The sequence below is a fragment of the Paenibacillus sp. FSL H7-0331 genome (assembly GCF_001956045.1).
Genome location: NZ_MRTH01000001.1, coordinates 518,624 through 576,294 on the forward strand (window position 1 = coordinate 518,624; position 57,671 = coordinate 576,294).

Below are 57,671 nucleotides of genomic sequence, written 5' to 3' on the forward strand. Positions count from 1 at the left end.
TCTATGTAGAAGGCAACACCCAGTTCTGTAGCTCCCGGACCTAGCTCATCCTTTGGAAAAATACATTCTGCTGCTGCTTCCGTCAGCTGAAGCTGAGTCTGATCAAAAAACATCGGAGCCTGATTGTAATCAATCGTTGAGGCTTCAGTGCCAGGTGCGGGTGCTGGGGCAGGAGTCTCTGAAGGTTTGGTAAATCCGCCGGTGAGCGCTTTGGTAAGCACTCCACCCACAACCACCCCACCGATAGCGGCACCGGAATATTTCAAAAAACGACGTCGTGAATCGTTTGATGGACGTTCTATATCCTTTTCTTCCATGATACCAATCTCCTTTTGATTTGGATTATTGAGCTTCATTTTGTAATAAATGGACGTTGCGTATATTTTGATCTCCGGACGGACATTTTATGCAAACAAACTGTTTTTCACAAAATAGCTGAAGTAAGAACCAACAATAAGGAGGAATACCCATGAACAAATCACTTGTCTGTGTTACCCTGCTGCTTTCCATTTCGCTATCTGCCTGTGGATCCAAGAGCTCTGCACCACCAAGTACTCCAACTCCACCAGCAGCCAATCAGGGAGCTGGATCAACTACTGGCGGCGGCACCTCCACCACGGTTGATGCTAGTGCCATTTATAAGCAAAACTGTGTAAGCTGTCACGGTAATGCTCTGGAGGGGGCCGTTGGACCCAGCTTGCAAAAGGTCGGCGCCAAATACTCCAAGGACCAGCTTGCCACGATATTGAATAACGGAAAAGGGGCTATGCCCAGCTTTAAAGGCAAGCTTACGGATACTGAAATCGGTGCGATTGCGACCTGGCTGGCCGATAAAAAATAGGCATTCATTTGAATAACGCACACAAAAAGCCGTTCCCTGTTCTTTCCAGGAAACGGCTCTTGCTTTTGGACTACTTATGCTACTGTTGAGCAAATTTATACAGCCTGCTGTTTCAAGGCAACCTGTACCCGCTCGCCTACCTCGAAGGGCTCTGTAAATCCTGTGTGCACATCCCAGGTATGCCCGTTCACGTTAACCGCATAATGAATTTCTTTGCCTTGATATTGCACATTGACGATTTGTCCGGGCAATCCATGTCGATCTGATCGCTCCCTGCCATCTCTATGCATCAAAAACTGATCAGGTCTGACCGGATACAAGCCGCTGGCTTTGATCTCACCTGAAACTTCATTTCCTACCCATGCTGGTGCAGCCAGATTCTCGCTTCTCGGATGAAAAACGGCCCCGTCCCAGCTGCCTTCAACCAGATTGGCTTTGCTTACGAACCGGGCCACAAAGCTGCTTTGCGGCCGCAGGTATACGTCCTGAGGAGTTCCGATCTGCTCAATCCGCCCCTCATTCATGACTACAATCCGATCTGCCATCGCCAAGGCTTCCCCCTGATCATGCGTCACATAAACAATCGAGGCTTGACTCCGGCGATGAAGGCTTTGAATTTCCCGGCGCATCTCCAGACGCAGCATAGCGTCCAGGCTCGATAACGGCTCATCCATCAGCAGCAAGCTCGGTTTGGCTGCAACAGCGCGGGCAAAGGCAACCCGCTGCTTTTGTCCGCCGGACAGCTCATGCGGCATCCGATCTGCCAGCTGTGTCAGACCGACCATTTCCAATACCTCGGATATGCGTGATAGCTCATTCGCACGTGGTAAAGCAGCTTTGTTACTTTGATGACGCAATGGAAAACGGACATGCTCCTTGACACTCAGGTGCGGCCACAGCGCAAAGGATTGAAAAACCATGCCGATATTCCGATGCTCAGGCGGAACATTATGCCCGTTGCCATCCACTGTTCTCCCTGCAATCCGTATCTCCCCGGCGGTTGTATGATCGAAGCCTGCCATAAGCCGCAGCAATGTCGTTTTGCCACAGCCTGACGGCCCCAGAATAGCGACAAATTCTCCCGATTGAATCTGCAGATCAATCCCCTTTAATACCTCCTGCGATCCGAAATGCTTCGTTACACGAATGATTTCCGTATTCACAATGCGCCTCCCTTTCTTTGGGCTGTCCACTTTACAGCCTGCAGCAGAATCAACAATATCATAATCAGGGCCACAATGACGCACGACAATGCGGTGGAATAATTCGTGCTGCCTGCCTGTTCAAAATTAAAAATAACGACACCAATCGTTTCCGATCCTGACGACCATAGCAAAGAGGATACCGTCAGCTCCGTCAAAGCGGACAAGAACACCAGCATTGACCCGGCTAATATCCCCGGAAGCGTCAGAGGAATTAGAATTTTACGCCAAACGCTGCTCCACCCTGCTCCTGATATCCGGGCAGCTTCCTCCGCTGAAGCATCGATCTGTTGAAATGCCGTCATACTGCTGCGCACCTGCAGCGTCATGAAACGGATCATATAAGCTATGAACAGAATTGCCATACTGCCGTAGATTCCTGGATTCCAGCCTGGGATAGGCTCCATCCAGGTAAGGATCATCGCTAAACCGAACACAATGCCCGGAAGCGCATATGGCAGACTGATCACCAGGTCCATACCTTTCACCAGCAGTGTAGGACGTTTTAACCGATAGTAAGCAAAGGCTGTTCCCAATATCATACACACGATTAAGGTGACCAACGATAATGTAAAGCTGTTGCCTATCGCATGGTGCGCCTTGGAGTTCTCCCACAAGACGAAGCGGTAATGATCCATTGTCGTATTATCCCAGCCAAACGGAAGTCCATAAGCTTTCTTTAAGGAATACATCAGCATCGAGACCAACGGCAAAAAGGTAATCACAGCCAGAAACAACCATACGAGCCCCGTCCACATCCATTTCCTTTTGCCTAATTGAAACCGCGGCAGCATGTCCTCATATGCTGTTTCCGATGTCTTGTAGGAGCGCTGAACAAGCCATTGTATCGAAGTCCCGACTAAGGCGACGACTCCCAAAAGGACAGCTAATGCAGAGCTTCTTGCAAACGCACTGGGACCAAATCCGACTACCTGCTCATAAATCAACGTACTTAATACCGTAATATTAGCCGGAATTCCCAAGAAAGCAGGAATACCAAAGTTGTCAAGGCTGGCCAGAAAAGCGAGCAAACCGCCGCTTGCAATACCCGGAATCGCCAGCGGCAGCGTGATGGTGCGAAATGTCGTCCATCTGCCCGCTCCACCTGAGCGACTTGCCCATTCCAGCTCTCGCGGAATTCGCCTGAGCACACCAACCGTTAGCAAATACACAAGCGGATAATGATGAATACCCATGACGAATATAATCCCCCCGTAGCTGTACATGCTCCACGGCTTCATATCCTCGGAAAACAGATGCAGAAATTCAGCTATTGGCCCCTGTACACCTGTGAAAGAAGTCCAGGCCAATGTGACAACGTAAGAAGGAATGATAAATGAAAGCATGACAATCATATGAAGCCATGCCTTATGTGACAAGTTACTATAGGCTATTAACCATGCCATGCCTACTCCTAAAATTAAAGCAACCAGGGTCGAACCGCTAATGATGATCAAGGTTGATTCCATCGTTTTCCATGTTCTTGCTTCACTCAACAGATCGATATAAACGCCTAGCCCCGTCCCTGTTTTGTGTACAAAGCTCAGCGCCATCAGCTTCATGATAGGGAAAACAAACATCAGAATGACAGAAACGAAACCTAATCCAAGAGCGATCCGTTGCAGCCAGACACGGGAAGCCAATCGGTTCGGAGCCTTATCGGCTCCTGACCCGTTCTTACGAAGCCCTGTCTGCTCAAGATTCGTATTCATATTTGTGTACTCGCGTCCTTCGTTAGCTTTATTGTCCGAATATGTCCGTGAATGCTTTTTTATCCTGATCGCGCGCTTCTACCAATTTAGCCAGATCACCGGATAATACCTTCATCTCGGAGAACGACTTTAAGCCGTCCGGCGCTTTGATACCTTCACGCAGCGGTGTGTACCCGATTTCTGCGGATATCTTCTGACCTTCTTCAGACAGTACAAAATCAACCAGTGCCTGTGCTGCTTTTTCATTAGCCGTGTTGTTCAGAATACCAATCGGTTCCGTAATAACCGGCACTCCCTCCGTTGGATAAATAAGCTCAACAGGGGAGCCCTTCTTTTTCTCACGCGGCACTAAATAATCAACCACCATAGCATAGGACTTGGCGCCTGTCGCTACTTCCTTGAGAACAGCACCATTCCCCTTGACTACAGAGATTTCGCTTGCTTTAAGCTGCTTGAAAAAGTCCCAGCCAAATTCATTCGTCCTTGTCATCACGCCTACATTGTAAGCAGCCGCTCCCGAATACAAGGGACTTGGCATAATAGCTGCACCTTTGTTTGCCGCTTCCGTCAACGTTTTCCATGAAGTAGGTAATGTTTTTACTTTTTGTGTATTAACAGCAAGTACCGTCGCTAAAATTTTCGTACCTTGATACATCCCATCCGGATCGGCAAATCCTTTTGGGATTTTGGCCAGCTCAGGCGATTTATACGATTTTAACAGCTTCTGCTGTTTAAGTGCCTCGAAGGTTACGGAATCTGCAACCAGTAACACATCCGCCTGGACTTTACCTGCCTGATTCTCAGCCTGCAGCTTGGCGATAACCTCTTCCGTCCCGGAACGGTACGTTTCCACCTTCACCTCAGGAAATTTCTTATTGAAAGCAGTGACCAGCTTCGTCACATCTTCTTCTGGCTGGGAGGTGTAAAAATTCAGCTTGCCGGCTACAGCCGCTTTCGTCTCCGCTACTCCGGAAGACGCTGCCTGAGAGGCGGACTTGTCTATATTGGTGGGCGATGTGCCGCAGCCACTGATGGTCCAAACCATGATGCAGGCGAGACTCATTGTGATCCATTTACTTTTATGCATTATCGGTATCTCTCCTCTTTTGTGCTATATTTCACCTTATTGTACAGCTCCACTATTAACGCAAGATCATACAAGCTTGATAGTTTTGTAAATTCTTAAGAAAATCTTCAGAATTCCCCCTACTTTATCTGAAGAACTTTTAGTTATGCTATAAGTAGTTCTTTTACAGGAGGGAATTCGTATGTTAGTAGAAACCAAGTCACAGGTACATGAAAAGCTATTGTTCTTATATAAATTTGTATGCTCACCCGGACAAATCGGAAGTGTAACGCCAAGCTCCCGTTATTTGGCCAATAAAATGGTCTGCTCCGTTCCGTGGGATCAGATAAGCAGCATCGCTGAGCTTGGTGCGGGTACAGGGGCCATTACGAAGCACATTCAGGCTGTCAGACAAGCAAATACAAAGGTACTGCTATTCGAAAAAGATCCGTATCTGCAGCAAGCACTGGAACGCCATTATCCGCAATTTGCTTGTTATTCCGATGGCCGTGACTTGTCGTTTGCGATGCGTCAGGAGTCCATCGAGCAGCTGGATGCAATCATATCCGGCCTGCCTTTTTTCAACTTTCCTCAAGCTATCAGGGATCAGCTGATGAACCAGATTGTCGCGTCACTGAAGACAGGGGGACTGTTTATCGCTTTTCAATACTCCTTGCAGATGAAATCACAGCTAAGTGAGTATTTTGATATCGAAGCTGTCCATTGGGTTCCCTTGAACCTGCCTCCGGCCTTCGTTTATGTGTGCCGCAAAAAAGGAGCTCGACAGTCATGAACTATGACACACTCGTATCCATGATTGAACATTATGGTTATGCAGCCTTGTTTTTTTCTTTATGGCTCGGGATTGTCGGTATGCCGATTCCTGACGAGGTGGTTGTGATGACTGGCGGGGCGGTTACGGGAAGTGGAATTCTGCAAGTGATTCCCGCTTTTGTGCTTACGTATTTAGGCGTCATATCCGGGTTATCCTTAGGTTATATACTGGGTCGATATGTGGGCACACCGGTTCTGGATAAACTGCGGCGCAAACCAAGGATGAATAAATGGATCGGCTTTTCGGAGCGATTAATCGTCAAGTATGGAAACTTCGCACTATGTATCAGCTATTTGCTTCCCGTAGTCCGGCACATCATGCCGTATCTGGTCGGGATCAATAAAATGAGTTTTAGACGTTATGCGCTGCTGTCCTATTCGTCCGGTCTTGTATGGACATTGATTTTTTTTACCGTGGGGCGCTTTGTTGGAAATCATGTGCAGGATGTCGGGGTTCTGGTTTATAATTACGGTATCCGGCTGTTAGGACTGCTGGGGTTGTGTATCGTTATTATCATTATCATACGGTTAGTTCGAAGGAGAGATCCGGCTCGATGAGTGTCACTATATTAGTTGCTGATGATGATCGGGATATTCGCGATGTCATCCACATTTATCTGCGCAATGAGGGGTACCAGGTTCTGGAAGCGGAGAATGGGAGTCAAGCTTTGACGATGGTTCAGCAGCATAAGATCGATTTGATCATATTGGATGTCATGATGCCGCTTCTCGATGGAATTACAGCTTGTCTCAAAATCCGTGAGGTATCCCATGTTCCCATTATTATGCTTTCCGCCAAGGAGGAGTATCTGGATAAAATCACCGGTCTCTCTACCGGGGCCGATGATTATGTGACCAAACCGTTCAACTCTCTGGAATTAATCGCAAGGGTGAAAGCCCAGCTGAGAAGACAGAACTTCACCGTTCATCCACAAGCCCAGAGCAGCTCCGAAATTGTTATTGATGAATTGGTTATAAGCAAAGATCATCACAGGACAACCGTACGCGGTCAAGTGATCTCATTAACACCCATTGAATTTTCCATCCTTGAGCTGCTTGCCACTCACCAAGGCCAAGTGTTCAGTATCGATAAAATTTATCAGAGCGTGTGGAAGGAACAAAATGAATTTTATTCCGAAAATACAGTTATGGTCCATATCCGAAATATTCGCGAGAAAATAGAAATCAATGCAAGAGAGCCGCAATATATTAAAACCGTTTGGGGAGTGGGATATAAAATTGACAAATAAGCTATGGTCTCTCTTAAGCGGTAAAAAAAACATTCGAGGCCATATCCTTTGGGTGGTCATCCTGAGCTGGATTCTCGCAATGTTCATGACGATAGTATCTGATAATTTAGCCCTCCTCCTGCCTCCCTGGGCTGAATCCCTATCAAAACTTTTTAACTTGATCATGCTGATAGCCTGCTTTATTGTGTTCTTTTTTGTATTTACCCACCCTATCGTGCGTTACTTCAAAGCATTGACCGATGGATTACAATCGATCGCAAGCGGAGACTTAAGTTATCGGCTCCCCTTGTCCCGGCATGATGAGCTGGGGATTGTGGCTCACAATATTAATCAGATGGCAGAACGCTTGCAGATCCAGCAGGAACGGGAACGACAGCTGGAGAAGTCGAAAATGGAGCTGATTACGTATGTATCCCACGATTTACGCACTCCGCTCACCAGTATCATTGGCTATCTCGATTTGCTTAAATCGCATACCTATCAGGATGTGACTGAACAGGAGCGTTATATTGACAACGCATTTAATAAAACCCAGCAGCTCAAAAAACTGATTGATGATCTGTTTGAGTATACGAGACTTACCGACGGTCATATTCAATTAGCGGTTCAGCAGGTTGATATGAACAGTTTACTGGAGCAAATGATCACTGAATTTGAGCCCGTTGCCAAGGAGCAGGGAATCACCATACATACAGATTTATTGCCCGCACCCGTGATGATGGATCTGGATATCGAAAAGATCGTCAGAGCTATTGATAATTTACTCATGAATGCCATGAAATTTTCGGACAGACCCGGAACCATACAGGTTTCACTTGACGTGGGCTTAGCCTTTGTTACCCTAAGCATTGAGAACAACGGGATCCCCATCACTCCTGAACAGGAAGAACAGCTATTTGAACGATTTTACAAAATTGAGCCGTCCCGTTATGATAACCAAATGCCTTCCGGGTCCGGCCTCGGATTGTCCATTGCGAAGCATATTGTTGAGCTGCATGGGGGACGTATCGGGCTTGAACACAGGAACGGTCACTACCGTTTTTTTATGGACCTGATGATTTCTGCTGCGGATCGGATTCCTTCGCAGTCCGACAGAAGCGATCTGCAATAGCAAGGAAAATGAGCACAGGAGCTATCAGTAAGATATCCACAACCACGAAGCTCCAGTTCTTGCTTGCGATCATTTCATAGCCTTTACTGTGAGGCAAGTATAGGATCACAAGCAGAAACCAAATAGCTGACAGGATGTACGCGTAAATATAAGGTTTCATCAGTCAGATGTTGTAGTATCTGCAACCTCGTTCTCATTGACGAGATGAGCCGGAATCGGAATCATATCCAGTCCATAGGCCGTATTGAACAGCTGTCCGCCGGCTGCATCGGTTAAATCACCGCCAGTGAATACGCCACTGTCATCGTCTTCATCCCCTGTAGTTCCTTCGTCCGATAACAGCAATTCCCCACCATGAGCTTGCGCAATTTCCAAAGCAGAAGTCAGCTCACTGTGATCCACAAACACTTGAACGATCCATTGACCTTCTTGTTCATCCTGATGAGCATGATAGCCGATTTCCAATAACGTATCATAAGCCAAGGCAGCCGCCTCGTTGTCTTGGAATCGAAACACAATAGGTACAGAACTCATAGACAAGCCTCCCTCTTTCTTCTCAGAATCCATATATATCAAAGTTAGCTTTTCCCAAAATCAGCCTGTTATTCGGGTCTGCCATCGTCATTGGGTTTGGCAGCTGGGCAGTAAGTCGTCACAATCTGGATCGAGTCCTGGAGCTGGATGATTTCATTGATGAGTGAGCATACTTATAATCAATGGAAAGGAAGGTCCGATATGGAACGCCGAGTTATGATTACCAATCATCAGATGCTAGCATTAGTTGTGATCTCGACCATTGGAGCCTCAAGCTTATACGCTCCAGCGGCACTTGCCCATTATGCGGAACGCAACGCCTGGTATTTATTATTGGTGGGTGGCGCCATTGGATTGTTCAACATGTTTGTATTTGTATGGCTGGACCGTTTATTTCCCGGTAAAAATATGATAACAATCAGTGTTTCCCTGTTAGGACGTTGGATCGGCAGTTTGGTCGCTGCTCTTATCATTTTTTATTTTATTGACGTATCGACATGGACACTTCGTGAGTTTTCTCAATTTTTTATTATTGCCCTTGATCCTACAACCCCACAAGTATGGTACATGATCGCCTGTGCAATTATGTGCTCTTATGCGGTTTATCATGGCCTTGAGGTGTTTGCCCGTGTATCTGAAATTATTTTCATTGTGATTCTTTTCACATTTCTAGGCATTTACCTGTTATTGGTTAATCAGTATCATCCCGAATACTTGCTTCCCATCTTGGAGAACGGATTCATTCAGCCTTTGAAGGGTCTGATGGTTGCTGTTTCCTGGTATGGTGATTTGATGTTTATTTCCATGATTCTCAAACATGTTCGCAAGACCGAACAAACCTCTTATTACGCAGTAGGTGCGGTTGGACTCATTGCCTGTATACTACTGTTCTCGGTCTTGGCCTGCACGTTGATATTTGGTTGGAGAACGACATCAACTTTTACATACCCCAGCATCAGCCTCATACAAAACATACGAATCTTTACCAATATTGAACGATTCGATGCTGTACTTATTGCTGTTTGGGTGATGAGCTCCTTCGTCAAGATTACGGTTTATTTCTGGTCAGCCCTGCAGGGGATCACGGATTTGCTGCGAATTCAACACCCTCGCATGTTCATCGTACCTCTGGCTATCGGATTTGTCATATGCTCCAAATACAAAGTGTGGGGCCTTATCGAATTAGCGGCCATCTATGATAAACAGGCCTGGTATTTTGTATCCTTTCAATTATTCATTCCTACCCTGCTGTTAGCAGTAGCCCTGTTGAAACTAAAAGTCTTTAAAAGTGGGTGAGCCTCATACAAACGAACAAAACCGCATTGACGGACAATATGTCGGATAATAAGCAATTGCTGTTGGATCAGCTTCAGCGTACCGAAGATCTGATTATGGCTGACTTATCTATGGATGCCGGGCAAGCCATAACGGTATGTTATCTCGAAGGAATGACGGATTCCAAAAAGCTGGAGCAGATGTTGACACTGTTTAAAGAAAATAAGGAAATGTTGACCGCATTTCAAAAAGAGACCAAGGTATACACCATTGAGGATACTGCCGAACAACTCGTATCGGGGTTAACGGTACTGTTGATTCCAGCTGAGGCATATGGAATCGCTATCGCTACATTTGGTGTTCAGCTGCGAAATGTGGATGAACCCGATAGTGAATCTGTTGTGAAAGGACCACGAAGCGGGTTTACTGAATCGTTGCACAATAATCTTGCATTGGTTCGATTTCATTTTCCATCTACGAGTCTGAAGGTCGAATATCGGAAAGTCGGTTATTTAAGCAAAATGACCCTGGCTATCCTCTCAGTCAGTCAAATCACAAATCCCGACATTCTGAATGAGCTGCACCTCAGAATTGGTGAAATCCCGATCGATACTATTTTGGGCAGTAATTATGTCGAGGAGTGGATCATTGATAACCCGTATACCTTATTTCCTTTAGTGGAGACAACAGAAAGACCAGATCGGGTCATTGGCGCTTTGCTCGATGGAAGGATCGCCGTTGTGGCTCAAGGGACGCCTTTTGTCATTCTGCTGCCGTTTGTATTCCTGCAGGCGTTTCAAGTAAGCGAAGACTATAACTGGAATTTTTATATCGGCTCCTGTGTTCGCTTGCTTCGCTTATTTTGCGGCTTTCTCGGCTTGATCCTTCCCGCTTTTTATGTGGCTACGGTTACCTATCACCATGAACTCGTGCCAACTCCTTTATTGCAAAGCATAGCAGCGGCAAAAGAACCCGTACCTTTTCCCGCGGTGCTAGAAAGCTTCATGATGATGTTTGCTTTTGAGATTATGCGTGAGGCCGGAGTTCGTATGCCCAAGCAGGTCGGGCAGGCTGTCAGTATTGTCGGTGCCCTTATCTTGGGACAAGCCGCTGTTCAGGCCGGTATTGTTTCTCCGATCATGGTAATTATCGCGGCATTAACAGGGATATGCACCTTTACACTTCCACCTACGGCTATGAATTACACGATTCGTATTCTTCAGTTTGCCATGACGCTGCTTGCTTTCCTGTTAGGCTACGTTGGGATTATGGTGGGGATTATTATGCTGCTAACCTACTTGGCTTCTCTTCGTTCCTTTGGCATTCCTTATTTGGGACCTGCTGCGCCATTTGATATGGATCAATTGACCGATGTCATTGTTCGGAGACCCCATTCCGTCAACTATAAGCGTCCGAGTATGTTCAGACCCATTAGCAGAACCCGTTTCAATGGTAAAAAAAGATGAAGCATTGGACATGGAGGATAGCGGTCATGCTTGGCATATGCCTGATCAGTTCGGGCTGCCGAGGCAATATGGAGCTGAACGATTTGCATATTGTCCATTCGATTGCCATTGATGAAGGTAGTAAGGGATTAATCAAGCTTACAGCCGAAATAGCTGAGCTATCGCCAAGTGGACAACAGCCAAAAGGAATGCATAACGGTACTTTTTTCCTTTCTTCTGAAGGGAATAGCTTGTTCGAGGCGGCCCGACTGATGAGGACCAAATCGGATCGAACGCTGCTATGGGGACATACGGCAGTTATCCTGTTCAGCAAGGCAGCCGCGAAAAATGGAATTAACAAGCATATAGAAGCCTTACGCCGTTTAAAGCAGTTCCGCAATTCCACGCTGCTCTATGTGACGGAAGGACAAGCCTTTGAAGTCTTGCAGGTGTCCAAGCCGAAGGGTCCGATTTTTTCACAAGTTCTGAGAGGCTTGTCGCAGGGTGAGAAGAGCACCGCGTTCACGCAGCAAACGAGTTTGATTGATGTTTATAAAGAGCTAGTTAACCGTACCCGTGATTTGACTATACCTGCACTCCAGGTTGAGAAGGACCCCTTACAAAGCAATAAGCAGCAGCTGCAAGCTACGGGTCTATATGCGTTTCAGGGCGAGCGGCTCATCGGTCTTATGAACACAACGGAAATCAAGGGCTACATGCGTGCCTTGAACAAGATGGAGAGCACTGTAGAAACCCTTTCCTGCGGACCGAATCAAACCATCACATTTGAAAACGTCAGCAACAAAAGCGTTATAAAGCCAATTGTCGATGCCACCCTGAAACCAAAAACTCACATTGATATTTATGCGACCTTGAATATTACCGGGTATGAGTGTAAGGGTGCCGAAATCAATCCCGAGATCATCCTTGAGTTGGAAAAAAAGCTAAATAAGGCAATCGCCAGTGACGTACAGCAATATATCCGCTATTCCCAAAAGCATAAGGTCGATTTGCTCGGTATCGGGGAAAAGATTCATCGCAGCTATCCTAAGTATTGGAAAAAAATGCAAGCTTCTTGGGACGATATCTACACTACGTCCCAATTCACAGTCACGGCCCATTGCCGAATTGACCACACCAATTTTATTTTCGAGATTGAGCCAAGTGTGGGTTAAGCTCGCACATCACTGCCTGGCTTCTTTAAGCGGGCCAATCTTGCTTTAAACGTGTAAATCAGCTCGTAAATAATCGGTACGATGACGAGGGTCAAAATTGTGGAGGTTGTAAGACCTCCAATGACCACGACTGCCAATCCTTTAGAGATTAAGGTTCCTTTGGACAGACCTAACGCCAAAGGCATCAAAGCCAGTATGGTCGCACCTGCCGTCATGATTATCGGTCTTAATCGGGTCAATCCCGCTTCCACAAGCGAATCGCGCACAGAATGTCCTTCCTTGCTCAGCTGCTGAACCCGGTCAACCAGCACGATCGCATTCGTTACGACGATACCGATCAGCATCAGGAATCCGATCATCGAGGTCACATTGAGCGATTCTCCCGTGACCAGGAGACCCAGCAAGCCCCCAATAGCCGCCAGCGGCAGGGAAAATAGTATAGCGATTGGCGCACTGAGATTGCCGAAGGCAAGCACCATGACCAGAAATACGATAAAGATCGACACGGCCATTGCTGCGTACATTTGCAGGAAGCTATTGTCGATTTCCTGGGCTACACCCTTCACCTCACGGGTAACACCCGCCGGCAGCTCCAGCTTGCTCAGCTCTGCAGAAACCAGATTGCTGACGCCGCCTTTATCCTTGCTATCGATTTTGGCTGTTAGCTTCAGCACCTGCTTTTGCCCTTCGCGACTGATAACAATCGGTGCGTCGACAAGACGTATCCTGGCGATTTCATTCAGTTGGACCTTCAGACCGGTCTGTGTTTTCATGAGCAAGGTTCCCAGCTTGTCAATCGAGTTTTTGAATTGGGGGTCCAGCATAACCTTTGTCGTAAAGATGACATTATCAAAATTCAGGTCTCCCAGCTTCTCCTCTGAAATCCACTTATGCACATGATCCAGCACCTCTGCGGCAGTCAATCCATATACTCTTGCCTTGTTTTCATCAACGGTTACTTCAATCTCGCTTTTGGATTCGCTTAGACTGTCCTTAATATCAGAAAGTTCGGGAAAGGTGGACATCCTCTCTTTGACCAGAATCGCTGCCTGCTCCAGATTTCGCTGATCGCTTCCCAGCAAGGAATAAGAGAAATCGATGGCTCCACTGCTGTTTCCGCCGCTTAACAGTACACCTCTAACAGTAGCGCCTTTGGGTAGCAAATTAAGAATTTCACTTTCATACTTTTTCACGATTTCATTGGCTGCTTTCTTGTTAAACACTTCCGTAAACATTGAGGTTATATAGGCAGTTCGCTCTCTGCCGAAGCTGTAGCCGACAAGTGATTCGTTGTACATAAAGATCGGCTTGCCCTCGGTATCCACAGCCTCTCTGAGCATGGCTTCTATTTCTCTGGATTTGGCATTCATCGATTCCAGCGACGTTTCCCGCGGCAGCTTGATTTGATAAAGCATTTGTCCATCCGACTCCTCCTCCGGCATAAAGCTTATCGCCAGCTGTGGAACAATCAGCCCTATTGATAAAATAAACAAGAGTGCAGCCATGATCAGCGTCTTGATCCGATGATGGAGCGACCATAGCAGCGCCCTTTTATAGCGTTCTGTTGTCCAGCTAACTCGGTTCTCATCATGCCGGGGAATGCTGCTGTTCATGACCATAAGCTTGGCCAGCATCGGAATCACGGTCAATGCGACCAATAGTGAAGACAGCAGCGCACAAGCCAATGTTAATGCAAATGGACGGAATACCTCGCCGATTTCCCCACTCACGAAAGCAATCGGAGCGAATACGCCAACTGTTGTAATGGTTGAGGACGTAATAGCTGATGACACCTGCCGGGTCGCCAGCTTGATCACCGATTCGTTGCGCTTTTGTGCTTTTTGCAATTGGCTGTAGATGTTTTCTATAACGACAATACTATCATCGACAACGCGGCCAACAGCTATGGCCAAACCGCCTAGCGTCATGATGTTCAGGGAAATACCAAGTGGGTTCATGAACAGGAGAGTGATCAGAATAGACAATGGAATGGAAACCAGTACAATGAAGGTCATACGTACATTTCTTAGAAACAATAAAATCATCATCGATGCCAATAGTGCTCCGAGTGACCCCTCCTGAACCATTCCATGAACAGATTGATTAATCGTAACCGCTGTATTCAACACAATATGAAATTTCACGCCGGGCAAGGTTCGCTCCCAATCGGCCATCATTTGTTCCGCCGTACTGGCGATTTGTACTTCATTGGCCCCTTTGGCTTTATACAGCTGCACGCCAATTGCCGGCTTATCATCCAACCTGGCTATGAACGCAGACTCGTTGATCGCTTCGATTGTGGCAAGCTGATTAAGTAACAACGTATCGCCGCGAGGCGTAGTTATGGGAAGATGATTCAGGCTGTACAAGGAGTTGAGCTGTCCCTTGACACGAACCATGTGTGTATTTCCACTAAAATCAAGCAAGCCCGCCGGACTGGAAACCAGCGAGGCCTGCAGCAGATCGCTAACCTGAGAAGGCGTAAGCCCGTAATTATTGATTGCTGCGGCATCGAGCCTGATCGTTAACACACTTTCCTGGTTACCAACAGAATCAACGTGGTCGACCCCCCGAATCGATTCAAAGCCGGGCAGAATGGTTTCCTTATACACTTTGTCCAGCTCGTTTTGGTTCATACCCTCATTTCCGTATACAGCCATGTAATAAATGACGCTTGAGGTGAAGCCTTCGGTAAGCACCTGGGGTTTCTCTGCACCTTGCGGAATTCGGACATTAGCGACTGAGCTCTCTACCTCCTTCCTTAGATCATCCAGCTTTTTGCCCTGCTCAAATTCCAATACGATTTGAGCGTAATTATCCTGTGAGGTGGACATCAGGCTCTTCAAGCCGGCTATGCCAGAGACGGCTTTTTCAATAGGCTTGGTGACCTTTTCCATAATATCCTGAGGTGGGGCCGTATACTGGACCGTGACGTAAACGACAGACGATGAAATATCCGGCATCAGCTCTACCCTCAAGGTTGTTGCTGAATAACTGCCTCCCAGCAGGAGCAGCAGCATAATTATGACAACAGCCGCTATATTTTTCATAGAAAAATGGGTTAACTTATACATCCTCTCGACTCCTCCGCTACCAGCAATTCGCAACTGAACCGTAATGTTCATTAGCTTAGCTTATAAATCTGCGGATAAAGTTGGGAAATTTCTTAATTTATTCTGAATTATAGCGGTCCCAATCAAAAACCGACCCTACCCAGCTTACAGGAGGATCGGCTTTTGATATGCTTCATTAGACTCGAACAGTTTTGACAGCTTCAAGGGCTTTCAGTGTTTCCCTTATAAATGCAGGCTCATCCTTAGGTGTACGCGACGTTATAAAATTGCGATCAACTACAACCTCGGCATCCTTAAAGCTCGCTCCTGCGTTGGTCAGATCATCCTGTAGAGGCGGGTAGCTCGTCATCGTACGTCCTTGGGTCAGCTTGGCACTGATCAGAATTTGCGGTCCATGACATATGGCGGATATCGGCTTGCCCTGCTTATCGATCTCTCGAACGAATGACTGGATGTCGGGATCGAGCCTGAGCTGCTCTGGGGAAGAGCCTCCGGGAATCACAACAGCGTCAAAACTTGCCGGATCCGCATCCTTGGCAGCCTTCTCGCTCACATAGGTGGCCTTCTTCTGCTTGCCCTCCAATTTCTCACCCGCTTTTAATCCGATAATAACCGTGTCATGTCCAGCTTTGCGCACAGCCTCATATGGCTCCTGCATCTCACTATCCTCAAATTGGGGTCCCAACAAAAATGCTACTCTTGCCATAATCAACGTCTCCTTTCAGTGATGGGATTGTTGTTAAAGCCTATGTCATTTTACCCCATTCCTCCAGCTATTAATCAACGGTTGATTCGCCTTAGGGGTGTTATGGTATACTGTAGGCAGTTCCTGGTAAATCGTTTTGAAGATCATTACTTCGACAATTTAAAGGAGGTCAACTTATGACTATTGCATCTATTGTTATTATTGTGCTTCTCGTTATTGTCGTCGTCGTCATTAGCAATGCCACTATACGCAAATCCAATCAAGACAATTTCTCCAGTCGTAATCGTCACAAACGTCATAAGCCCACGGCGCCAAGAAGAAAGGTTCAGCCACCGCAAGCCTTGTATGCGGATACTCCGATACCTTCCCTGCTTGGTATCCAGCCAACACTGCCCATTAAGCAAGCCGTGCTTCGTCTGGAACAAGCATTAGCCGGAGAATTTACAGCCAAGCTCAAAACCCGCATGCTGAACAAGCAGCCGCAAATGTCGCCAGCAGAATTTGAATGGAAATTTCTTGAGCTGAAACGTTATTTTTTGATGACTGCGGTGTTGAAGGATGTTCCGATGTTCAGCGATGCTGTTGACGAGATCTGGCATGAAATGCTGATGTTTACACGTGAGTACGGCCAGCTGGGAGAAGCTTTTCTCGGTTCCCCCATCCATCACGCCCCACATACAGATGGAGTACCGGACCCTGATGGCCGGGCTTGGTTCGATTGGGTATACGCCCACATGTTCATCGATACGGCTTATTCCAACCGGATCTGGGGGCCCTTTTTCCGGTTTCCGTTAAATTCCGAAAGGCTTGAGGAGCTTAAGCAGGCTGATGAGACGGCAATACGGGCCCGCAGATTCAATCAACGCGCCGCGGAACGTTATTCCGAGATCAATGAAACGATCAACGAGCTCATACGTCAGGCCAAAGAACAAGTAACCAAGGCCATTCCCGGCACCACCTACTACACAGAGCGTCCCGATTCCCAATCTGCGGGCTATATGCCTTATTTGGCTGGAGCCTTATTATTCTACTCCGCCACCCAGTTCGGCAGCTTCGATTCCTTCATGGGACAGCATTACACCGAGGAGGACGCCTTGAAGCGCGAACAAGACGCTGCAGCCTCAGGCGGCGGATCATCTTGCGGCAGTGATTCAAGTTCATTATTCCACGGCAATGGAAATGAAAGCAATTGCAGCAATGATAGCGGGGGCGATAGCGGCGGTTCCTCTTCCAACTGCTCATCGTCAAGCTGCTCCTCTTCCTCAAGTTGTGGAGGTGGGGGAGGCGGCGATTAACACATCAGTTGAGAATTACCATTACTCATTCCACCAAAGCCAGGAGGATCACATTGTCACTCATCGGTGAAGAACGCAAACGCACCATTATTGAGCTTCTGGACAATAACGGCGAGGTCACCACAGCTGAGCTCGTCAGCTTATTACAGGTATCCAAGGAAACGATACGCAGATATCTGGACGATCTTGAAGCTCAAGGGAAGCTAAGAAAGATTTACGGTGGAGCTGTTAAACGGAGCTATGCTCAGGAGGAGCCCCCTTACCTGGATCGAGTCACCCTGTATCAGAAGCAAAAAACACAAATAGGCCGCCTATCGGCTGGCCTTGTGAAGGACGGAGATGTCCTTTTTTTGGATGAAGGCACGACTTCAATTTCCATCGTTCCTTATTTGAACCAACATGATCTTACGATCATAACACATTCATTTCCCATATCGACCCTATTGATCGAAAGAAGCAATCGTCATACATTTAAAGGACGCGTGCTGTTTCTTGGTGGCGAAATCAGTGTCAAGCAGGCACGCTGTTCCGGGTCCATCACGGAAACCATGCTGAGCCACTACTACGTGGATAAAGCATTCATTTCTGTTGATGGTCTTCATCCTGAAGCAGGCATTACAAGTATGGACGAAGGCAAAGCCCTCATTTCCCGAAAAGCTATCGAGCAGACGAATGACGTAATCGTTATCACCGATTCCTCCAAGCTGGGTCAACGCTTTCCTTATAAAATTAGCGATTCAGAGCATATATCACGAATTGTGTGTGATCTGGAGCCTCCCGAAGAATGGGAAACGGTATTGAAGCAGCATACTATCGAATGGCTGACGGCAGCTGAGCTTTAAACAAAGCCGTTTAATCGGCTGCCGATGGTGCTGTATGCTTTTCATTGGCAAATAATCCAATCGGCAGCTTGGCATCCCAAGCAGCAGGTGCTTGAAGCCTGAGAGCATGTGCAACGACAGCAGCCGTATCCGTAATTGTAATTCCTGAAAGCGCTGCCTCTGTCTGGATGCCGGGACCGATACATCCCCAAAAAATCGTTGTGTCGAGTGGATGATCACTGCCATGGTCCTGTGGTTGAATCCCTCCGCCTCCGTGATCGGTTACGATGATGATCAGGCTGTCATCCCAGATTCCCGCTGCCTCAATCGCATCGAGAATGATCCCCGTGTGGGCATCCGTCATCTCAATTCCGTAAATCTGTTCCGGCGTATTGAAGCCATGTCGGTGCCCCATTGCGTCTGGCCAATCCAAATCAATATACATCAACAGCAAATCCGGATTGTCGCGAATATAGCTCGCAGCCGCAAGAGCCAGCTCACCATCCACAGCAATATTTACTTTATGTACCTCAAGTGAACGTTCAATAATGCCGTCATTAATCGGCTGCCAGGCGCTGAAGGAGGCCAGCTTTTTATGTGGATAGGCTTCCCTTGCCAATCTAAAGATCGATGGGAACTCGGAATCCTCGGGAAAGCTTGCCGAAGCTGCCAAGTCATTGGTAAGTCCATGCTTCTCCGGGACAACTCCATGCAACAGAGCCCCCCAGCATTGGGCACTGATCGAGGGTACTACCGTCTGAGCATCCAGGGTAAAAGCGCCTGTCTGAATGAATCGATCCAAATGGGGAGTATGTGCCCCTTGCACAAACGTTCCTGCCCCGTCCCATCCAATAATAATGACACGATTAATGTTCTTCAATACCCATCACGCTCCTGGAATATGATTATGGGCTTCCCCAAATACCAACCGAAATGACCCCTGCCGTTATCACACCCGATAAAATGATACGGCGCAGTCCATCCGATTCTTTTAATAAAATGATGCCAAATAAGGCACCGAAAACGGTTCCAATCTCGCGCATAGGCGCTAAATACGATAAAGGCGCAAGCTGCATAGCAAATAAAAACAGCAGGTACGAGCCTGGTGAGCATACCGTTCCCAGTAGAATCGTCTTGAAGTTCAGCTTCCATTCCTGTTTGATCAAACCGGAACGAAGCGCAATCGGACTTAGCACAAGCAGGTACGCGATATTCGCAAGCTCGATTAAAGCTACTGGCGAGAGCGTCTGTAGTACTATTTTGTCAGTCATGACATAACCGGTGATGCATAACCCTACCGCAAACACAGGTAACATATTGCGAATGGCAGGCGCTTCCTTTTCTTGTTTTCGGGTAAATCCACCGAGTGCGAACAGACCGAGAACGATACCGCACACGCCTGCCCATCCCACAGGTGTCATCGTTTCACCCATGTACAGCACACTTAAAATCGGCACAAGCAGCGCACCCGTTCCACGCATAATGGGATACGTTTGTGACATATCTCCAAGCCGATATACAATCGGAAGCAAAAAGCAGTATGCCATTTGAAATGCCATGGACAGCAGAATAAGCGCCAACACGGCCGGGGTAAGCTGCGCCTGCCACAATTCACTAACAAATTGGGGCAGCAACAACACAAACGATGTAATGTGAATTGACCATAGGAATACAATTTTATTAGTGCTGGTTTTGGTAAATAAGTTCCAGACTGCGTGCATCAGCCCAGAGCCAATCACGAGTATAAAAGCGATAACGATGACCACTTCTCCTCCTTTCTCAAAGATGAATGCTTATGGCTTCATCATACTCCGCCGCTTTAAAACTGTCAATTAAAAACAATTAAAAGCAACTAATAAAAACTAAAAGCAAGTACCTGTTTTAACACTATCCCGAGACATGAACATGGCAAAGCCCGCCGGTCATTCACTAGGCCAGCGGGCTTGATATCCGATCATTGACATATCCACTTACACAATCCAATCATGGTGCTGCTGAATAGAGATTTCCATACGAGCGGCAGCCTTCCTATTCATCCTCATGTGCCCACTCATTGGAGCTGACCTCGTAAAAATGATTATAAACTTCGTTAAGCAGCAGGATGAGCGTTCTGCTTTGCTCCTCTCCCAACTTCTCGATGAGACCGGAGAAAAGGAACTGGTATCTTTCTGTAGCTTTCTGAACGACAACTTCTCCTTTGCTTGTCAACCGAAGTAAAGTAATCCGTTTATCGGTAGAATCATTAAAACGCTCTACCAGACCAGCAGCAATTACATTTTTGATCATTTGTGTGACAGTTGGCGAGGTCACCGATAACCGTTTGCTGATGTCAGAAATATTGACTCCATGATCGCTTTCATTCGTAAGTTGATTTAAACATAGCAGTACCCGGATTTCGCTCGACTTAATACCGTAGACGGTTTGCTTTCGCCATGCGGCTTTACCAAACCGTTCGAAGGTTTCTGACATTTCCTTCATAATAGAAGACATTGCCTCATCCACGGCAACTATCACCTCCGTTTGATATTTTCATTTAAAGTACTACTCTTGCTCAAGTATCGATGCCTCGCGATCACGGATGATCCGTCTGAGCTCGTTGGCAATGTCACGAGTAATCATACCACGCTCGTACAAAGCTTGTACCTCATCTCGTTCCGCTTGGATCGCTACCCAATGCAAATCTCTTTTGACTTCATCATCGCCTTCTTTATTTCCTTGCAGTGAAAGATATGACTCTGACAGTTTATCGTTAATGAAATGGTAATGGTTAATAACCTCCATAACCTCTTTCTCTTTGGATCCGGAATGGAGCCTTCCCATAGTTTCGATAACGACACTGCTGGTTCGAAGCTTAATTTGTCTCATAGCCTCCCGATCCGATCTGGATTGAGCGTCTGAAAGCCTCGATATATCCTTGAAAAAGACTCCCTTAAACCTTTTAGCTAAAGACTTCAGGATAATAAGCAAGAGATGTGTCCGACTTGATAAAATCATCTCAAGCTGTTCCAAGCTGTCAAGAAATAAAACAGCATGTTCCTTGCTTATTTCCTTGTTTGCCAACAAACGGCGCGTTTCTTCACGCTCTATTTCAACCGCTTCGATTCGAAATTTGGGTTCATTTTTACTCATGCGCAGGCTGCCATATCTGTTTTCATTCGGCTGAATGTGCTTCATCCAACGATTATAATCGGCAAGGACAGCCGCGGATTCAACCTCGTTGTCTTCATTCGTAGCGTGATGAACCGCCTCAATCGCAGCGCTCATCATCTTGATCTGACCCAGTCGCTCTTTTTCCAGCCGCTCCTCTTCATTCTTCTTTCCATCGTTGCTGGCTAACAAGGGAAGTAAAATGCTCGCAGTAAGCAGAGATAGCAGGATGACAACCGTTGCTAGGAAAATAACCAGGGTTCGTTCTGGAAATGGGTCGCCATTATCGATAATCAGCGGAATGGAGAAGGCGCCCGCAAGCGTCACAGCACCGCGAACACCCGATAAAGAAGTCATCGCAAGAATTTTAAACGATATTTTCTCATTGCTTTTACTACGACCAAATACAGTGCCCACCCGCGAAAAAGCGAAGGTCCATAAAAATCGGAGTACGATAAGCATAATGAAAATGGCCAGCGCATAACCCAGGACTTCCCCATTATTGAAATCAGGACTCCCCAATACCGTACTGAAAACACTCGGAATTTGTAAACCCAGAATAACAAATACAAGCCCGTTTAACAGGTAAAGAATCACGGACCAGGTATTATCTGAAACCTCATTCGTTCGTGGTTTTGCCTTTTGCGACTTATCTCGTTCGACAGCGTGCATAACACCACCGGCCACTGCGGCTAATATGCCGGATAAGCCTAATTCCTCTGCTGCCAAAAAAAGTGCAAACGGAGTCAGAATATGTATGAGCATATGCATGGTCTCGTCTTCGAGCCCGGATCTGCGCAATAATATACGTAAACCGGTAATGAGCGATGCCAACACCGCACCAACGACAAGGCCGCCAATAGCAATAATCAAGAAGCTGGCACCAGCCTTCGGTAAAGAAAATACGCCGGTTACAGCAGCAGCTACCGCGAATTTGAAAGCGACAAGCCCTGAAGCATCGTTCATCAACGCCTCGCCTTCAAGCAGATGCATCAAGCTTTTGGGCAGGCGGATTCTCCCTGCTAATGCACTGACAGCTACGGCGTCTGTCGGCGACAGTATGGCAGCAAGACCGAACGCCACAGGCAGCGGAATGGATGGAATCATCCAATGAATGGCATACCCGATCAGAAAAACAGTTGCGAACACAAGGCCGACGGCCAGTATTAAAATAGGTGCGCGAAGTCGCCACAGCTCACCGCGGGGTGTGTGTTTGCCATCGTTATAGAGCAGAGGTGCGATAAACAAAAGAAAAAAAAGCTCAGGCTCCAGGTGCATATGAATGTTGAGTGGAATAAAAGTTACAACAACGCCCAGAGCAATTTGAATGAGGGGAACGGGAACGAATGGGATCTCCCGATTTATAACATTAGACACCCCAATAAGCGCAAGCAAAACCAAAATCGTAATAAACAATTCCATACCTAGCTTCTCCTCTTCAGCAGTTTTACATTGTTCTGGACCTGCATATATTAAATCACACATTTAGATAGGTTTGCAACCTATCTAATTACAGATGGCCTATTTTAAATCCGCTGAAATTAATGTCTCCCTTCGCACACAATTTGATACCTTTTATTTACAAACCGAATGTACGTTTATACAACAAAAAACCCGCTCTATGCGGGTTTCTATCCATCCAATACGATCTAAGCCTACAGCCCAGAGCCATAACACACTATCGCTGTGGCTGCTAGTAGTTTGCCAGTAGTTCTTCCCTTACCCTTTCAAGCCCGTAGTAGCGAGTCCCTGCACCAGATATTTTTGGAAAAATAAAAATACGAGCATTTGCGGAACAATCGACAGCACGGACATCGCGAATAATGGACCCCATTGTGACATTGAGGACGGATCTGCAAACATCCGCAGGCCGAGCGACACGGTGAACAGCTTCGTTTGATTCAAGTAGATAAGCGGCCCGAGGAAATCATCCCACGACCAATAGAACGAAAAGATAGCGACCGTCGCCAGGGCTGGAGCCATCAGCGGAAGCATCATATGCCAAAACACGCCAAAGGTAGAACAGCCGTCGATAACCGCTGACTCATCCAGCTCCTTGGGAATTCCTCTGATGAATTGAATCAGCAGGAAAATGAAAAACGGGGTTCCGCCTAAAAATGCGGGAACGATCAATGGCAGAAAGGTATTCACCCAATCCAGCTTGTGAAACAAAATATATTGAGGAATCAATGTGACCTGCGCCGGCAACATGATCGCCATCAGCAGTAAAGCAAACAATAGCTTCCGCAGCTTAAACTGCAAACGTGCAAAACCGAACGCTACCAGACTGGACGAAATCAGCGTACCAATCACAATCGCTGTCGTAATGATTAAGGAATTTTGAAAAAACAGCCCAAAATGAAAATTACCGAACCCTGCCCAGCCCTTCACATAATTATCCCATCGCAGGCTTGAAGGTATTAAGGAAGACGCATTCTGAAAAATCTCCGCTTCCGGCTTCACCGAGCTCGAAATGGCCCACAGGATCGGATACACCATGAACAACCCCAGCAGTATCACACCTGTATGAAATAAAATCGTGCGTATCGAACTGCTCATCCTATTTCCCTCCTTCGGTTTCATAATGAACCCATGAGGACGAAGATTTGAAAATCAATGCTGTGAACAGACCCACGATAAGCAGCAGCACCCAGGCCATCGCCGATGCATAGCCCATATGGAAATGTGTAAATGCCGTTTCGTACAAATACACTGCATAAAATAAGGTGGAATCCATAGGGCCGCCACTTGTAATCAAGAAGCTTTGTGTGAAAGTCATAAAGCCTCCTATCGTCTGCATCACCAGATTGAAAAATATGATAGGCGTCAGCATGGGCAGCGTAACACGGAAAAAGCGCATGACCGCTCCGGCCCCATCCATTTTGGCGGCCTCGTACAATTCAGTCGGAATTTGCTTGAGCCCAGCCAGGAAAATAAGCATCGGTGAGCCAAACTGCCAAACCACGAGCAGAATCAATGTCCATAAGGCAAAGTCAGGACTTGCAATCCAGCTCATGCCTTTAATTCCAATCAAGCCCAGAAGTGAATTGACAGCTCCCTTGGAGCCGAATAATTGCTTCCACATCACAGCAACCGCGACACTTCCGCCAAGAATGGACGGAATGTAATATAGGGTACGGTAAACGGTAACCCCTTTTCGATCCACATTGAAAATCATCGCAACCAGCAAGGCAAACATCAATTTAAGCGGAACCGAAACGAGCACGAACAGCAGAGTTACCTTAAGTGCAGTGAGAAAACGTTTATCGCTGGTGAACATCTCGATATAATTATCGAGTCCAATCCATTTGGGGTTGGACAGCATGTCATATTGCGTAAAGGAAAAATACAAAGAGGCCAGCATCGGGCCGATAATGAATACGACAAAACCTATAAGCCACGGTGATATAAAAGCATACGCAATGATCGTTTTTTTCCATTCCCGTAATGCGGCAAGCTTATTCACCCCGATAGATTGGCGGTCTGTTGCTACTGTCTGGCGCATCGTGAATCGCCCCCTATATGAAGATAAGCCGTCCGATGCCGAACGGCTGTTTACTTAATTTGTAGAACTCTTAGTTAACGTGTTAATAAACTTACTTTGCGCTTTTGGCTAAAATTTGCTCAGCATCCTTACGGAATTGCTTGGCACCTTCCTCCGGCGTCAGCTTGCCAAAATTGATCTGCTCCTGCAGCTTACCGAGCAGCGTTCTGATTTCATTATCCCCTGGAGGGGATGGTGCTTCACTCTCCCGAGCATACTTTTGGGCAACTTCGACATAGGAGAACATCTGCTTGGACGTGTCTGGAAGCTTCGCCGAAACCGATTTACGGATTTCAGAGGAGATCGGAATTCCCCGCTCTGCCGCCAAGATATCGTTGCCTTCAGCATCATTGGTGAAGAAATCGATCAGCTTGGCTGCTGCTTCCGGATTTTTCGAGTGGCTGGTAACAGCGAATGACATCGCCGCTTTCAGGAAATGTCCTTCCTTTCCGCCGGGCAGCGTCGGGTAAACCGTCATTTTCAACGGACGTTTGGAAGCCGCTACCAAGGCGACAATCTGATTGCTTTGAACCGGCTGAATCGCTGCTTTGCCATGAACAAGCAGTGAATTTTCCAGCTGTTTAAATTCGGATTGAACCTCAGGTCCCGGTGCCAAACCTTCCTTCATCAGCTTCTGCCAGTAGGTATAATAGTCAACGAACACCTTATCATCGGGATAAGCGAGCTTTTTCCCATCTGCCGAATAAAACATCGTGCCGTTCTGTCTGACAAAATGCTTGAATCCGTCATAGCCGTTATCCAGAGTAATCCCATAGAAATCTTTACCGAGCTTGGCTTTCATGGCACGCAACGTATTGGCCATATCCTCATACGTATAACCCGGCTTTAACTCTTCAACGCCTGCTTTCTCAAATAGAGCCGGATCGTAGATCATCGTCATCGTGTTGGTACCCAGGTTGACACCCCACAGCTTGCCGTCCACCTTATCCGGTAAATAGTTGGCATCGACATTTTTAAGATTAATCGTCCCCTTATCTACATAAGGATTCAAATCGACGAGTAATTTCCGTGAAACGTACTCATTGATAACACCTTCATGAATTTGCATCAAATCTGGCAAATTGCCCCCGGCAGCCTGGGTGTTCACTTTATTCCAGTAATCATCAAACCCGATAAATTCAGATTGTACCTCAATGTTCGGATTTTTTTTCATGAACAAATCGATGGCTTTCAGCGTTTTATCATTCCGGTCCTGAGAGCCCCACCAGGCTACACGAATTTTCACCTTCGCTGCCGGGTCCGTCTTGGCCGTGTCCGCCTTAGGTGCTTCCTGCTTGGGAGTATCGGTTTTGGGAGCCATTGTACTGTTACCGCTATTGGCTCCCGTCGAACAGCCTGCCACTCCTCCTGCCAATATCACCATGGACATCATTGCTACCAAACTTCGCTTCATATTGAGCCCTCCCTTTTCCTATGTACATAATGAAGTGAAACAACCGAGATCAACCTTACAGATTAAATCATGACCCTTGCATGTGTAATTGCCGCTTGCCTAGTACATGACATGACGCGAATGGCCTGCGCTCCGCATGGACCGTCGACCTCAAAAGGACGATCTTCACGCAGCGCATTTACGAAGGATTGATGAACATTGGGCAATGCCCCGCCACCAGATAGTGTATGCGGAAATGCAGCCTCCATCATGGTGCCGCCCTCATAAGCCAGCTGTTCATCAATAAAGCTGTCCTTGAGTTGTATCGTCAACTGTCCACGATCCAGCACATATCTAGCCCAGCCTGACGTTCCGTTAACCTCCAGCACATACAAGGGGGTGTCGGCTTGAACGAACGAGCTGTACGTTGTTTCGAGGACCGCTGTTACGCCTCTCGCCAAACCGTATATTGCCGATGTCACATCATCGCCCTTCATCGGAGCATATAGCGTATTGGAATAGGCCTGCACCCATTCAATATCGCTATGCAGCCAGGCAAACAAATCGATCATATGGACACCAAGCAAATCCAGAGCACCCGAGGCCTCCTCCATTCGCCATTGCCCCTCCTGTATACGGAAGCCGTTGGAAGAAATCATCCTGCCCCGCAGCGAAATGATCTCACCAAAATGGTCTTGCTGGATCAACCGTCTGAGCAACTGAAGTGCCGGGTCCCCTCGAAAGCACATATAGACGCCAAGCTGACGTTCACAACGAACGGCTGCATCCACCATCCGATTAGCAGCATCGAAGGTGCCTGCCAATGGCTTTTGACATAAAGCATGCTTGCCGGATTCGAGACAGGCTATGGTTACGGACTCGTGGAAACGATTAGGCACAGCTATATCCACCCATTCGACTTCCTGATCTGACCATATCGCGTTGGAATCATTCGTCCAGTGAGGAATACCAAATTGCTCAGCGGCGGCTTTTGCCTTATTGATATCAGGATCACACAGCCATTTGAGTCTGGAGCCATTCAACGCTTGGTGTGCGGGAAGGTGAAGCGCCTGGGCAATGCCTCCGATTCCGATTAATGCGGCCGTCAATATTGTCATTCTGCTAAGCTCCTTTATTCGCCCTTAATCCAAGGACCCTGTCAATGAGTTCTCTGGCATCCTCATGTACGCGCTTGCATACTTGCCGGGAATGACTGTCTATATCTACAGCTGCTCCAGAATCCCTGCTGATCGTGTCGGCAATTATAGTGATTCTCATCTTTGACCCCCCTTTAGCCATACCGACTCTTCCTAAAAAGCTTATCATAAAAAAACACGTTAAACTTTCATTAATAACGGTTATAATGTAGTTAAAGTACGGTGTTAGGAGGTACTGTATGGCCGTTATTGAGCATTTGGATTTGACGGATAACCATTTTGTTCTGAAGTATCAGGCAGACCAAAAAATGGTTAACCATTTTCATGCCCATAAAGGGATGGAGTTTATGTATATTTACGAGGGGAAAGGTCATTTGATGCTGGATAGCCGAATGTATGAGTTCAAAAGCGGACAATTGATTGTGTTCCAGCCCTTCCAACTGCACCGTATCCAACAGGATAACACCTCGGATTATATACGCTCCTATGTCGTATTCGAGCCGTCACTGTTTGATACTTATTTGGCACCATTTCCGGTATTGCGCAGTTTTTTCCAGCATCTATGGAAGGATCAGCTGAGCAAGCAAATATTCGAGCTGAGTGAGGAGCACCCGCTGGTCCTGCTCTACAAGGAACTCCATGAACGATGTGCCAAGGTTCCCTCCAACACGCTGGCTGAGGAATATGGTTTGTTCTTCGTCCGTTTTTTATGCCTGCTTCGCACGATATGGACGGAATATGATAGCACGGATGGCGCTTCAATCCGATCGCTCAACCACGCCGAACGGATTATGGATTGGATCGAGGCGCATTATCAGGAGCCTTTCTCCATTCACGAGCTGGCCAAGGAGGTTCATCTGTCCCACAAGCATATCTCTGCGCTATTCAAGCAAAAAACCGGGGGAACCATCACCGACTACCTGATGGCCAAACGTCTGAATCAGGCGTGTTTATTATTAAAAACCTCCTCCAAAACCATTAGCGAGATTTGTTTGGAAAGCGGTTTCGCGAATCTGTCTTACTTTTGCCAGTTTTTCAAAAAAAGGATGAGCATCACGCCCTATCAATACCGAAAGCAGTATTTGGACTTATAGCTCTCTTCTAATGTTCAACTGGTTGCGCTGATCTCTGGGTGAAATTCCTCTGTACTGCTTGAATTGCTTGTTAAAATAACTTAAGGAATGGAAGCCGCACTCAAAAGCGATATCGGTGATCGATTTGGCTGTGTGGTCCAGCAGGTAGACTGCAGATTGCAATCGTAAGCGGCTAATAAATTCATTGGGGGACAGACTCGTAGTGCCTTTGAATTTTTTGAAAAACAGTGTTTTCCGCAGATTCGACATGACGATCATTTCGTTGATATCGATATCCTCAGAGAAATGGGACAGCATATACTGAATGACATTAATAATCCCCTGATCTGCTTTTGAATTGGAAGGATCATCTAGCTGTACAGCCTCATAGTAGCGGAATATCATCACCAGAATATCGATAAAATACAGATATTGCTTGGCCCTCCATCCGGGAAGCTGCTGTTCCCCTTCGGCTATCGCCAGCTTGGAAGCGTATTGTATCGCTTGAGCGTACGTCGTATGTGCAGGAATTAATGGCGAGAACTTGTCGGCCGCATAGAACGGCGTTAGCAGCTTATGTCCTTCCGGGATTGACCTCGCAATAGAAGGGGCAAACAACACCATCGTCCACTCTACCGGCTTATCACTTTCCTCAGCCAGATTCCAATGAGGCTCAAAAGGACGAAACACATAAACATCACCAGGCTTGCCATGATAATCACGGTCGCACAGGTGGTATTTAACATTATTTTTTAACACAATGCTAATTTCCAGCGCATCATGAACATGCATCTCATGCTCGGTTAAAGTACCCACTTTTTTCACAAAATTAAGTTCATCATCCAAACGAATATCATCGTAAAACATAGCTGCTTCCTCCGTCATTTCAGGTTGAATCTGGAATACTTGTCAGCCTTTAAGTATAGCAGACATCCTTTTATTATGAAAGCGGATCCAACCATGTGCAAGTACTAGGCAAAAAAACCGAAAGCGCTTGGCTTCCGGTTCTTGTTGCTTATCTTAATAAACCCGCTTGGCTCCCAAATATCTCGGTGTCCAGTAGCTGTTGTTGTCTAAAGTCTGGACAGCAATGCCTGCCGAGCGGGTCGCCGAAATAAACTGACCCCCACCTACATAGATGCCGACATGGTCAACGACGCCTGGTGTATTGATACTGAAGAAAACAAGATCACCCGGTTGCAGCTTGCTTCGACTTACCGTTGTGCCCATTTGAAACAATTCGGCGGAAGACGTCCGATTCATGGAAACACCATGTGTCGAAAACATATAATAAATGAAGCCGGAGCAATCAAAGCCAATGCCCGGATTCGTGCCACCCCATACGTAGGGGGTTTTTAGGTAATCGAAGCTATCAGCGACGATTTTCTTTTTGATCAACGCATTTATAATGGCTGTCTGGGTCTTCAGGTCGGTGATTCCAGTTGTCGGCAAACTGTATGCTTGTTGAAAGTCCACGATAGCCTGTGAAGTCATGCTTCCATAGTAACCTGTTGCGACATAGTATTTAAAATACCCAAGTACTTTCAAATTGGTTTGCAGCAAGGATACCTGGGTGCCTGTAGATCCCTGTGACAGAACTGTTGAGGAGGTCGACTCCGCAGAAGCGGATAAAGTAAGATAAGGGAGAGTGGAGGCGGATAACAATAGTGCAGAGCATAGTAGAAATTTGGATAATGTCTGTTTCATCTTGTCAATTTCCTTCCCACAATGAAGTTTCTCCCATCTTACCCTCTTCCTTGCTATTCTCTCAACACATAAATTTTGGTATAAAACATTAAATTATGTTAATAGATACATATAAAAACACGAAGGATACCAGTTGCCCGGCACCCTTCGTATATCCAAAACGGATATGATTTAGCAATTATTACTTAACTTGGTCCAACAGCTTGCCAATCAGAGTCACTGCTTCTGCACGGGTTGCACTCGCATGAGGAGCGAACAAATTATTATCTCTTCCGTTAATAATTCCTTGCTTAGCCGCAGCAGCAACGTACGCACGTGCCCAAGATGGAACTTGCTCGGCATCTGCAAACGAAAGTGTTTCCTTTTCATCAGACGGAAGCTTCAACGCCCTCCCGATCATAACCGCGATTTCCGATCTGGAAATTTTGCGGTCTGCGCGGAAAGTTTGATCCTCATAGCTCGTTATAATACCTGCACCTACCGTCTGAGCCAAATGTGGTTTCACCCAAGCTGGTATGCTGGAGAGGTCAGCAAAAGTTAATTCTGTTGCTTTGCCCTCTAATTTGAGTGCTCGACTGATCATTACCGTAAATTCGGCACGATTGATTTCACCGTCAGGTCGGAATGTACCGTCCTCATACCCATTAACGATGCCAAGTACCAATGCACGCTCAATTGCGGCTTTACTCCAATGGTTCTGAATATCGCTTAATGCAATCTGTCCTGCTGTTGGATTAACCGTTGGTTGACCACTCTCGGTGATTGATGTCAGTGTTGCATTTTGATCAATAGCCTTCATGCTGGACTTATCATAAGCAATTTCAACATCGAAGGACTGGACATCATTGACGGCTGTCTGAGCCAATTTGACCGTGCCTTTTGATCTAGCTGATAAATCCTTTACTTCATATTCGATCTCACGAGTATTTTTCAATTCATCCTTGCTAAGGACACTAACTTCGGACAAGCTTCCATTTTGCTCAAGCTTCATTTCTGTTATTTCTTTACTTTGTTTAATAATAAAGGAAATATATTGTTTTCCTTCAATTACTCTTACGATACCTGGGCTTTGCACATAATCCTGAATGATCGATTTCTCATCCGTTCCACTTTTAAAAATCGTGAGGTTCGTGCTGTACTTGCCGTCAACCAAAGTGGATGGTACCGTTCCTGATCCGCCTCCAGAGCCGCCGCCACCTGAACTCCCGGATCCGCTTGAACCAGTGCCTGGTGTTGTTGGAGTGGTTGGTGTTATCGAATCGTCGGGTACATTAACTGCGATGACCTTGTCAAATTCTAATTTAAAGGTATGTTCCTCCCCTCCTGAACCCTTTAATTGAATTGCGTAGGTAGCTGTCAAATCCTCAGTTTCAAACTCCACCTGCCTGGAGCTTTCCTCAGCAGCCAATATTCTTACGACCCCTGATTGTTTAAGTGAATATTGCGGTAATAACTCGGACTTTGTACCGTCAGCTTTAATAAGCTGAATTTTCGAAACCGTTACTCCACTTTTCAATTTTATTAATGCCATTTTCTTACCGTTAACTACCTTCAGAGTGCCTCCATTGTCCACATAGTTACTGATAGGAGTTCCGGAGCCATCTTCCGATACTGCTGCTTTGAAGGTAACACTGTATTCACCGTTTTTAACAGGTTGAGTTAAATCAATAGTCTTGTCAACTACGACTGCTTTGAACGCATTTAGAGCTGTTTGCAGAGATGATAATGCTCCATCCACCTGCTGCTGGGTAGCGGATGTGTTTCCAGCCGTCGTCTTGGCTTCATTAATAGCCACTAGCAATGTGCTTTTCACACCTGTTGGATATTGACCATGGTTTGTTCCTTCTACAGCTGCATCATGAATGGCTTGAGCTTCAGCTATAAGTGCTTGCAAGGAATTGGTATTCACGATAATGAATTTCAAACGAATCGAATGATCCATTTCATAAGGCGATCCATTTGGCAGTGAGGTAGATACATGCACCACAGCATTCAACAATGCCGTCATGTCGCTCACTTCAAACTCAACCACTCTTGTATTCGCTGCTGAATCTGTGCTGACTACAGTTGCTTCCACCATTGTACCGTTCTGATCTACCTTGAAGCTCGGTACCACCGTGCTGTTATTGATTGTGAACGAAACTTTGTTCTTACCGTCTTGTACTTTCCATTTTGCTGGCTTGTTTAAGTAACTATCCATGGAGGAAGCTTGATCCCTGGTAGCATGCAGCGCTGTAAAGTTTATTTCTCGTTCCGAGGTTACATTGGAAAAACCGAGCTCTACATCGTACTCATTGTCGTACAAGAAGGTAGGCGTTACCTGCCAGTAAATTTTCACCCATCCGTTCAATCGTGCATTCAAATCATTGACTTCGAATTTAATAACTCGGGTGTTGTTAGCGGCATCTCTGCTTACGATTGCCGTTTCTGTCAAACTTCCAGCCTGCTCAGTCTTGAACGAAGTGATTTCAGCACTTTGCAGCAATTTGAACGAGACATACTTTTTACCGCCAGCAACCGTTAATTTACCGCTGTTCTTATCTACGTAATCGTACATCACCGAATTCTCATTCGTACCTTTTTTGTAAATGTTGTAGCTGATTGCATACTCGCCATCCGCTAATCCTCCCGTCCCTGTCCCAGGATTAGTGACAACAACAACTGCTGCTTTGAACACAGTCAGCGCCGCTTGCAGAGCTGCTTGTGCTTCATCTACCTGCTGCTGGGTAGCGGATGTACTGTCAGATGTCGTCTTGGCTTGATTAATAGCCACAAGCAATGTGCTTTTCGCACCTGCCGGATATTGACCATTTGCGCTTCCTTCCACAGCTGCATCATGGAATGCTTGTGCGTCGGTTATCAACGTTTTCAAGGAGGTCTTATTCGAAATTTCGAATCTCAAGCGAATCGAATGATCCATTTCATAGGGCGATCCATTTGGCAGTGAGGTAGATACATGCACCACAGCGTTCAGCAATGCCGTCATGTCGCTCACTTCAAACTCAACCACTCTTGTATTCGCTGCTGTGTCTGTGCTGACTACAGTTGCTTCCACCATTGTACCGTTCTGCTCTACCTTGAAGCTCGGTACCACCGTGCTGTTATTGATGGTGAACGAAACTTTGTTCTTACCTTCTTGTACTTTCCATTTTGCTGGCTTGTTAAAGTAACTATCCATGGAGGAAGCTTGATCCTTGGCAGCATGCAGCGCTGTAAAGTTTACATTCTGCTCGGATATAACATTTGAAAAACCTAATTCAATGTAGTACTCGTTATTATAAATTCCAATGGGTGGACCTAAATCCCAATAAATTTTAGTCCAGCCTTCCAATCTTTTGGACAAATCTTCTACAGGAAACCTAACTACTCTCGTATTTGCCACCGGATCACTGCTAACTATATCGGTCTCAACCAAAGCACCATTCTGCGTGGTCTTTAATGACAGAATCTCGGCATTCTGCTTCAAGGTAAACGAGACATACTTTTTACCTCCTGCAACCGTTAATTTGCCGCTGTCCTTGTCTACGTAAGTATACATAACGGATTGTTGATTGGTCTTGTAGCTATAGATCATAAAATCCAGCTTGTATTCGCCATCTTGCAGTGCAGGTACAGGATTATTCGTAATCAAATGAGCCTGCAGCTCTTGATAAGCTGCTTGCAGCTGTGCAACCTGCTGGTCTATCCTCTCTTGTGAATATTGGTTGCCGTTGCTGATGGTTTTGGACGCATTAAGAATCGTAGTAAACGATGTCATCGAACCCACCGTATATTGGCCGTTGTAAATTCCCTCCCGGGCTGAATCAACCTGGGCAATTAGAGTATTTAACTGATCTTTACTGCCGGCCGGGTTCACAGTAAAGGTGAACGAGCAATCATCGACTTTTAATTTGCTGCCATCCTTGTTGATAATGGAGATATCGGATGCTTGAATCGTTACGTTACGAATTTGCGAGGTTGCTTTAGTCTGCACGGATAAGGATAGCAATTGAAAAGAAGTCTCGGATGTAATACTGACAGGATTGCTTCTGTCCTTGATATCAAAAGTAACGAGATACTTTCCAGGAGCTACTTCCGTTTTTACCGGTGTATTAAATTGATTTTGGGCAGTAGCGCCCGATAATTCCATCTCATTCGGATTGAAGGATATCGTCGCTTCATATCCATACACTTGCTGGTATACACTATTGGTCACATTACCGACAGATTGCCAAATGCTAGAGAGCTTGTTTCCACCATACACCGAGGTTGTGGCAGATTTTAATTGTACGGTAGGATCATTGCTCGCCGCCGTTGCATCCGGAAGCGGGATGCCTGCAAGCAGGACAAACAGGATGAGTAAGCTTGACAAGACTTTCTTAAATTGCGCGTTCACAGTATCTCTCCTTTACGAATAAGCAGCCTGGATATAGCACCGATAATGCTCAGTAGGGCTATCCAGTCTTTCAAATAATAACGATAATCATTCTCAATGATAAAGCAAAAAAAATATTGTTACGTCTTCTTATTCACTTAGTATTTGCTAATCAATCTTCTTTCCTGCTTATACCGGGATAAATGAATTGCCGTATGCATACAATTTCGATAGTATATGAGTGAGTAAATAATTGTCAACCCCCAAATTGACATAACTTTTCTTGATATGGGATATTAAAATTTGTTATTAAATTCATAATTGACAATGAGAATCATTTTCAATATTATTTAACTTAATGTGTAATTACTCCATATCTCTGAAAAAACATAAAGCTACCCACGTTATACAACCATGAGCAGCTTTATATACATACATCACAACACAATTACTTCTTGTAAGGCGACAAATCTTCGCGGTCTGTCAGCAGCTTGCCCGTCTCAGCATATCGGCAGACGGCTGATGCCACTTGGAAGGCATACGCTCTTCTTGGCAGATCGGTATGGTTCGTTTTACTATGATGCAGCGTTTCGCGATGGAAAATTACAGCATCCCCGGGAGCCATCGGCTTGCAAGGTGCCCCATTATCCGGATCAGCAGCACGGCGATGTGTTTCTCCAGCCTCATTCAGATCCTTTTGACGACCCATACGATGGGATCTTGGCGCCAACCACAAGCCGGCGTTCTCTTGAGTAATGTGATCCAATGCGACGAAACCATTAAGCATATGCCCAAGAATATGCGTGTACATATTATCCTGATGCCAGGCCAAGCCTTCGCCACGTGGAGGAACAACAGCATACATCCCCATCCACAGCTTGACATCGTCTCCCAAAATGCGTTCAAAGGATTCAATAATCCGCGTATTGCTCAGGAAATTGACAGTTTCGGGAAATTGCGCCTGACTTTTGGCCAAGCTTACAGTAGGATTGGACTTCCACTTGCCATCATTGGATTGCTGGGTGGCAAATTCTGTATTCTCCTTATTAATTTTATCAACGGCTTCCTGGGTCAAAAAGCCAGGTGCGTAGAAGAAGCCCTCGCGGTAAAATTCTTCAATCATATCCTCGGTCAATACAAAATTCGATGCGTTGGTCATTAGCATGGGGTGAACCCTCCTTGTTTGGTATGCTATAAATATATCGAAAAAATATGTTCTTCACTGCTTCAATTCAATCAATTAGTTGTACTTTTGTTCAGCCTTTCGTCAATTAGTTTGCATACGGATATACTCGTAAGGCTTCCAACGTGACTGCTCAGAGACAGGCGCCTGCCCTTCCCTCGGCTGTAAGGCTGCCCAATGCTCGGTACCTGATTCAGCTGAGCTTACAATCTGTGACCACAATCCCTCAACTACCCCATAGGAAAGGGGGAGCCGATTCGTCGCAGGTTCGGATTGTAGTCCAAGTTCAGTCACAATACGGCTTAAAGCAAGCTCACAAGCATCGCAAATCAGTTCACCGTACGCACGAGTCGCCTCATCGGCATCCAATGCAGCCGCCAACCGTCCGCCAGCCCCATCCAGCTCCTCCAAAGCTTTCTTGGAAGGATCAATCAGATCAGGCCGAATGTGCATCAGCATCGAAATCTCGTATTTTCCGGCATGATCTCCCGTATACGTGCCCTCAACCAGATCAAAATCCGTTCCATACCAAATGTTCATTCCTGTCTGCTCCTGAAACATCCGGGAAATTTTACGCAGATCATGCACATGAGCCCCACCGTGCCCGGACAAGATGACCGCCGACTGAAAGCCTGCATTATAGAAGGAACGCAGCTGATACAGGAAGAAATGGTAAAATACGTATGGAGGAACGGATGACATATAAGGATTATGTTCCCCTACGTTTGCCTCCAGAAATTTGGCTGAAGGCCCTGACTCGTGCACATGATAGTTCATGCTGGGAGCGACAATACCACCCACTTGCCGGGCTACACGTGTGCATAAATATTCCGCTTTGAAGGTGTCCAGACCAAAAGCACTGATCTGACCATGCGGCTCACACAAACCAAGCGGCATATACACGATAGGACATTGCTGTTGGCGCGCAATCAATTCAGCCGGAAACAGCTCTGTCCACAGCACCTTGGATACGGTTTCAGATTCATTGCTCATAAATGTCTCCTAGCATGATAGAAGTGTCTGATCCAACGCTCACGTATTTTAATAAGCTCAAACAGCTCATCAGGCAATGCTTCCTTGTCACAAGCTGCGATATTTTCCGCTGCATATTCGAGTACCTGCATCGAAGAAATCGCAACGGTCACACCTGGGTCCTTCAGCACGAATTTAATGGCCAGCTCCGTTAATGAGCTCGCATACTGAGGCACATATTGGCGAAGGCGATCCACCTTGTCCAGATAAACACTTCGTGGCTGACAGTCAAAATAATTGTAGCGATAATCCGAATCCGGGATAACGGTATCCTCCTTCAAGAATCCAGTCAGCCCGCCTTCATCCAGAATAACTCTTGCGATGACAGCCACTTTATTCTCCTGGCAGATTGGAACCAGACAATCAAGCGCGACCGAGTCAAAGATGTTGACGATCGTTTGCACCGAATCAATAACACCCGCTCTAACCAATGAAATCGCATGATCATGCCGGTGGTCCGGCAAAGAGACACCCAAATATCGAACCTTGCCTTCCTCTTTCAGCCTGAGCAGCTCTTCCATCCAATAATCAACAGCATCCCACTGCGGCCAATAGACATGAAGCTGGAGCAGATCCAGTGTCTCTATATCCATAGCCTGCAGCGATTGCTCCACGCTCGTCCGTATGGATCCGGGCGGGTAGGTGGATTGTACATCCAGCGGGAAATGAAAGCCTGCGCCGGGTAAGGAATGGGGCGGTGCCGAGGCGGCAGCTTTTGTTGCTATGAACGGCTTTTCCCCGTTCCACTCCTTTAAAGCCTTGCCTATAAGCTCCTCCGATCTTCCGTACACTCTTGCCGTATCAATAAAATTAACTCCGTTCTCCAGCGCATACACAATGGAACGGATCATCGCAGCATCGTCTTGTTGGCCAAAGATACCATTTAAACCCATACCACCAAAGCCAAGCCTGCTGATGGTTTCACCCGAACGAGCGAACACGGACGTTTGCATATAAGTCTCCCTTCTTAAGCGAATACAGTCCTACTTTAGTTGTATCATGGAAAACTGTTCAAAACTTCCCCAAACCTGATGTAAAAGTTGTACTTTTGTTCAGTCAACGTAAAGAAGACTGCCTCACAGGTCTCTTCGGACCTTGCGGGACAGCCCCATCTTCACTTCATGCATTCTTTCTACTACCTCGTCAAGCCGTTTATTTTTTCTTCGTATACCATTCATTCATGGCATCGATCGCTGCCTTGCCACCTTTTGCATTAAACTCCTGCACGAACTTATCGAATTCATCCAGGCTTCGTTTACCCATGATGAATTTCAAAGCATTCTCCTCTGCGTAATTTCGCAGTTCATTAAACTTCGTATCATACGCTTCCACGGAAGGAGCGTATGCAGTCTCATCACGGTTGCGCTTGAAAGGAATCAAAGGCTCATAGTAAGGCAAAAATCCTTTGGCTCCAAGCCGTGCAAAGAAGCTCGGGTCCGAATCGCCTAAGAAATACAGCGTACGCCACGGAATTGCGTTGCTTTGCTCAGCTGTTTGAACGACTTTACCGCCCTCTTCCTTGTAGTCCTCCCCTTCAATTCCGTAGGTCAGCAGCTTATCCGCTTCCGTACCAAAAATAAAATTCATATATTCAGCAGCACCCTGCTTATTCTTCGCTTGCTTCGGAATAACCCAATAAGTGCCTATCGGACGTTCCTCAGGAAAACCGGACTGGCCCCCCTTACCCACAACAGGAGCGATGAATTTAAGCGTACCTCCATTGTTTTTATCCTTCATAGATCGATCAATGGTTTGTGCATCAGACCACGCCGTTGTGGTGAATACAGCCGTTCCGTTAATCAATTTGTCCTTCACGTCTTTGTTGATCGAAAACTCCTGATCAATCAAGCCTTCACCATACCATTTCTTCATCGTTGTTAAAAATTCTTTATACTCCGGCTGCAGCCAGCTGAATTCCAGCTTGTTATTTTTGGTTACCGCCGTCATTCCTACCCCAAACGCTTGTGCAAATGGCGTGAAGGAATTCGTAAATGCGCCCGGATTGGAGGCCATTGCAGTCAGTGGTGCAATATTTTTCTTTTCCTTGATCGTTTTGAGCTTCGCATAAAAATCATCCAGAGTTTCCGGATCCTTCAGATTCAGCTCTTTCATCACATCCGAACGTTCAAGCAGACCGTTGCCGACCTTTTGCGCAACGCGGTGTGGAATACCGTACACCTTGCCTTCGAAGCGGGTGGCGTCCAATATTTCCGGTGTAATCATAGCGGACAGTGTCGGAATACTACTCTTGATCAGGTCATCCAATGGCTCAAACGCTCCCTGCTGGGCGAGCTTGAAATAATCCGATTTGTTATTGATGCGAATCAGATCGGGCACATCACCGGATGCCAAAATGATCGAAACCTTTTGCGAGGGATTATCCTTGGGCAGTGCTTCGAATTTAAGATCAAAGCCTGATTTCTCTTTGAGTTGCTTGACCAATTTATTGCTGTTCATATTGTCAGACCCTTGAAATTGCTCCAACGATGGGTGATAGGACATCATGATCTTTAATTCTTTGTTTTTGGTTGCAGGTTTGCTGGAACTGCTGCCCGGAGTTGTGCTAGTGCCCGAATCGTTACCACAGCCCGCGATAAAGCTGGTTAGCAGAATCGCTGACATCCCTATACATGCCGATTTCTTGTAGTTCATTGAAACCCCTCCTGTTTGTTTAATCATATCATGAAAAGCTGTTTGTATAATGAACGGAACGGCACTTATCCTTTTACCGCACCGAGCATAATTCCTTTGACAAAATATTTTTGAATAAATGGATACACACATACAATCGGAATAACCACACATAAAATGGCTGCCGCACGAATCGTCTCGGGGGTGACCTCCTTGAATACATCCGTGATGACCGTATCTGATGTTTTCTCATCCGTCACAAGCTGGAGCAGGAACATTTGCAGCGGCATCAAGCGTCTCTCTGTAATGTACATCATCGCCTGAAAAAAGCTGTTCCAATAGCCAACCGCGTAAAACATCGAAATCGTCGCCAGCGCCGGCTTGGATAAGGGCAAGTAAATGGACCCAAGAATACGCCAGTTATTGGCACCATCCATGCGAGCTGATTCCTCCAGAGATTCCGGGACTCCCATGAAAAAATTGCGTATGAGAATCAGGTTAAAAGGAGCCAGCGCAACCGGCAAAATGAGGCCCCACAACGAATTCATCAGCCCCACCTGCTTAACGACCAGATAAGTCGGAATCAGACCCCCGCTAAAAAACATCGTGATCACGAACAGCATCATTAGAAATCTGCCGTAGGGCAATGTTTTTTTGGATAAAGCATACGCTGCCAGGACCGTTAGAGCCATACTAATCAAGGTTCCTGCCACCGTAATGAATATCGAATTGCCAAACGAGTAAAAAAATTGCTTGTTGGAAAGCACATATTGATACGACATCAGATTAAAGCCTTGGGGCCACAAGGTGATGTCCTTGGCTAATACATGTGCTTCACTGCTTAACGATTTGGCGGCAATATGAATGAACGGCAATATCATCGATAGAGAAACGAGTGACAAGAGCAGCACATTCACATAGCTGAATACAGATTCGCCTTTTGTTTGTATCATGGAGACCACCGTCCTTCTATCATTAAAATACGCCCTCTTCACCCATTTTTCTTGCCAAATAATTAGCCAGCAGCAGCAGCACACAGCCAATAACGGATTTAAAAAGTCCGGCAGCTGTCGTCAAGCCAAACTGCATCGTACCTAAACCAACGCGAAATACATAGGTATCAATAATATCCGCGACGTCATATACGACCGGATTGTACATGACCAGAACCTGCTCGAACCCGGCATCCAGCACATGACCAAGCCTCAATAACAGCAGCACGATGATCGTCGATCGAATCCCCGGCAAGGAAACATGCCAAATCTGTCTTAGTCTTCCGGCTCCATCGACCGTTGCCGCCTGAAACAGCTCCTCATTAATCCCAATCAAGGCAGCCAAATAAATAATCGCGCCCCAACCCGCTTCCTTCCACACATCGGAATAGACGAGAATCCAACGGAACAGCCGTTCATCAGATAAGAAAAAAACAGGCTGCAGGCCAAGTACTTCCAACGCCTTGTTGACGATACCACTGTTGGGCGACAGCAAATCTACGGCAATCCCTCCAATAACGACCCACGAAATGAAGTGAGGCAGGTAGGTAACCGTTTGCACAGCACGCTTGAACCGAACCAGCCTAAGCTCATTTAAGAGCAATGCCAACAGAATTGGGGCCGGGAATCCGACAATCAGCTTCATCAGGCTGATGTATAACGTGTTGCGCACCACTCTTGGAAATTCATCAAACAAAAACAGCTCGCGAAAATATTGCAGTCCAACCCATTTGCTGTTCATGACTCCCTGAATGAGGTTGTAGTCTTTAAATGCAATCACAACGCCGTACATCGGGACATATTTGAAAATAATCAAAAAAAGTAAACCAGGCAGTACCATCAGATAAAGATCCACGTATTTGAACAGGAATCTCTTCGAAACTGCTTTCATCGCTTTCTCCCCTCGCTGTCTGATCTTGTTTTATTTTTCTACTATAACGTGGTTGACCTATCTTTCGTACCCCAGTTCTAAACCTTTACATGCAACTTTTTTGCGAACAAGTTGACTAACGCACAAAAAAGCCGGATCGCTTTCCGACTTTCCTGTTTGAACACGCTCATTTATAAATTTCGCTGGGCTTGACTCCCCAATATTTCTGAAAGCTTTTGGAAAAATAATTCACATGCTTATATCCCACCTGCTCAGCCGTGTCGTACACCTTAATGCCCTTGGTCAGTAATTCCTTGGCTCTTTCCATACGCAGTCGAAGTACATAATCGGAAAAGGATTCCCCTGTCACTTCCTTGAAAGTCCGGCTTAAATAGGAATAGCTGATAAACATTTTTTCGGCAACCAGATACAGATTTAATTCCTCTTCATGCAGCCTTTCCTGAATAAACCCGATTACCTGACTCATTGCAAGCTGCGTGCCGGTTTGCCGCCGTTCGGTTATCGTTTGGCTAATACGTGAAGTCATTCGGCGCAGCCATTCACCAACCTGCTCTTTCGATAATAGCTGGTTGAAGTTTTCAAAATCCGCATAATCCTGCTGCAGCGCTTCACGCAGTGTCCATCCGTGGATATGTATAATCCTTGCCAGCAGACACGTAATTCGCCACAGCATCTCCTTCGCCTCCGTTACAGGCGTATGAGCAGAGAAACCAAGCTCCATCATCTGTTGAATAAAGGCTTCGCACTTGGTGCGGTCTCCTGTTTCAATAGCAACCTCATATTCCTTCTCCAAATGGCTCATCATCATCCACGAGTCCTGAATCGAGACCACATCCCTATACGGAATCGCGATTTCATTGCCCAGAATAATCCGCTCCTGCAGAGCCATTCGGCTCTGCTTATAGGCATTGGCGAGCAGCTGTTTATCGGCCACCAGAGGCCCTATACCTGCACTCGCCGTCAGCTTGAGACAGTCCTTAACCGTCCCGAGCAGCCCGCTAATGAGCGGATTCACCCGCCCGTACAACGTATCATCCCGCTCTTCATCCGGCCATATGAAGACCACAGCGGTCATGCCGTCATCATCCTGCAATACCACACATTCCTGATCAGCCAGCACATCGCTCGCAATTGTAGCAAGCAAAAATTGTACCAGTGATCGATCCTGTACCTGAAAGCGGCCGTTGTCCTCTGAGATGGGGTCCATGTCGAATATGATGGGCAAATATTTGCGGGCATCCAGGGCTAACAGAAGATCCCGGCCTCTTTTCTCGATCTCCCATATGGAATAGCGCCCATTCAACCAATTTTTATAAAACATCTTTTGCAAATCCGGCAGCTGCTCATTCCACTTGGCTTCAAGCGTGGCTATGTTGTGCTTCTCGTTAATTTCCCGCTCCCTGACTGCCTTGGCATCCAGTACCGTTCGCATAATGAGCTCGTTCTCCGCCGGCTTGACCAAATACTGGAACACGCCATGTTCGATGCTTTCCCGCGCGTATTCAAAATCGTCATAACCGGTTAAAATAATGACCTTAATAAGCGGGAATTTCTGTTTAAGCCATTTGGCCAGCTCAAGTCCGCTCATCAAGGGCATCTGAATATCCGTGAGCACGATATCAATATGATCCTTTTGCAAAATGGTTAAAGCTTCCCTGCTGCTGCCGACGGCCGCGACCAGCTCCACTTGATTGTCTGCCCATTCGATCCCTTCCGCAATCCGCTCCCTGACATGATGCTCATCCTCAACGATTAACAGTTTCATGTGTGTCCTTCCTTTCCCATTGGCAAAATCAATGTTACTTTCGTACCTTTGCCTTCTTGGCTGTCGATTAACAAATCAGCGTCACCGCCATAATACAGCTTGACCCGTGACTTCACATTTTTCAATCCATAATAGAGACTTGTTGGTTTATCTGGAGAGCTCATATACGATTTGCTCGTGATTTTGTCGATTTCCATGATAATTTCCTGCAGCCTGTCTTCGGGGATTCCGACTCCCGTATCCTCCACCTCGACATATAACCTGTCTTCTACAATTCGCGAGCGAATGCATAAGTAACCCTCATTGGGGCTTTGTTCCAGCCCATGGATGATCGAGTTCTCCACAATGGGCTGTAGAAGCAATTTCAGGATCTGAAGCTCCTTCGTTGCCTCATCCAGCTCGATTTCCACGGTGAAATGATCCTTGCGGATTTGCTGTACACGCATATAATACATCAGATGCTGAACCGTCTCCGCCAATGTGAAGGAGTCTCTGCCTTTTCCCAGACTTACACGAAAAAAACGAGCCAGATTAATGACCATTTCGCTTATTTCCGGAATACGTTTGCTTGAAGCAACCGAATAGATCGAATCCAGTGTATTATACAGAAAATGCGGATTAATCTGCGACTGCAGTAAGCTGAATTCGGCCTTGGCCAGCCGCAGCTCCTTTTCATAATCATCCTCAATCATTTTACGCTGTGCAGCCGCCATTCGATTGAAGCCATTCATCACAAAGCCGAACTCATCCTTCCTCTGATGTACGACCTCGAAAGCCAGATTCCCGCTGCTGAATTGTTTAAAGGCACTTGATAGCTGCTGCAGAGGTTTTGAAATGCTGCTGTACACGAGCCATGCAATCCATATCGCTAGCATAATACTGATAGCTGTAATCAAATAAGTAAATTGTTGAAGATTATGAGATAACTTGAATACCTCCTTCCTCGGCTGCTCCAGACGCATCGACCATTCACCCTTTTTTACGGTAATCGAAAAAGGCTCCTCCTTATGCAAGTTTTCCGAATTTGGATTGGTCTCGAGTACAAATCCGTCGTTGTAGAGCAGCGTAATGTTCATATTGATGGAGGTTTGCAGATTTTGGATGATTTTTTGAAAGGATCGCTTGTCTACAGCCAGCACCATCACATTCGGTTCTTGCGTGCTGCTGAGCACATCCAGCAGACGCATATAATAAATCATATCCTCACTCATATACAGCGACGGATTGCGACTTTCCCTGGTCGGCACGTACACTACCAGCCCACCGCTCCCTTTAATCGTTTGCTGAAACCAATAATCCTTTTTCACATCAGGCCATTTGATCCCCCCCTTCAGTGTGGAGACTCCGTTACCGCTTTCACCATGAATGATAAAAGCATCCTTGATCGCTCCATTCACATTCGTCAGTGCAGTCAGCTGCTGCTGAACGGTATGGATGCCATACAAATGGTCCGGGCTTAAAGGATTCTCGATTCCTTTCCAGATATCGACGATGTTGGGATTGGACGCAATCAGCAGTGTTTGCTGATCCATGTTTTGGGTTAACTGATCGATATACTCCAGCGTAGTTAGCAGAGCCCCTTTGGTTCGGTCACTAATTTGCTCATTCATAATGCTTTGCGAATAATAATTGGCAAATATACTGACGCTCACGAGCGGCAGCAGGATCAACAGGAACGTCAGCGTCAGCTTCGTCTGCATCGAATTCAATCTCGAAAAGCTTCTCATGCCCGCTCCTCTTTCCGCTGTCCGATCGCTTGATGTCCGGTATGATTGGAGGGGGGATGTCCGGTGATTTTCTTATACATCCGGTTAAAATAGGATTGGTCGCAATAGCCGAGCTGATCAGCAACCTGCCCAATCGTCATCGGCGAATTCAGCAGCAAATCGCGAGCGGCATACACACGCACCTGGTGCAAATAATCGATTGGGGTCTGTCCGGTCACCTCGCGGAATATTCGTGTCACATAATTAGGAGTCCGGTCAACGAGCTGTGACAGCTCTTCAAGACGAATTTGTCCGCGGTAGCTGTCGAGAATATACTGCTGAATCGTCGCCACCATGGACAGCTTTTTCAACGGTAAGTCTGCATGATCCGCTTCCCTTGCTGCGATACCGAGCAGTTCCAGCACGATGCCCGTACAGATCAGCTCGTAATGCGGCAGCTTGCCAAGCCACTGCTGCAGCAGCAGTGAGAAGCGCTGCTTCATATATTCATGATTCCGGGTATGCAGCAGCAGATACGGCTTGTGTGCAAGCAGCGGAATCGTGGTGGGATCAGCTGCATCCGAGGATACGAACAAAAATGCAAATTTTTGATGCATTTGAATACCATCCCCGATACCTGCACGAAGTGTGCCTTTGGGAATAAACAGAACATCCCCTTTTGTAAGCGGTATATCCTGATGGTTCAGGCGATAGGTCAATTGACCACTGACCACATAGATGAAAATATGGGCTTCCGTGATCTCCTCTGCCTTTCTCCATTCAGGACCAACTTCCTCCAGAAGAACGGATTTTAATTCAATCATTGCGGCTTCACCTCATTTACATGTCGTTTTGCTCATTCGTCCCCCCCATTATAGTCAGTAATCATCGAATTGTCCAAATAATAATTGTTTTGTTTATCGCAAGCAGCAGCTTATTTTTTTATACTGAACTAGAAATCAATCAGCCGTTGTGAAAGGAATGACGATATGAAGCTTCCAGCCCAAATCATTGATTGCGACGTTCATCATGCACTGAAGAGCCATATGGATCTCGTGCCTTACTTGAAAGAGCCATGGAAAAGCAGAGTTATCAAATTCGGTATACAGGGCGGCGGTGGCACGTATACTTCGCCTATTGGCGTACAGCGTAAGGATGCTTATGCGGATGATGGCCGGGACGCAGCAGCCTATCCCGAGCTCGTTATGGAGCATCTGGTCGACGCTTACCATATGGATTATGCAATACTTAGCGGCAGCACCTATGCCATGTCCATTCATCCCGATGCCGATTATGCCACGGCTATTGTGGCGGCCTATAATGACTACTTGATTGATCATTGGCTCCCGAATCATCCAAAGCTTAAAGGCTCCATGACCGTCGCCACACAAGACCCTCTGCAGGCAGCCCGGGAAATCGATCGGATTGGACCACATCCCGATATCGTTCAGGTCATACTCATTAGCGCTACACACATCCCCTATGGAAACCGTTACTATCATCCGATTTATGAAGCGGCAGAGAGGCATGGGCTGCCTGTGGCCATCCATCCGGGATCCGAAGGAAGCGGCATTTCCAATCCGCCTACTGCGGCGGGTTATGTGAGCAACTATTTCCAGTGGCACACCTGCTTATCACAAAATTTCATGGCTCAGCTTGTTAGCATTGTGCTGGAAGGTGTGTTCGAGAAATTCCCACGCTTAAAATTTGTACTCGTAGAAGGCGGAGTAGCCTGGCTTCCCCATTTGATGTGGCGAATGGATAAAAACTTCAAAGCGCTGCGCGCAACCACTCCATGGTTGAAGAAGATGCCCAGCCAGTACATCCGTGATCATTGTTATTTGACCACACAGCCGATTGAAGAGCCAGATAATCCCAAGCATTTGCAGCAAATATTTGAAATGATGGATGCAGAGAATATTCTATTATTTTCCAGTGATTTCCCTCATTGGGATTTTGACGACCCTTTTATGATCATGAAAGGTCTGTCCGCTGAAGCGAAGCACAAGATTTTTTACGAAAATGCCCGTCAGCTGTACCAGCTTAAATAGGAGTAGATGCTTTCGATGTGAGTTTTCTGCGAAAACTTTAAGGAGGTTCCCACATGGCCGTTTATTATATTGCTGAAGCCGTTGACATTCCGCCAGGGAGTCACAAAGTGGTGGAGGTATCCGGTCGATCGATCGGTGTTTACAATATTAAAGGGGAGTTTTACGCCATTCACAATTATTGTCCTCATGAGGGTGCGCCTTTGTGCAGGGGTGACGTTTGTGGAACAACACTGGATTCCGGCGTATATGAATTTATATATGGAAGAGATCAGGAGATCGTCCGCTGTCCGTGGCACGGCTGGGAATTTGATATCAAGACCGGAAAGTCGCTATTTAATGACAAAACGCGTACCCGAAGCTATACAACACAAGTAGACGAAGGTAAGGTCGGAGTTGTTATTGGCTAAGCTCCAGTGTATACCCGTTGCCTGTCTACGACAGACAATAGACCGATTTGCGAATGTTATCATATAAAAGCCGCCGGAGCTGATGCTCAGGCGGCTACTGCTCGTAGATGATAATGCTGTGATCCTTTTTCAGGTTCACTTCGGCCAATGCCACTCCACAAGATCATCACTCCATGCGATTCCAATACAAGCGTGGGTATCGAAGATAACCTGCTCATCCTCCGGGCCACTCCCATGGAAAAACATCAGGAATTTACCGATGCCTGCAACGTTTCGGCAATCCAGGACGAACCCCGCAGTAATCCTGCCCTTCGCCCATTCCCATTCCTGCTGCCCCAAGGTCAGTACTGGCTGTTGGTGTGTCCAGCTTTTCAAATCCCATGACCGCATGATCCCGATACCGTTCTCCGGAGAGTGAAACATCACATATTCATTGCGTTCATTCAAAATACAGACGTTTTCCCCCGCGCGCTCATGCCCATAATAAGTCCATTTCTCTAAATCGCAGGAGTACGAGAGACTAACGCCATTTTGCTTGTAAAAGCACCACCATTTGCCCGATTCATCCTTGTCTTCAATCAAATAAGGATCGATCATCCGGCCCATTTGCTCCACAGGAATCTCCGAGCCTTTCAAGAGCATAAGTTCAGGAGCTGTCCATTGCACCAGATCCTTACTTTCCATTTTCCATATTCTGGATGAATCGTTGCCATATTTCTCGCCATTTGGCCTTGGATAAGTTTGCAGACACATCACCCAACGATCTTCGTAACGAATCACATTACCAGGACTGGAATAATTCAAGCTGCGGTCTCTCGGTGTCAATTTTCTCGGCTCGCTCCAAGATAACAAATCGCGGCTTTCACTCGTCGCTGTAAACATGTATATACGTCCATCCGCCTCTGTTTCCGTCAGCGTAAAAAACAATCGAAATACACCCTCATGATACAAAGCAGCCGGGTCGCGATAAGCGATCCGGCTATTGCCTTGCAGCAGTACAGGTGATGGAATATCGCCCAATCTCAAGACAGTAAATTTCATCCCTCCGTAAAACAGCTAACTTCTTAATCGTTTCGAACATTGGGCAGCTAATTCAAGCTTGTCACAGCTCCGAACGGGATTCCTTGATAGGGCGAATTTGTCCGTTCTGATCAAATTCAATTCGAAGCGTACCCGGCCTTTCCTTGAACGGAGCACTGTCATTATTGCCAAAAAATGTGCTCCACCACTGACCCCATTTATCCTGAAAAATCATATTATGCCCACCATGCGGAATAGCTACATATCGGTCGCCATAAGGACCATACAGCTTATCGGAGCTTGCTGCAAAGCAGTGATAATCACCATCCACAAAATCCGCTCCAACCAGATGGTAACGTCCCCCAGCTTTGAACAGAAACGTTCCTTCGAAACCGACATGCTCGGCATTGGCGGGGCTTAGAAGCCGCAGCTCCTCTGCCAATGCCGTCATATCTTCATTCATTCTCGCCATCTTACCGTTATCACATAAGAAGTATACCTGACCGTCATCATCCTGAAAGAGTGAGGCATCAATATGCGGACTGAGCGGTGCATCCACCTTGATGTTATCCACATAAGGCCCTTCCGCCTTGCCGCTAATGCTTCGCAGCAGTCCATTGCCAAGTCTCGGAATACTGTAGGTAAGCCAGAAGGTGCCTTTGAGAAAGTGAATCTCGGGTGCCCAGAGCGGGCGGAACGGCGCACCGTCCCGTTGCTGGATCTCCTTTTGCCAGGTCCCGTCCCGATCCACGTTCCAAACTGACGTCCGTTTGCGCGGTTTGGTAATGAGCGGCTCCCAGTGCTCCAAATCTGATGATTTCCACAGCTGGATGTCTCCCGTGACCGCCCACCAATCGGGGGCACCCGTCGTACCTGTCAGGTAATACACACCATCGCCTCCGAGACAAATGGACGTATCGCGAAGCGGGTAGTCAAACAAGGGTGCCAGATGCTGCGGCAGCTCGGGATATTGGATCATGTTTTCAGCTCCTTATTTGCCGTTTTTGTTGTAATCGGCTGTGAACTCTTCCATGATCTTGTCGCCGCCACCTTTAACCCATTTGTCTACGGCATCGCTCCAGCCTTTGTCATCGAGCTCGCCTAGTGCAAACTTGGTTTGCGCATCGGTAATCGCCTTTTTCAAGTCTACGCCTTTTTCTGTGTTGGTATCCGATAATAATGCTGCGCTTAGATCATTAACCGCGATACCTTTATTGTCAGCGAACATTTTGTCAATTTTGGTTTCAATCGCATTTTTAGTAATCTTGATGCCGCCGTACTGATCGCCCCATCTTAGGTTAACAAACTCACCAGAAAGCTGCGAGCCATCGACTCTTTTCGTTGCTCCATTTTCAGCCTTGTAGTCAGTCCCTTCAATCCCGTTATTGAGCAGTGTCAGCATCTCTTCATCACCCAACTTATCCAGGAACGCCAGCACCTGCTTCATCTTGGCTTCAGTCGTAACACTCGATTTTGGAATGACGATCAGAGAATCATAACCTACAGTGCCTCTTACCTTTTGTCCTTGCGGGCCATCGAAATTCTCAGCGACATCAACAACCACTTTCGGATTCGCTTTAATCATATCCAAATGACGGGTAGCGCCATCATCGATAACGGAGAAATACATGCCTGCTTTGCCCTGGTTAAAGTAATCGTATTTCTTGGCAATTGGGAAATCCGGGCTGATCAGCTTTTCGCTAACCATCTTTTTGTAGAGGTCCAAAGATTTCTTGAACTCTGGATATAGGAAGTCCGGTGTAATCTTGCCGTCCTTCAGTCCCCATCCATTCGGACCTCCATTGTAAATGGTCAGCTGCTTCAGCAATTCCATCGTAGCGTCTTCCTGGATTCCGGTCGTATTGTTCTTCCCATCCTTATCCGGGTCATTTAACGTAAAGGCTTTCGCCACATTGTAAATATCATCAGCTGTTTTAGGAGTTTGCAATCCCAGATTATCCAACCAATCCTTGCGGAATATCATACCGTAACGGGCCAATACGCGCTCCCGCGGGATTCCATACAGCTTGCCGCTGACGCTCGCGTTTTTCACTGCAACCGGATTCATCTTGCTGAGGTTTTTCGTGTCTTTAATAAATGGAGTCAAATCCCAGTACATACCTGACATTTGCGCGTTCAGCATGGCGGATTCCTTCGTTTTACGGATCAGCATCACATCGGGCAGCTTACCGGAAGCATTTGTTGCACTAACCTTGTCATCATAGGCTGTACCCGCTCCAGGTACCCAGATAATATCAAGCTTCGTATTGGTGTACTCTTCGATCTTTTTCTGAATGGGACTGTCCTTCTTTGGCGGCTCAGCACCTTGTTGAATCATCATAATCTGAAGCTCTAACGGCTTGGACGGTGTGCCTGCTGCCGTTTGTCCGGCCGGTGTTTCGGTTTTGCCTGTGCAGGCTGCCAGCAGTGACACCGACATGCAGGTCAAACAAACAACGCTAATCATTTTCGCAAATTTACGAGTTTCATTCGTTTTCATAGTTAAATCTCCTCTTCATCTCTAGTTTAGTTTAACCCTTTACTGACCCCAATAACGCGCCTTTGGCAAAATGCTTTTGCAGAAACGGATATACAATCAGAATTGGCAGCGTCGAAAGCACAATAACTGCCATCTTGACCGTTTCCGCTGGTGGAGCAACAAAATCCTCACCGAAATTCGTAGAATCTCCAATCCCTCCCTGCGATAGAATAACGATTTGTCTGAGCCATACCTGAATCGGCCATAGCTTGCTGTCGTTAATATATAGAACAGCATTGAAGTAAGCATTCCAATGCCCTACCGCATAAAATAAAGCGAGTGAAGCCAATACGGGTGCCGACAATGGCAGCACAATTCGGAACAAAATCCCCACATCGCTGCAGCCGTCAATCCTTGCTGCTTCCTCCAGACCATCAGGCAGGTTTTGAAAAAAGCTGCGCATAATAATCAGGTTAAAGGCGCTGATCAAGCCCGGAATGATAAGAGAGCCAACATTATCGAGCAGCCCCGTCTCCTTCACGACCAGATACGTAGGAATCATCCCACCGCTGAACAGCATTGAGAACACAACCAGCTTCATGAACAGCTTGACGCCCATCAAATCTCTTTGCGCCAGCGGATACGCCATTAAGGCGGTGAACAACAGATTCGCCAGCGTTCCAACTACCGTGATAAATATCGAAACGCCAAGGCTGGATAATATAATGTCCGTCGATAAAATATACTTGTAACCAACCAAAGAAAATTTGGTAGGGAATAAGATAAATCCTTTCCTCAGCAATTCCTCAGGAGCTGTCAGTGACGAAGCGATGATAAAGATAAAAGGCAGGATACAAGCGGCGGCAATAAGGAGCAGAAGTAAGTAATTGATTCCGTCAAGCAATCTGCTGGATAGTTGTTTTTCTACCATAAGGGTTTGATCCTCCTTCGAGTTTGACTGGAACCTTGAGTGCAATGGCCAAGCGTCGCTTATTAATAAATACCCTCTTCACCGAACTTTTTGGCTAAGCGATTTGCCCCGGTTACCAACAGCAGCCCGATGATCGATTTAAACACACCTACCGCTGTACTGTAACTGAACTTCCCTTGCGAAATCCCAGTCGTGTATACATACGTATCGAACACTTCTCCAACCTCGCGGTTCAATGGATTAACCATCAGGAAAATTTGCTCGAAGCCGGAATCAAGGAACGTGCCAATCCGCAGAATAAGTAAAATAATGATCGTACTGCGAATCGCAGGAAGCGTAATATGCCACATTTGTCTCCAACGATTAGCCCCGTCGATGCGGGCTGCTTCATACAATCCAGGATCGACACCAGCGAGCGCAGCCAGAAAAATAATCGTGCCCCATCCCGTTTCTTTCCATATCACTTGTGAGGTAACGATCGTTCGGAACCAATCCTTGCTTAGCAGAAACTTGACCGGCTCAGCTCCCATATTATTCAGCATCGTGTTGACGATTCCGCCCTCTGTCGAGAAGAACAGGAAGCTGATTCCGACTACAACTACCCACGATACAAAATGCGGTACATAGATGAGTGTTTGAATCCATCGTTTAAATATATCTCGGCGAACCTCATTGAGCATCAGCGAAATGATAATCGGTAATGGAAAGAAAAACACGATGTTATACACAGCCAGAATGAATGTATTCTTGAACAGCTGCCAGAACATCTCATTGCCAAAAAACGTTTCGAAATGCTTGAACCCAACCCATTTACTCCCAAAAAAACCCAGGAACGGCTGGTAATCCTGAAACGCAATGAGTATGCCCCACATCGGCATATACTTATAAATTAGGAAGTACAGCAGTCCCGGAAGCAGCATAATAAAAAACCATTTTTGCCGTTTGAGTCTTCGTTTAAAAGCATTCATTTTGGAATCTGAAATGGATGACTTCGTTTCAGATACAGCCTGCATCTTGGTTCACTCCCCATTCACCCGTTGTATGGTCGTTTGTCTGTAGCTCATACTTTATAGGCTTTGACAGTTACCGTCTACAATCACGGCAGCAGATCATGGGGTTGTGATAGCCTCAGAGTCCGATTTACATGTCAATTTGATCATTAATAATCATTATGGCAGATCGGATAATCTCTTAAGAAGCCAAAAAACCTCCTTGATGGGAGGTTTCGCTGGTAGCTCTATATCGTTTCATCGTAAAAAAAATTCGGTTTTACAATGGCATCCTCATACTGCCGATGGAAAATATGTGTCGTCGCAGGCGATAAGGGAGGAATCAACCATGACCAATTCCCGGTCACCTGACGATCCTTCTTTTGCTCGTTAGCCTCAAATCTCATAAATTGCTGGGCGGCTGTATGGTGGTCGACGATGGCTACGCCATGCTGCCTGAAAGAATCCAATACGGCTATATTTAATTCGACCAGCGCGCGATCCTTCCATAAGGTTGAATCCCTGCTCGTATCCAGTCCCATCATATCGGCTACCTTGGGCAGCATATTATAACGTCCTGTATCGGCAAGATTCCGCGCTCCAATCTCAGTTCCCATATACCAGCCGTTGAAGGGAGCTGCTGTATAATGAATGCCTCCAATCTCCAGCCGCATATTGGAGACCATTGGCACGGCGTACCATTGCAGCCCCAAATCGGCAAAGCCAGGGAGCTCCGGATGGCACAAAGGCACCTCCATGATAAGCGATGACGGAATCTCAAATAGCCGCGGCACTCGATTGCCTATTTTCACCAAGAGCGGCAGCACGTCAAAGGAACCCCCGGCTCCCCTCCAGCCCAGCTCCTGGCAAAGCTTTGTGATGGCAACGGAATCCGGATCTCCAACCACACCACCATCGGTTTCATAACCCGCGTAACGAATAAGTTGATGATTCATAATGCGAATCTGCTGCTCCGGCTGAATAGCAGGCTTGAAAATAGTGATGGTCGGACGAATCCGACCACCATTCGTAGCGTATTCGATATGACGGTACAGCGCCTGAGCGATCTCTTCCTCCGTTTCCAGAGTGCGCGCATCGATAACATGCAGGGTCTCCCAGAACAACCTGCCGATGCATTTATTGCTGTTTCGCCATGCCAGCTTGGCTCCATATTGCAGTTCCTCAAGCGTATGCTCATAAAAACCCTGTTCGGCTATCGCTTGCCGGATCTCTATAATTCGTTGTTCCATTTCACCCATAGTTTTGCCTGTTTCGCTGTAGCATGTATGAATAAAATGCTCGGCTTCTTCAACCTCATGATATACATTCATATTGAATTCGTACTCCTATCCTTATCCTGCTCTCTATTATAGTAAAAACAGGCTTCGATTCCAAATAGGAGCTCACCGTTCACGATTTAAATTGGTCCTGGAATTGGCTCGGAGTGATATTCACATACTTTTTGAAAATGCTGATAAAATATTTGTAATCCTTGAAACCGACATCGGAGGCGATGGTATACACCTTGCCTCCACCGGTCTTCAGCTGATCCATGGCCTTTTGAATCCGGTATCGATTCAGGAATTCATTGAACGTATAGGTCGTTTCTGTTTTAAACTTCTGATTTAAGTAGGTAGAGCTGATCCCGAGCTGTGTGACCAGATCTTGAATGCTGATCCGCTCTGCGTAATTCAACTGAATATAAGCAATCATCTGGGCTACATATTTGGAAGCCTTCGTTGGCGCATCGTTCATCAAGGCAGCACTAAGAACCTCGTCCAATTGCTTGTGGTTGTTCTTAATGAGCTGGTATTTCTTCTTAAGCTCAATCTGTGTTTTGGCCCGTGCTAGGGCTTCAATTAATTGATGCTGCTCCAACGGCTTCAGCAAATATTCGCTAACACCCAGATGCACGGCTTTTTGGGCCAGATGGAATTCATCGTATCCGGAAACAATAATGAAACTGCAGGTTGCCGCATCCATACTGCGCTCTATCATCGTGATCCCGTCCATTAAGGGCATATTCACATCCGCTATGACGATATCCGGCTGCAGTTCAATAATCTTCGATAGTCCCTCAGCGCCATTAACGGCCTCATCGATGACAATACAATCCGAACCAAGCCAGTCGAATGTATAACGCAAGCCCTTACGTATCATTTCCTCATCTTCCACAAGCAGTACCTTAAACACCTTCATCACCTTTTTCGTAGGGAATTAAGATTGTGACACTCGTTCCTGAGTCAGGGGAGCTCTGAAGCTGAATGCCGTATTGCTCACCATACAAAAGCACCAGACGGCGATGAAGATTATTGAGTCCGATATGCTTGCTCTGATTATCCGGGCTGCTCAGAATATCCCTGATTTCCGCGAGCCTCCGATCGTCCATGCCATCTCCATTATCCACGACTTCCAGCACCAGATCCTGACCTACCACATACCCTCGAATCGAAATGAACAAAGCCTCCTGATGCTGATACCCGTATTTAATTGAGTTCTCGATAATTGCCTGCAGGAGAAGCTTCGGAACCAAGGCGTTCTGTCCCTCGGTGGATACGTCGATCGTGTAGGTTAATCGGTCCTTAAAGCGTATTTGCTGGAGCTTCAAGTAATCGATCACATGGTTCAAATCACCCTTCATTAATACCGTTTGTCCATCATTGCTGATACTATAACGAAGCAGTCTGGAGAGGATCATGACAATCTCCTGCGCCTGTTGGCTGTCTACGACAATGGCATAGCGCAGAATTTCCAGCACATTAAAAATAAAATGCGGATGAAACTGTGATTGCAGCTGCTTAACTTCTATCAGACGTCTAAGGTTCGATAGCTCCTCGTTCTTGTGCAATAATTCATTTAGACGGTTAAGCATAATATTAAATTGATTGGCCAATGTCTCGAATTCATCCCCGGTTTTGATTTCAACGTAAGCATCCAGATGACCCTCCTGCAGCTTGTTCACGGCAAACAGCAGCTTGTCTATGGATGCGGTATTGCGCGATGACATTTTTTGTGACAAAAAATGAACCATCACCCATAACAAAATACTAGTTACGATAATAAACACCGTTAACGAGATATAAGCATATTTCTCGATCCGCAGGGAATTCAGTGTATATACCTTCATTTGAGCGGTTGGAATATTGGATTGGCTCACATAATATCTGCCATTATTTAATTGAATGTAGCCCTGGGCATCGTATATTGGATTAAATTTGTTCATTAACCCTTTGGCAATATTGTTCGTCGTGGCTATAATCGTGTTGTGCTGGTCGGTGATGACCGATATTTCATTGTTTTGCACAAATATAAGCTTCTGTACATCTTCTTCATATAATTGATACACCAAATAACCGACCACCGTATTATTGTGCAGGATCGCTTTCCCGAAGGTATATAAGGTGAAACGATCGTGAGAGTAGGCAATGTGATTCGTTTCTGTCAGAGTTGCTGTGGCTGTAGGGGGAATCCGAGGTACAATATCCTTGAATACCATATCCTCGATCAAGCCGTTGGAAGGTGCGGAGGATGCAACGAATATGCCCTTCACATCGATGATATGAAATACACTTTTCACCTTTTGATGGTTATTAAATTCATAAAATTGTTCATACACGTCCTGGCTGTTCGCACGCGTAACGGCATAATCAATAACAAGCGGCAGTGCGGCCATCCGGTTGATTTCCTTATAATATTCATTGTATATTTTGGACATCGACTGATTGATCGTTTCGTTGGCTTCCATAGTTTCATTCGCCAATATGATTTTATTATTGATAAGAGTAAAGATCAGAAACAAGATAAACAACACGATAATCGGCATAAAGGTATACAGTAAAAACAAACGACGAGTGGACTCCTTAAAGTTGTTCTTATTCGCCTCCATACCACCACATCCCGCACTATATAGTTGATTACCAGAGCCCTCATCATACCTTACTTGGTTAATCTTAAACAAGTACAACAAAGGCTGGCCCCGCTTGATGCAGGAACCAACCGTAAGACCAAGAGTTTACAAGAACAGCCCACACTTACATGGTGATGTCCTTTTTGCCCGACAATTTGAAAAACAAGAGCAGTGACAGGACCGTAATGATAGTAAGCATCGTCGATAAGGCTGCTGCTACACCGTAGTTGCCGCGAATAACCTCCGTATAAATGGCCACTGTCATCGTTTTTGTGGAGCCTGTGTACAAAATGATGGAGGTGCTTAATTCCGTAATAATGCTGATCCAGCTTAAAATCGCACCCGCTATGACCCCGGAAATCATCATGGGCAGCGTTATTTTGAAAAACGTCTTCATGGTCGAGGCACCCAGGCTGATCGCCGCTTCCTCTATACTATCGTTTACCTGATGCAGTACAGCCGCGCTGGATCGAATCGTATAAGGCAGACGCCTGATGACGAAGGCTGCAATCAGTATAATCGCCGTGCCGCTCAGTACAAGCGGCTTGTGATTGAAGGTAACGAGCAGGGCAATACCGAGAATCGAGCCCGGAACAATGTAGGGGAACATCGTGAACACATCCAGGATATTGGAGGTCACACCTCTTCTTTTGACCGTTACATAAGCGATAAGTATCGCCAACAGAACAATGATAGAGATTGAAATCGCCGCCAATATAAAGGTATTCGCAATAGAATCACCAATCTTCGTAAAAGCAGCGCGATAGCTGTTCAATGAGTACCCGGATACAAATATGCGTCCCGACGTGTTGAGAAAGGAGGTATACATGACATACACCTGCGGCAGCAAAGCGATTGCGGTATACACATAGACGACACCATGAACGATAATATTACCCAAGCCCTTCTTCTCTTTGGGCTGTATTGGATTCAGCGCGCTCATCGTGAACGATTTGCGGTTGGATATATA

At 46.4% G+C, this 57,671-nt stretch carries 50 protein-coding genes (2 of these 50 running past the window's edge); 13 read left to right on the forward strand and 37 right to left on the reverse strand.

The genetic code is table 11. The features are described 5' to 3' along the window. Positions 1 to 317: the beginning of a gluconate 2-dehydrogenase subunit 3 family protein gene (locus tag BK127_RS02330; RefSeq protein WP_076228166.1), read on the reverse strand. 457 nt of this gene lie to the left of the window's left edge; the window shows 317 of its 774 coding nt (coding positions 1-317); its start codon is at positions 315 to 317; its stop codon lies beyond the left edge, outside the window. A gap of 152 nt (positions 318 to 469) precedes the next feature. Here BK127_RS02330 and BK127_RS02335 point away from each other — a divergent pair, with 152 nt between their 5' ends. Then, positions 470 to 841 (forward strand): c-type cytochrome, encoded by a 372-nt coding sequence (locus BK127_RS02335; RefSeq protein WP_076228169.1) that lies wholly within the window; start codon positions 470 to 472, stop codon positions 839 to 841. 95 nt (positions 842 to 936) lie between these two features. Here BK127_RS02335 and BK127_RS02340 read toward each other — a convergent pair whose 3' ends face one another. From BK127_RS02340 to BK127_RS02350, 3 genes are read right to left on the reverse strand one after another with little or no spacing between them, the layout of a single operon-like run. Next, positions 937 to 2,004 carry an ABC transporter ATP-binding protein gene (locus tag BK127_RS02340; protein WP_076228171.1) on the reverse strand — a complete coding sequence of 356 codons (1,068 nt, stop codon included), beginning with the start codon at positions 2,002 to 2,004 and terminating at the stop codon, positions 937 to 939. Continuing rightward, complete coding sequence (locus BK127_RS02345; RefSeq protein ID WP_076228173.1) at positions 2,001 to 3,755, reverse strand: ABC transporter permease; 1,755 nt, start codon at positions 3,753 to 3,755, stop codon at positions 2,001 to 2,003. Before BK127_RS02345 ends, BK127_RS02340 begins: the two co-directional genes overlap by 4 nt. Before the next feature lie 28 nt (positions 3,756 to 3,783). Then, positions 3,784 to 4,842: an ABC transporter substrate-binding protein gene (locus BK127_RS02350; RefSeq protein ID WP_076228176.1), complete on the reverse strand. Its 1,059-nt coding sequence runs from the start codon at positions 4,840 to 4,842 to the stop codon at positions 3,784 to 3,786. A 181-nt stretch (positions 4,843 to 5,023) separates the two neighbouring features. Here BK127_RS02350 and BK127_RS02355 point away from each other — a divergent pair, with 181 nt between their 5' ends. From BK127_RS02355 to BK127_RS02370, 4 genes are all read left to right on the forward strand, one after another. Further along, a complete protein-coding gene (locus BK127_RS02355) occupies positions 5,024 to 5,614 on the forward strand; it encodes a class I SAM-dependent methyltransferase (protein WP_076228179.1) in 591 nt (196 codons plus the stop codon). Beyond that, positions 5,611 to 6,213 carry a DedA family protein gene (locus BK127_RS02360; RefSeq protein WP_076228181.1) on the forward strand — a complete coding sequence of 201 codons (603 nt, stop codon included), beginning with the start codon at positions 5,611 to 5,613 and terminating at the stop codon, positions 6,211 to 6,213. The genes BK127_RS02355 and BK127_RS02360 overlap by 4 nt, the downstream gene beginning before the upstream one ends. Then, a complete protein-coding gene (locus tag BK127_RS02365) occupies positions 6,210 to 6,905 on the forward strand; it encodes a response regulator transcription factor (protein ID WP_076228183.1) in 696 nt (231 codons plus the stop codon). The genes BK127_RS02360 and BK127_RS02365 overlap by 4 nt, the downstream gene beginning before the upstream one ends. 85 nt (positions 6,906 to 6,990) lie before the next feature. After that, positions 6,991 to 8,016, forward strand: a complete 1,026-nt coding sequence (locus BK127_RS02370; protein WP_256711140.1) for a sensor histidine kinase — start codon at positions 6,991 to 6,993, stop codon at positions 8,014 to 8,016. Between the two features lie 159 nt (positions 8,017 to 8,175). Here BK127_RS02370 and BK127_RS02380 read toward each other — a convergent pair whose 3' ends face one another. After that, positions 8,176 to 8,550 carry a hypothetical protein gene (locus BK127_RS02380; RefSeq protein WP_076228191.1) on the reverse strand — a complete coding sequence of 125 codons (375 nt, stop codon included), beginning with the start codon at positions 8,548 to 8,550 and terminating at the stop codon, positions 8,176 to 8,178. A gap of 201 nt (positions 8,551 to 8,751) precedes the next feature. Here BK127_RS02380 and BK127_RS02385 point away from each other — a divergent pair, with 201 nt between their 5' ends. From BK127_RS02385 to BK127_RS02395, 3 genes are read left to right on the forward strand one after another with little or no spacing between them, the layout of a single operon-like run. Further along, a complete protein-coding gene (locus BK127_RS02385; RefSeq protein ID WP_179097355.1) occupies positions 8,752 to 9,846 on the forward strand; it encodes a GerAB/ArcD/ProY family transporter in 1,095 nt (364 codons plus the stop codon). Continuing rightward, complete coding sequence (locus tag BK127_RS02390; RefSeq protein ID WP_083688997.1) at positions 9,843 to 11,291, forward strand: spore germination protein; 1,449 nt, start codon at positions 9,843 to 9,845, stop codon at positions 11,289 to 11,291. Before BK127_RS02385 ends, BK127_RS02390 begins: the two co-directional genes overlap by 4 nt. A 26-nt stretch (positions 11,292 to 11,317) precedes the next feature. Beyond that, entirely contained in the window at positions 11,318 to 12,445 is a 1,128-nt protein-coding gene (locus BK127_RS02395) for a Ger(x)C family spore germination protein (RefSeq protein WP_179097356.1), read from the forward strand. Here the strand turns inward: BK127_RS02395 and BK127_RS02400 are convergent. Then, complete coding sequence (locus BK127_RS02400) at positions 12,442 to 15,519, reverse strand: efflux RND transporter permease subunit (protein WP_076228199.1); 3,078 nt, start codon at positions 15,517 to 15,519, stop codon at positions 12,442 to 12,444. The two genes, BK127_RS02395 and BK127_RS02400, sit on opposite strands and share 4 nt — an antisense overlap. 175 nt (positions 15,520 to 15,694) lie before the next feature. After that, on the reverse strand, positions 15,695 to 16,225 hold the full coding sequence (locus BK127_RS02405; RefSeq protein WP_076228201.1) for a type 1 glutamine amidotransferase domain-containing protein: 531 nt from the start codon (positions 16,223 to 16,225) through the stop codon (positions 15,695 to 15,697). Between the two features lie 176 nt (positions 16,226 to 16,401). Here BK127_RS02405 and BK127_RS02410 point away from each other — a divergent pair, with 176 nt between their 5' ends. Both BK127_RS02410 and BK127_RS02415 read left to right on the forward strand, forming a co-directional pair. Next, positions 16,402 to 17,520, forward strand: a complete 1,119-nt coding sequence (locus BK127_RS02410; protein ID WP_076228204.1) for a glycine-rich domain-containing protein — start codon at positions 16,402 to 16,404, stop codon at positions 17,518 to 17,520. An 8-nt stretch (positions 17,521 to 17,528) separates the two neighbouring features. Next, positions 17,529 to 18,362, forward strand: coding sequence for a DeoR/GlpR family DNA-binding transcription regulator (locus BK127_RS02415; RefSeq protein ID WP_179097357.1), 834 nt, complete (start codon positions 17,529 to 17,531; stop codon positions 18,360 to 18,362). Positions 18,363 to 18,372: 10 nt separating this feature from the next. Here BK127_RS02415 and BK127_RS02420 read toward each other — a convergent pair whose 3' ends face one another. The 9 genes from BK127_RS02420 to BK127_RS43545 form a co-directional block, all read right to left on the reverse strand. After that, positions 18,373 to 19,221 (reverse strand): alkaline phosphatase family protein, encoded by an 849-nt coding sequence (locus tag BK127_RS02420; protein ID WP_076228208.1) that lies wholly within the window; start codon positions 19,219 to 19,221, stop codon positions 18,373 to 18,375. 25 nt (positions 19,222 to 19,246) lie between these two features. Continuing rightward, positions 19,247 to 20,107: an EamA family transporter gene (locus BK127_RS02425; protein ID WP_256711141.1), complete on the reverse strand. Its 861-nt coding sequence runs from the start codon at positions 20,105 to 20,107 to the stop codon at positions 19,247 to 19,249. A 262-nt stretch (positions 20,108 to 20,369) separates the two neighbouring features. Further along, positions 20,370 to 20,843 (reverse strand): MarR family winged helix-turn-helix transcriptional regulator, encoded by a 474-nt coding sequence (locus tag BK127_RS02430; RefSeq protein WP_218638989.1) that lies wholly within the window; start codon positions 20,841 to 20,843, stop codon positions 20,370 to 20,372. A gap of 39 nt (positions 20,844 to 20,882) precedes the next feature. Next, complete coding sequence (locus tag BK127_RS02435) at positions 20,883 to 22,910, reverse strand: Na+/H+ antiporter (RefSeq protein WP_076228210.1); 2,028 nt, start codon at positions 22,908 to 22,910, stop codon at positions 20,883 to 20,885. Between the two features lie 297 nt (positions 22,911 to 23,207). After that, a complete protein-coding gene (locus BK127_RS02440) occupies positions 23,208 to 24,047 on the reverse strand; it encodes a carbohydrate ABC transporter permease (protein ID WP_076228212.1) in 840 nt (279 codons plus the stop codon). A gap of 1 nt (position 24,048) precedes the next feature. Then, a complete protein-coding gene (locus BK127_RS02445) occupies positions 24,049 to 24,993 on the reverse strand; it encodes a carbohydrate ABC transporter permease (RefSeq protein ID WP_076228214.1) in 945 nt (314 codons plus the stop codon). A 91-nt stretch (positions 24,994 to 25,084) separates the two neighbouring features. After that, positions 25,085 to 26,446 carry an ABC transporter substrate-binding protein gene (locus tag BK127_RS02450; RefSeq protein WP_076228216.1) on the reverse strand — a complete coding sequence of 454 codons (1,362 nt, stop codon included), beginning with the start codon at positions 26,444 to 26,446 and terminating at the stop codon, positions 25,085 to 25,087. Between the two features lie 62 nt (positions 26,447 to 26,508). Then, positions 26,509 to 27,543, reverse strand: a complete 1,035-nt coding sequence (locus BK127_RS02455; RefSeq protein ID WP_076228219.1) for a Gfo/Idh/MocA family protein — start codon at positions 27,541 to 27,543, stop codon at positions 26,509 to 26,511. A 4-nt stretch (positions 27,544 to 27,547) separates the two neighbouring features. Further along, positions 27,548 to 27,703 (reverse strand): hypothetical protein, encoded by a 156-nt coding sequence (locus BK127_RS43545; protein ID WP_179097358.1) that lies wholly within the window; start codon positions 27,701 to 27,703, stop codon positions 27,548 to 27,550. Positions 27,704 to 27,821: 118 nt separating this feature from the next. On the opposite strand from BK127_RS43545, the gene BK127_RS02460 reads away from it, so the two are divergent. Then, positions 27,822 to 28,676 carry an AraC family transcriptional regulator gene (locus tag BK127_RS02460; protein ID WP_076228221.1) on the forward strand — a complete coding sequence of 285 codons (855 nt, stop codon included), beginning with the start codon at positions 27,822 to 27,824 and terminating at the stop codon, positions 28,674 to 28,676. On the opposite strand, the gene BK127_RS02465 is transcribed toward BK127_RS02460, so the two are convergent. The 12 genes from BK127_RS02465 to BK127_RS02520 all read right to left on the reverse strand — a co-directional run bounded on the left by BK127_RS02465 (position 28,671) and on the right by BK127_RS02520 (position 45,741). Then, entirely contained in the window at positions 28,671 to 29,522 is an 852-nt protein-coding gene (locus BK127_RS02465; protein WP_076228223.1) for an AraC family transcriptional regulator, read from the reverse strand. The genes BK127_RS02460 and BK127_RS02465 overlap by 6 nt on opposite strands. Before the next feature lie 153 nt (positions 29,523 to 29,675). Next, complete coding sequence (locus BK127_RS02470) at positions 29,676 to 30,362, reverse strand: C40 family peptidase (RefSeq protein ID WP_076228226.1); 687 nt, start codon at positions 30,360 to 30,362, stop codon at positions 29,676 to 29,678. A 181-nt stretch (positions 30,363 to 30,543) separates the two neighbouring features. Continuing rightward, complete coding sequence (locus BK127_RS02475) at positions 30,544 to 34,737, reverse strand: NEAT domain-containing protein (RefSeq protein WP_076228228.1); 4,194 nt, start codon at positions 34,735 to 34,737, stop codon at positions 30,544 to 30,546. A gap of 427 nt (positions 34,738 to 35,164) precedes the next feature. Next, entirely contained in the window at positions 35,165 to 35,881 is a 717-nt protein-coding gene (locus BK127_RS02480) for a phytanoyl-CoA dioxygenase family protein (RefSeq protein ID WP_076228230.1), read from the reverse strand. 102 nt (positions 35,882 to 35,983) lie between these two features. Then, a complete protein-coding gene (locus BK127_RS02485; RefSeq protein WP_076228232.1) occupies positions 35,984 to 36,892 on the reverse strand; it encodes a creatininase family protein in 909 nt (302 codons plus the stop codon). After that, positions 36,889 to 37,884 carry an aldo/keto reductase gene (locus tag BK127_RS02490; RefSeq protein ID WP_076228234.1) on the reverse strand — a complete coding sequence of 332 codons (996 nt, stop codon included), beginning with the start codon at positions 37,882 to 37,884 and terminating at the stop codon, positions 36,889 to 36,891. Before BK127_RS02490 ends, BK127_RS02485 begins: the two co-directional genes overlap by 4 nt. Positions 37,885 to 38,083: 199 nt before the next feature. Next, positions 38,084 to 39,583 carry an extracellular solute-binding protein gene (locus BK127_RS02495; protein WP_076228236.1) on the reverse strand — a complete coding sequence of 500 codons (1,500 nt, stop codon included), beginning with the start codon at positions 39,581 to 39,583 and terminating at the stop codon, positions 38,084 to 38,086. 65 nt (positions 39,584 to 39,648) lie between these two features. Continuing rightward, positions 39,649 to 40,515: a carbohydrate ABC transporter permease gene (locus BK127_RS02500; RefSeq protein WP_076228238.1), complete on the reverse strand. Its 867-nt coding sequence runs from the start codon at positions 40,513 to 40,515 to the stop codon at positions 39,649 to 39,651. Positions 40,516 to 40,537: 22 nt separating this feature from the next. Next, on the reverse strand, positions 40,538 to 41,446 hold the full coding sequence (locus BK127_RS02505; RefSeq protein ID WP_076228240.1) for an ABC transporter permease: 909 nt from the start codon (positions 41,444 to 41,446) through the stop codon (positions 40,538 to 40,540). Positions 41,447 to 41,612: 166 nt separating this feature from the next. Beyond that, on the reverse strand, positions 41,613 to 43,211 hold the full coding sequence (locus BK127_RS02510; RefSeq protein ID WP_076228242.1) for a response regulator: 1,599 nt from the start codon (positions 43,209 to 43,211) through the stop codon (positions 41,613 to 41,615). Next, positions 43,208 to 44,938, reverse strand: a complete 1,731-nt coding sequence (locus tag BK127_RS02515) for a cache domain-containing sensor histidine kinase (RefSeq protein ID WP_076228244.1) — start codon at positions 44,936 to 44,938, stop codon at positions 43,208 to 43,210. Before BK127_RS02515 ends, BK127_RS02510 begins: the two co-directional genes overlap by 4 nt. Then, entirely contained in the window at positions 44,935 to 45,741 is an 807-nt protein-coding gene (locus tag BK127_RS02520; RefSeq protein WP_076228246.1) for a helix-turn-helix domain-containing protein, read from the reverse strand. Before BK127_RS02520 ends, BK127_RS02515 begins: the two co-directional genes overlap by 4 nt. 165 nt (positions 45,742 to 45,906) lie before the next feature. Between BK127_RS02520 and BK127_RS02525 the strand changes: the two genes are divergently transcribed. Together BK127_RS02525 and BK127_RS02530 are read left to right on the forward strand one after the other, a co-directional pair. Then, positions 45,907 to 46,968: an amidohydrolase family protein gene (locus tag BK127_RS02525; protein WP_076228249.1), complete on the forward strand. Its 1,062-nt coding sequence runs from the start codon at positions 45,907 to 45,909 to the stop codon at positions 46,966 to 46,968. 53 nt (positions 46,969 to 47,021) lie between these two features. After that, positions 47,022 to 47,375 carry a Rieske (2Fe-2S) protein gene (locus tag BK127_RS02530; RefSeq protein WP_076228251.1) on the forward strand — a complete coding sequence of 118 codons (354 nt, stop codon included), beginning with the start codon at positions 47,022 to 47,024 and terminating at the stop codon, positions 47,373 to 47,375. Positions 47,376 to 47,510: 135 nt separating this feature from the next. Here BK127_RS02530 and BK127_RS02535 read toward each other — a convergent pair whose 3' ends face one another. The 9 genes from BK127_RS02535 to BK127_RS02575 form a co-directional block, all read right to left on the reverse strand. Next, entirely contained in the window at positions 47,511 to 48,416 is a 906-nt protein-coding gene (locus tag BK127_RS02535) for a glycoside hydrolase family protein (RefSeq protein WP_076228254.1), read from the reverse strand. A gap of 61 nt (positions 48,417 to 48,477) precedes the next feature. After that, the gene (locus BK127_RS02540; RefSeq protein WP_076228256.1) at positions 48,478 to 49,374 is read right to left on the reverse strand and encodes a family 43 glycosylhydrolase; all 897 of its coding nucleotides are present in this window, start codon (positions 49,372 to 49,374) and stop codon (positions 48,478 to 48,480) included. 12 nt (positions 49,375 to 49,386) lie between these two features. Further along, positions 49,387 to 50,895 (reverse strand): extracellular solute-binding protein, encoded by a 1,509-nt coding sequence (locus BK127_RS02545; RefSeq protein ID WP_076228259.1) that lies wholly within the window; start codon positions 50,893 to 50,895, stop codon positions 49,387 to 49,389. Between the two features lie 31 nt (positions 50,896 to 50,926). After that, positions 50,927 to 51,805 (reverse strand): carbohydrate ABC transporter permease, encoded by an 879-nt coding sequence (locus BK127_RS02550; protein WP_076228261.1) that lies wholly within the window; start codon positions 51,803 to 51,805, stop codon positions 50,927 to 50,929. Between the two features lie 62 nt (positions 51,806 to 51,867). After that, entirely contained in the window at positions 51,868 to 52,773 is a 906-nt protein-coding gene (locus BK127_RS02555; protein WP_256711146.1) for an ABC transporter permease, read from the reverse strand. 269 nt (positions 52,774 to 53,042) lie between these two features. Then, positions 53,043 to 54,125 carry a nitric oxide synthase oxygenase gene (locus BK127_RS02560; protein WP_076228266.1) on the reverse strand — a complete coding sequence of 361 codons (1,083 nt, stop codon included), beginning with the start codon at positions 54,123 to 54,125 and terminating at the stop codon, positions 53,043 to 53,045. Positions 54,126 to 54,204: 79 nt separating this feature from the next. After that, a complete protein-coding gene (locus tag BK127_RS02565; RefSeq protein WP_076228268.1) occupies positions 54,205 to 54,987 on the reverse strand; it encodes a response regulator transcription factor in 783 nt (260 codons plus the stop codon). Further along, entirely contained in the window at positions 54,980 to 56,680 is a 1,701-nt protein-coding gene (locus BK127_RS02570) for a sensor histidine kinase (protein ID WP_076228271.1), read from the reverse strand. Before BK127_RS02570 ends, BK127_RS02565 begins: the two co-directional genes overlap by 8 nt. A gap of 145 nt (positions 56,681 to 56,825) precedes the next feature. Continuing rightward, on the reverse strand, positions 56,826 to 57,671 hold the 3' portion of the coding sequence (locus tag BK127_RS02575; RefSeq protein WP_076228273.1) for an ABC transporter permease. It continues 810 nt past the right edge of the window; 846 of the gene's 1,656 nt are visible here — the last part of the coding sequence; its start codon lies off the right edge, out of view — the gene reads right to left on this strand; the stop codon is at positions 56,826 to 56,828.

Coding starts and splice junctions, on each gene's coding strand:
- BK127_RS02335 (WP_076228169.1), top strand. CDS start 470: ATGAACAAATCACTTGTCTGTGTTACCCTGCTGCTTTCCATTTCGCTA.
- BK127_RS02345 (WP_076228173.1), bottom strand. CDS start 3,755: ATGAATACGAATCTTGAGCAGACAGGGCTTCGTAAGAACGGGTCAGGA.
- BK127_RS02350 (WP_076228176.1), bottom strand. CDS start 4,842: ATGCATAAAAGTAAATGGATCACAATGAGTCTCGCCTGCATCATGGTT.
- BK127_RS02355 (WP_076228179.1), top strand. CDS start 5,024: ATGTTAGTAGAAACCAAGTCACAGGTACATGAAAAGCTATTGTTCTTA.
- BK127_RS02360 (WP_076228181.1), top strand. CDS start 5,611: ATGAACTATGACACACTCGTATCCATGATTGAACATTATGGTTATGCA.
- BK127_RS02365 (WP_076228183.1), top strand. CDS start 6,210: ATGAGTGTCACTATATTAGTTGCTGATGATGATCGGGATATTCGCGAT.
- BK127_RS02370 (WP_256711140.1), top strand. CDS start 6,991: ATGACGATAGTATCTGATAATTTAGCCCTCCTCCTGCCTCCCTGGGCT.
- BK127_RS02380 (WP_076228191.1), bottom strand. CDS start 8,550: ATGAGTTCTGTACCTATTGTGTTTCGATTCCAAGACAACGAGGCGGCT.
- BK127_RS02385 (WP_179097355.1), top strand. CDS start 8,752: ATGGAACGCCGAGTTATGATTACCAATCATCAGATGCTAGCATTAGTT.
- BK127_RS02395 (WP_179097356.1), top strand. CDS start 11,318: ATGCTTGGCATATGCCTGATCAGTTCGGGCTGCCGAGGCAATATGGAG.
- BK127_RS02400 (WP_076228199.1), bottom strand. CDS start 15,519: ATGTATAAGTTAACCCATTTTTCTATGAAAAATATAGCGGCTGTTGTC.
- BK127_RS02405 (WP_076228201.1), bottom strand. CDS start 16,225: ATGGCAAGAGTAGCATTTTTGTTGGGACCCCAATTTGAGGATAGTGAG.
- BK127_RS02410 (WP_076228204.1), top strand. CDS start 16,402: ATGACTATTGCATCTATTGTTATTATTGTGCTTCTCGTTATTGTCGTC.
- BK127_RS02435 (WP_076228210.1), bottom strand. CDS start 22,910: ATGGAATTGTTTATTACGATTTTGGTTTTGCTTGCGCTTATTGGGGTG.
- BK127_RS02440 (WP_076228212.1), bottom strand. CDS start 24,047: ATGAGCAGTTCGATACGCACGATTTTATTTCATACAGGTGTGATACTG.
- BK127_RS02445 (WP_076228214.1), bottom strand. CDS start 24,993: ATGCGCCAGACAGTAGCAACAGACCGCCAATCTATCGGGGTGAATAAG.
- BK127_RS02450 (WP_076228216.1), bottom strand. CDS start 26,446: ATGAAGCGAAGTTTGGTAGCAATGATGTCCATGGTGATATTGGCAGGA.
- BK127_RS02455 (WP_076228219.1), bottom strand. CDS start 27,543: ATGACAATATTGACGGCCGCATTAATCGGAATCGGAGGCATTGCCCAG.
- BK127_RS43545 (WP_179097358.1), bottom strand. CDS start 27,703: ATGAGAATCACTATAATTGCCGACACGATCAGCAGGGATTCTGGAGCA.
- BK127_RS02460 (WP_076228221.1), top strand. CDS start 27,822: ATGGCCGTTATTGAGCATTTGGATTTGACGGATAACCATTTTGTTCTG.
- BK127_RS02465 (WP_076228223.1), bottom strand. CDS start 29,522: ATGTTTTACGATGATATTCGTTTGGATGATGAACTTAATTTTGTGAAA.
- BK127_RS02470 (WP_076228226.1), bottom strand. CDS start 30,362: ATGAAACAGACATTATCCAAATTTCTACTATGCTCTGCACTATTGTTA.
- BK127_RS02480 (WP_076228230.1), bottom strand. CDS start 35,881: ATGCTAATGACCAACGCATCGAATTTTGTATTGACCGAGGATATGATT.
- BK127_RS02485 (WP_076228232.1), bottom strand. CDS start 36,892: ATGAGCAATGAATCTGAAACCGTATCCAAGGTGCTGTGGACAGAGCTG.
- BK127_RS02490 (WP_076228234.1), bottom strand. CDS start 37,884: ATGCAAACGTCCGTGTTCGCTCGTTCGGGTGAAACCATCAGCAGGCTT.
- BK127_RS02495 (WP_076228236.1), bottom strand. CDS start 39,583: ATGAACTACAAGAAATCGGCATGTATAGGGATGTCAGCGATTCTGCTA.
- BK127_RS02500 (WP_076228238.1), bottom strand. CDS start 40,515: ATGATACAAACAAAAGGCGAATCTGTATTCAGCTATGTGAATGTGCTG.
- BK127_RS02505 (WP_076228240.1), bottom strand. CDS start 41,446: ATGAAAGCAGTTTCGAAGAGATTCCTGTTCAAATACGTGGATCTTTAT.
- BK127_RS02510 (WP_076228242.1), bottom strand. CDS start 43,211: ATGAAACTGTTAATCGTTGAGGATGAGCATCATGTCAGGGAGCGGATT.
- BK127_RS02515 (WP_076228244.1), bottom strand. CDS start 44,938: ATGAGAAGCTTTTCGAGATTGAATTCGATGCAGACGAAGCTGACGCTG.
- BK127_RS02520 (WP_076228246.1), bottom strand. CDS start 45,741: ATGATTGAATTAAAATCCGTTCTTCTGGAGGAAGTTGGTCCTGAATGG.
- BK127_RS02525 (WP_076228249.1), top strand. CDS start 45,907: ATGAAGCTTCCAGCCCAAATCATTGATTGCGACGTTCATCATGCACTG.
- BK127_RS02530 (WP_076228251.1), top strand. CDS start 47,022: ATGGCCGTTTATTATATTGCTGAAGCCGTTGACATTCCGCCAGGGAGT.
- BK127_RS02535 (WP_076228254.1), bottom strand. CDS start 48,416: ATGAAATTTACTGTCTTGAGATTGGGCGATATTCCATCACCTGTACTG.
- BK127_RS02540 (WP_076228256.1), bottom strand. CDS start 49,374: ATGATCCAATATCCCGAGCTGCCGCAGCATCTGGCACCCTTGTTTGAC.
- BK127_RS02545 (WP_076228259.1), bottom strand. CDS start 50,895: ATGAAAACGAATGAAACTCGTAAATTTGCGAAAATGATTAGCGTTGTT.
- BK127_RS02550 (WP_076228261.1), bottom strand. CDS start 51,805: ATGGTAGAAAAACAACTATCCAGCAGATTGCTTGACGGAATCAATTAC.
- BK127_RS02555 (WP_256711146.1), bottom strand. CDS start 52,773: ATGAATGCTTTTAAACGAAGACTCAAACGGCAAAAATGGTTTTTTATT.
- BK127_RS02560 (WP_076228266.1), bottom strand. CDS start 54,125: ATGAATGTATATCATGAGGTTGAAGAAGCCGAGCATTTTATTCATACA.
- BK127_RS02570 (WP_076228271.1), bottom strand. CDS start 56,680: ATGGAGGCGAATAAGAACAACTTTAAGGAGTCCACTCGTCGTTTGTTT.